49 protein-coding genes, 3 tRNA genes and 1 pseudogene (2 of these 53 running past the window's edge) are annotated in these 56,695 nt (G+C 64.6%); 31 read left to right on the top strand and 22 right to left on the bottom strand.

Annotated elements, in window-relative coordinates:
* From bktB to AB3X96_RS05960, 4 genes are all read left to right on the top strand, one after another.
* Window positions 1-671 carry the 3' portion of a beta-ketothiolase BktB gene (bktB, locus tag AB3X96_RS05975; RefSeq protein ID WP_368588976.1) on the top strand. Its footprint begins 514 nt before the window's first position, so the window shows 671 of its 1,185 coding nt (coding positions 515-1,185); its start codon lies off the left edge, out of view; the stop codon is at window positions 669-671.
* Window positions 672-734: 63 nt separating this feature from the next.
* Window positions 735-1,400: a hypothetical protein gene (locus tag AB3X96_RS05970; RefSeq protein WP_368588975.1), complete on the top strand. Its 666-nt coding sequence runs from the start codon at window positions 735-737 to the stop codon at window positions 1,398-1,400.
* 81 nt (window positions 1,401-1,481) lie between these two features.
* Complete coding sequence (locus AB3X96_RS05965) at window positions 1,482-2,666, top strand: cystathionine beta-lyase (RefSeq protein ID WP_176108632.1); 1,185 nt, start codon at window positions 1,482-1,484, stop codon at window positions 2,664-2,666.
* Window positions 2,667-2,772: 106 nt separating this feature from the next.
* On the top strand, window positions 2,773-3,045 hold the full coding sequence (locus AB3X96_RS05960; protein ID WP_368588974.1) for a hypothetical protein: 273 nt from the start codon (window positions 2,773-2,775) through the stop codon (window positions 3,043-3,045).
* Between the two features lie 21 nt (window positions 3,046-3,066).
* On the opposite strand, the gene serB is transcribed toward AB3X96_RS05960, so the two are convergent.
* Window positions 3,067-3,906 carry a phosphoserine phosphatase SerB gene (gene serB / locus AB3X96_RS05955; RefSeq protein WP_368588973.1) on the bottom strand — a complete coding sequence of 280 codons (840 nt, stop codon included), beginning with the start codon at window positions 3,904-3,906 and terminating at the stop codon, window positions 3,067-3,069.
* A 286-nt stretch (window positions 3,907-4,192) separates the two neighbouring features.
* Between serB and AB3X96_RS05950 the strand changes: the two genes are divergently transcribed.
* The 4 genes from AB3X96_RS05950 (at window position 4,193) to AB3X96_RS05935 (ending at window position 9,902) form a co-directional block, all read left to right on the top strand.
* Window positions 4,193-5,428: a cytochrome P450 gene (locus AB3X96_RS05950; protein WP_368588972.1), complete on the top strand. Its 1,236-nt coding sequence runs from the start codon at window positions 4,193-4,195 to the stop codon at window positions 5,426-5,428.
* A 201-nt stretch (window positions 5,429-5,629) separates the two neighbouring features.
* Window positions 5,630-6,640: a Ku protein gene (locus AB3X96_RS05945; RefSeq protein WP_368588971.1), complete on the top strand. Its 1,011-nt coding sequence runs from the start codon at window positions 5,630-5,632 to the stop codon at window positions 6,638-6,640.
* 48 nt (window positions 6,641-6,688) lie between these two features.
* A complete protein-coding gene (ligD, locus tag AB3X96_RS05940) occupies window positions 6,689-9,517 on the top strand; it encodes a DNA ligase D (RefSeq protein WP_368588970.1) in 2,829 nt (942 codons plus the stop codon).
* 82 nt (window positions 9,518-9,599) lie between these two features.
* Entirely contained in the window at window positions 9,600-9,902 is a 303-nt protein-coding gene (locus AB3X96_RS05935) for a hypothetical protein (RefSeq protein ID WP_368588969.1), read from the top strand.
* Window positions 9,903-9,924: 22 nt separating this feature from the next.
* Here the strand turns inward: AB3X96_RS05935 and AB3X96_RS05930 are convergent, their stop codons facing one another.
* Window positions 9,925-10,893, bottom strand: a complete 969-nt coding sequence (locus AB3X96_RS05930) for a LysR family transcriptional regulator (RefSeq protein WP_368588968.1) — start codon at window positions 10,891-10,893, stop codon at window positions 9,925-9,927.
* Window positions 10,894-11,005: 112 nt separating this feature from the next.
* Here AB3X96_RS05930 and AB3X96_RS05925 point away from each other — a divergent pair, with 112 nt between their 5' ends.
* Both AB3X96_RS05925 and AB3X96_RS05920 read left to right on the top strand, forming a co-directional pair.
* Window positions 11,006-12,022: a zinc-binding alcohol dehydrogenase family protein gene (locus AB3X96_RS05925; protein WP_368588967.1), complete on the top strand. Its 1,017-nt coding sequence runs from the start codon at window positions 11,006-11,008 to the stop codon at window positions 12,020-12,022.
* Between the two features lie 233 nt (window positions 12,023-12,255).
* Window positions 12,256-12,804 carry a DUF6013 family protein gene (locus AB3X96_RS05920; protein WP_368588966.1) on the top strand — a complete coding sequence of 183 codons (549 nt, stop codon included), beginning with the start codon at window positions 12,256-12,258 and terminating at the stop codon, window positions 12,802-12,804.
* A 70-nt stretch (window positions 12,805-12,874) separates the two neighbouring features.
* Here AB3X96_RS05920 and fetB read toward each other — a convergent pair whose 3' ends face one another.
* Both fetB and AB3X96_RS05910 read right to left on the bottom strand, forming a co-directional pair.
* A complete protein-coding gene (gene fetB / locus AB3X96_RS05915; protein WP_176119868.1) occupies window positions 12,875-13,681 on the bottom strand; it encodes an iron export ABC transporter permease subunit FetB in 807 nt (268 codons plus the stop codon).
* Window positions 13,678-14,421 (bottom strand): ATP-binding cassette domain-containing protein, encoded by a 744-nt coding sequence (locus AB3X96_RS05910; protein WP_368588965.1) that lies wholly within the window; start codon window positions 14,419-14,421, stop codon window positions 13,678-13,680. The genes fetB and AB3X96_RS05910 overlap by 4 nt, the downstream gene beginning before the upstream one ends.
* A gap of 211 nt (window positions 14,422-14,632) precedes the next feature.
* On the opposite strand from AB3X96_RS05910, the gene AB3X96_RS05905 reads away from it, so the two are divergent.
* Window positions 14,633-17,131, top strand: coding sequence for an AsmA family protein (locus tag AB3X96_RS05905; protein ID WP_368588964.1), 2,499 nt, complete (start codon window positions 14,633-14,635; stop codon window positions 17,129-17,131).
* On the top strand, window positions 17,131-17,256 hold the full coding sequence (locus tag AB3X96_RS05900) for a hypothetical protein (RefSeq protein ID WP_368588963.1): 126 nt from the start codon (window positions 17,131-17,133) through the stop codon (window positions 17,254-17,256). Before AB3X96_RS05905 ends, AB3X96_RS05900 begins: the two co-directional genes overlap by 1 nt.
* Window positions 17,257-17,457: 201 nt before the next feature.
* On the opposite strand, the gene AB3X96_RS05895 is transcribed toward AB3X96_RS05900, so the two are convergent.
* On the bottom strand, window positions 17,458-17,949 hold the full coding sequence (locus tag AB3X96_RS05895) for a hypothetical protein (protein WP_013089382.1): 492 nt from the start codon (window positions 17,947-17,949) through the stop codon (window positions 17,458-17,460).
* Entirely contained in the window at window positions 17,882-18,217 is a 336-nt protein-coding gene (locus AB3X96_RS05890; RefSeq protein WP_157646264.1) for a hypothetical protein, read from the bottom strand. Before AB3X96_RS05890 ends, AB3X96_RS05895 begins: the two co-directional genes overlap by 68 nt.
* Before the next feature lie 114 nt (window positions 18,218-18,331).
* Here AB3X96_RS05890 and AB3X96_RS05885 point away from each other — a divergent pair, with 114 nt between their 5' ends.
* The 3 genes and pseudogenes from AB3X96_RS05885 (at window position 18,332) to AB3X96_RS05875 (ending at window position 22,303) form a co-directional block, all read left to right on the top strand.
* Window positions 18,332-19,942 (top strand): ATP-binding protein, encoded by a 1,611-nt coding sequence (locus tag AB3X96_RS05885; protein ID WP_368588962.1) that lies wholly within the window; start codon window positions 18,332-18,334, stop codon window positions 19,940-19,942.
* A gap of 26 nt (window positions 19,943-19,968) precedes the next feature.
* Window positions 19,969-20,234, top strand: a pseudogene (locus AB3X96_RS05880) (hypothetical protein).
* Window positions 20,235-20,293: 59 nt separating this feature from the next.
* Window positions 20,294-22,303 carry a response regulator gene (locus tag AB3X96_RS05875; protein WP_368588961.1) on the top strand — a complete coding sequence of 670 codons (2,010 nt, stop codon included), beginning with the start codon at window positions 20,294-20,296 and terminating at the stop codon, window positions 22,301-22,303.
* A gap of 88 nt (window positions 22,304-22,391) precedes the next feature.
* On the opposite strand, the gene mscL is transcribed toward AB3X96_RS05875, so the two are convergent.
* The 4 genes from mscL to mfd all read right to left on the bottom strand — a co-directional run bounded on the left by mscL (window position 22,392) and on the right by mfd (window position 28,923).
* On the bottom strand, window positions 22,392-22,838 hold the full coding sequence (gene mscL, locus AB3X96_RS05870) for a large conductance mechanosensitive channel protein MscL (RefSeq protein ID WP_018432034.1): 447 nt from the start codon (window positions 22,836-22,838) through the stop codon (window positions 22,392-22,394).
* A 99-nt stretch (window positions 22,839-22,937) separates the two neighbouring features.
* The gene (locus AB3X96_RS05865; RefSeq protein ID WP_368588960.1) at window positions 22,938-23,972 is read right to left on the bottom strand and encodes a threonine/serine dehydratase; all 1,035 of its coding nucleotides are present in this window, start codon (window positions 23,970-23,972) and stop codon (window positions 22,938-22,940) included.
* An 89-nt stretch (window positions 23,973-24,061) separates the two neighbouring features.
* Window positions 24,062-25,294 carry an acetylornithine deacetylase gene (argE, locus tag AB3X96_RS05860; protein WP_368588959.1) on the bottom strand — a complete coding sequence of 411 codons (1,233 nt, stop codon included), beginning with the start codon at window positions 25,292-25,294 and terminating at the stop codon, window positions 24,062-24,064.
* Between the two features lie 149 nt (window positions 25,295-25,443).
* Window positions 25,444-28,923: a transcription-repair coupling factor gene (mfd, locus tag AB3X96_RS05855; RefSeq protein ID WP_368588958.1), complete on the bottom strand. Its 3,480-nt coding sequence runs from the start codon at window positions 28,921-28,923 to the stop codon at window positions 25,444-25,446.
* Window positions 28,924-29,042: 119 nt separating this feature from the next.
* Between mfd and ispD the strand changes: the two genes are divergently transcribed.
* Both ispD and ispF read left to right on the top strand, forming a co-directional pair.
* Window positions 29,043-29,756 carry a 2-C-methyl-D-erythritol 4-phosphate cytidylyltransferase gene (gene ispD / locus AB3X96_RS05850; protein ID WP_368588957.1) on the top strand — a complete coding sequence of 238 codons (714 nt, stop codon included), beginning with the start codon at window positions 29,043-29,045 and terminating at the stop codon, window positions 29,754-29,756.
* A gap of 82 nt (window positions 29,757-29,838) precedes the next feature.
* Window positions 29,839-30,318: a 2-C-methyl-D-erythritol 2,4-cyclodiphosphate synthase gene (gene ispF / locus AB3X96_RS05845; protein WP_018432029.1), complete on the top strand. Its 480-nt coding sequence runs from the start codon at window positions 29,839-29,841 to the stop codon at window positions 30,316-30,318.
* Window positions 30,319-30,351: 33 nt separating this feature from the next.
* Here ispF and AB3X96_RS05840 read toward each other — a convergent pair whose 3' ends face one another.
* The 3 genes from AB3X96_RS05840 to ompR all read right to left on the bottom strand — a co-directional run bounded on the left by AB3X96_RS05840 (window position 30,352) and on the right by ompR (window position 33,197).
* A complete protein-coding gene (locus tag AB3X96_RS05840) occupies window positions 30,352-30,900 on the bottom strand; it encodes a peroxiredoxin (RefSeq protein WP_368588956.1) in 549 nt (182 codons plus the stop codon).
* Between the two features lie 76 nt (window positions 30,901-30,976).
* Entirely contained in the window at window positions 30,977-32,326 is a 1,350-nt protein-coding gene (locus AB3X96_RS05835) for an ATP-binding protein (protein WP_176108611.1), read from the bottom strand.
* A 145-nt stretch (window positions 32,327-32,471) separates the two neighbouring features.
* Entirely contained in the window at window positions 32,472-33,197 is a 726-nt protein-coding gene (ompR, locus tag AB3X96_RS05830) for a two-component system response regulator OmpR (protein ID WP_033379433.1), read from the bottom strand.
* 236 nt (window positions 33,198-33,433) lie between these two features.
* Between ompR and AB3X96_RS05825 the strand changes: the two genes are divergently transcribed.
* The 3 genes from AB3X96_RS05825 (at window position 33,434) to AB3X96_RS05815 (ending at window position 35,665) form a co-directional block, all read left to right on the top strand.
* On the top strand, window positions 33,434-33,760 hold the full coding sequence (locus AB3X96_RS05825) for a hypothetical protein (RefSeq protein ID WP_176108610.1): 327 nt from the start codon (window positions 33,434-33,436) through the stop codon (window positions 33,758-33,760).
* A gap of 351 nt (window positions 33,761-34,111) precedes the next feature.
* Window positions 34,112-34,417, top strand: coding sequence for a hypothetical protein (locus AB3X96_RS05820; RefSeq protein WP_368588955.1), 306 nt, complete (start codon window positions 34,112-34,114; stop codon window positions 34,415-34,417).
* Between the two features lie 72 nt (window positions 34,418-34,489).
* On the top strand, window positions 34,490-35,665 hold the full coding sequence (locus tag AB3X96_RS05815; RefSeq protein ID WP_368588954.1) for a DUF1501 domain-containing protein: 1,176 nt from the start codon (window positions 34,490-34,492) through the stop codon (window positions 35,663-35,665).
* Between the two features lie 36 nt (window positions 35,666-35,701).
* Here AB3X96_RS05815 and AB3X96_RS05810 read toward each other — a convergent pair whose 3' ends face one another.
* Window positions 35,702-36,538 carry a squalene/phytoene synthase family protein gene (locus AB3X96_RS05810; protein ID WP_176108607.1) on the bottom strand — a complete coding sequence of 279 codons (837 nt, stop codon included), beginning with the start codon at window positions 36,536-36,538 and terminating at the stop codon, window positions 35,702-35,704.
* Between the two features lie 230 nt (window positions 36,539-36,768).
* On the opposite strand from AB3X96_RS05810, the gene AB3X96_RS05805 reads away from it, so the two are divergent.
* Window positions 36,769-36,855: transfer RNA gene (locus tag AB3X96_RS05805), tRNA-Leu, on the top strand.
* A gap of 119 nt (window positions 36,856-36,974) precedes the next feature.
* Here AB3X96_RS05805 and AB3X96_RS05800 read toward each other — a convergent pair.
* The 3 genes from AB3X96_RS05800 to AB3X96_RS05790 form a co-directional block, all read right to left on the bottom strand.
* Window positions 36,975-37,262, bottom strand: a complete 288-nt coding sequence (locus AB3X96_RS05800) for a hypothetical protein (RefSeq protein ID WP_176108606.1) — start codon at window positions 37,260-37,262, stop codon at window positions 36,975-36,977.
* A 119-nt stretch (window positions 37,263-37,381) separates the two neighbouring features.
* Window positions 37,382-37,831, bottom strand: coding sequence for a MarR family winged helix-turn-helix transcriptional regulator (locus AB3X96_RS05795; RefSeq protein ID WP_368588953.1), 450 nt, complete (start codon window positions 37,829-37,831; stop codon window positions 37,382-37,384).
* A gap of 63 nt (window positions 37,832-37,894) precedes the next feature.
* Window positions 37,895-39,040, bottom strand: coding sequence for a glycerate kinase (locus tag AB3X96_RS05790; protein WP_368588952.1), 1,146 nt, complete (start codon window positions 39,038-39,040; stop codon window positions 37,895-37,897).
* Between the two features lie 457 nt (window positions 39,041-39,497).
* On the opposite strand from AB3X96_RS05790, the gene tig reads away from it, so the two are divergent.
* From tig to AB3X96_RS05750, 8 genes are all read left to right on the top strand, one after another.
* Window positions 39,498-40,844 (top strand): trigger factor, encoded by a 1,347-nt coding sequence (tig, locus tag AB3X96_RS05785; RefSeq protein ID WP_368588951.1) that lies wholly within the window; start codon window positions 39,498-39,500, stop codon window positions 40,842-40,844.
* A gap of 194 nt (window positions 40,845-41,038) precedes the next feature.
* Window positions 41,039-41,692: an ATP-dependent Clp endopeptidase proteolytic subunit ClpP gene (gene clpP, locus AB3X96_RS05780; RefSeq protein WP_013089401.1), complete on the top strand. Its 654-nt coding sequence runs from the start codon at window positions 41,039-41,041 to the stop codon at window positions 41,690-41,692.
* Between the two features lie 196 nt (window positions 41,693-41,888).
* Window positions 41,889-43,160 carry an ATP-dependent Clp protease ATP-binding subunit ClpX gene (clpX, locus tag AB3X96_RS05775; protein WP_013089402.1) on the top strand — a complete coding sequence of 424 codons (1,272 nt, stop codon included), beginning with the start codon at window positions 41,889-41,891 and terminating at the stop codon, window positions 43,158-43,160.
* A gap of 201 nt (window positions 43,161-43,361) precedes the next feature.
* Complete coding sequence (gene lon, locus AB3X96_RS05770) at window positions 43,362-45,782, top strand: endopeptidase La (RefSeq protein WP_018432018.1); 2,421 nt, start codon at window positions 43,362-43,364, stop codon at window positions 45,780-45,782.
* A gap of 319 nt (window positions 45,783-46,101) precedes the next feature.
* Window positions 46,102-46,374, top strand: coding sequence for an HU family DNA-binding protein (locus AB3X96_RS05765; RefSeq protein WP_008923411.1), 273 nt, complete (start codon window positions 46,102-46,104; stop codon window positions 46,372-46,374).
* 101 nt (window positions 46,375-46,475) lie between these two features.
* A tRNA-Val gene (locus AB3X96_RS05760) sits at window positions 46,476-46,551 on the top strand.
* A gap of 47 nt (window positions 46,552-46,598) precedes the next feature.
* A tRNA-Asp gene (locus tag AB3X96_RS05755) sits at window positions 46,599-46,675 on the top strand.
* Between the two features lie 86 nt (window positions 46,676-46,761).
* Window positions 46,762-48,696, top strand: coding sequence for a SurA N-terminal domain-containing protein (locus AB3X96_RS05750; RefSeq protein ID WP_368588950.1), 1,935 nt, complete (start codon window positions 46,762-46,764; stop codon window positions 48,694-48,696).
* Between the two features lie 102 nt (window positions 48,697-48,798).
* On the opposite strand, the gene AB3X96_RS05745 is transcribed toward AB3X96_RS05750, so the two are convergent.
* Window positions 48,799-49,140: a hypothetical protein gene (locus AB3X96_RS05745; RefSeq protein WP_176108601.1), complete on the bottom strand. Its 342-nt coding sequence runs from the start codon at window positions 49,138-49,140 to the stop codon at window positions 48,799-48,801.
* Between the two features lie 118 nt (window positions 49,141-49,258).
* Window positions 49,259-49,963: an arylesterase gene (locus AB3X96_RS05740; protein ID WP_368588949.1), complete on the bottom strand. Its 705-nt coding sequence runs from the start codon at window positions 49,961-49,963 to the stop codon at window positions 49,259-49,261.
* Here AB3X96_RS05740 and AB3X96_RS05735 point away from each other — a divergent pair.
* Window positions 49,962-50,648 (top strand): ABC transporter ATP-binding protein, encoded by a 687-nt coding sequence (locus tag AB3X96_RS05735; protein WP_176108599.1) that lies wholly within the window; start codon window positions 49,962-49,964, stop codon window positions 50,646-50,648. The genes AB3X96_RS05740 and AB3X96_RS05735 overlap by 2 nt on opposite strands.
* Before the next feature lie 129 nt (window positions 50,649-50,777).
* Here the strand turns inward: AB3X96_RS05735 and pgi are convergent, their stop codons facing one another.
* From pgi to AB3X96_RS05720, 3 genes are all read right to left on the bottom strand, one after another.
* Complete coding sequence (pgi, locus tag AB3X96_RS05730; RefSeq protein WP_368588948.1) at window positions 50,778-52,400, bottom strand: glucose-6-phosphate isomerase; 1,623 nt, start codon at window positions 52,398-52,400, stop codon at window positions 50,778-50,780.
* Between the two features lie 340 nt (window positions 52,401-52,740).
* Complete coding sequence (locus tag AB3X96_RS05725; protein WP_368588947.1) at window positions 52,741-54,396, bottom strand: NAD(P)H-hydrate dehydratase; 1,656 nt, start codon at window positions 54,394-54,396, stop codon at window positions 52,741-52,743.
* Between the two features lie 178 nt (window positions 54,397-54,574).
* Window positions 54,575-55,870, bottom strand: coding sequence for an FAD-dependent oxidoreductase (locus AB3X96_RS05720; RefSeq protein ID WP_368588946.1), 1,296 nt, complete (start codon window positions 55,868-55,870; stop codon window positions 54,575-54,577).
* Between the two features lie 313 nt (window positions 55,871-56,183).
* Here AB3X96_RS05720 and purL point away from each other — a divergent pair, with 313 nt between their 5' ends.
* Window positions 56,184-56,695, top strand: partial view of a phosphoribosylformylglycinamidine synthase gene (gene purL / locus AB3X96_RS05715; RefSeq protein ID WP_368588945.1) — the 5' portion only. 3,571 nt of this gene lie beyond the right edge of the window; the window shows 512 of its 4,083 coding nt (coding positions 1-512); the start codon lies at window positions 56,184-56,186; the stop codon falls past the right edge of the window.

Here is a 56,695-nt window from a genome sequence, read left to right as displayed (position 1 = left end):
CGCGCGACGCGCAGGACGCGCTCGCGCTCGAGTCGCACCGTCGCGCGGCTCACGCGATCACGAGCGGCTACTTCAAGGAACAGATTCTGCCGATCACGCTCGCGTCGAAGAAGGGCGACGTCGTATTCGACACCGACGAGCACGCGCGGCTGAACGCAACCGCCGACGATTTCGCGAAGCTGAAGCCGGTGTTCGTGAAGGACAACGGCACGGTGACGGCGGGCAACGCGTCGGGCATCAACGACGCGGCCGCGGCCGTCGTGCTGATGGAGCGCAGCGTCGCCGAGCGGCGCGGCGTGAAGCCGTTGGCGCGGCTCGTGTCGTACGCGCATGCGGGCGTCGATCCGGCGTATATGGGCATCGGGCCGGTGCCGGCAAGCCGCAAGGCGCTCGAGCGGGCGGGTCTGACGGTCGCCGATCTCGACGTGATCGAGGCCAACGAGGCATTCGCCGCGCAGGCCTGTGCGGTCAGCAAGGAGCTCGGGTTCGATCCGGCCAAGGTCAACCCGAATGGCTCGGGCATTTCGCTCGGCCATCCGATTGGCGCGACCGGCGCGCTGATCACCGTGAAGGCGCTGTACGAGCTGCAGCGCATCGGCGGGCGTTATGCGCTCGTCACGATGTGCATCGGCGGCGGCCAGGGGATCGCGGCGGTTTTCGAGCGTCTGTGACCGCGCACGGCAGGCCGGCCCGGCATAGGTAGCAAGCAGGAACCAGCAACAAGGATCGACAGGATGCGGGAAGCGAAAGTGACGAAGGGTTCGGCAACGCGCACGTTGCGTCGGCGCGCCGGCGCGGTGGCAAGCGTCGCCGCGCTGCTGTGTGCCGGCACGGTGCTGTGGATGCCGTCGCAGGCGTGGGCGGAAAGCGATGCAGTCAAGGAGCTGGCCGCGCCGCCGCCGATCCAGCTGCCGCTGAAACCGAGCCCCGAGTTCGCGAAGTTTCCGCGCTACGTGGGCACGCTCGGCGCGCGGCCGATCGTGCTGCGGCTCGGGCCCAAGACCGACGATCCTTCCGGCGTGCACGGCGAGTATCAGTACACCGATAACGGCGAGGTGATCCTGATCGCCGGCGATCGCGTCGGCGATACGCTCGAAGTCGAAGAATCGAACGACGGCACGCATATCACCGGCAACTGGGTCGGCAAGTTCGCAGCGGACGGCTCGCTCGAAGGCGACCGCATGAACGTCGACGATTCGAACCCTCAGGAATTCAACCTGAAGCCTCTGGCGGCGGGGCAGGCGGCACCTGCGGCCGCTTCGGCCGGCGCGGCGGCCAAGCCGGCCACCCCAACTCCGCAGCCGGCTGCCGCGAACGGCGCAGTGGCGGCTCCCACGCCGGCATCCGCTGCCGGCGGGCACCCGGTGGGCGGCGTCAGCAACCTGCAAACCGGCGACTGATGCGTACGCACGCCGGGCATCTTGAGTCGCGCACGGCGGTTGCTTCAAGCCCGCTTCCCTGTGTATTTCATCGAGCTCCACATGACTGAATCCAAACTCAAACACCGCCTGCAGACCCGCATCGTGCGTGCCGAGGACGACATCACGCCGGGCTTCGAATCGTTCTCGACGCCGGTCACGCGGGCGTCGACGGTGGTGTTTCCCGATCTCGCCGCGATGCGCGCGCTCGACTGGAAAAACGACGCGCAATGGCGCTACGGCCTGCATGCGACGCCGACGCAGATCGCGCTCGCGCAGCGCCTCGCCGCGATCGAGGGCGGCAATCATGCGCTGCTGCAGCCGTCGGGGCTGTCGTCGATCTCGAACGTCTACTTCGGCCTCGTGAAGGCCGGCGACGACGTGCTGATCCCCGATAACGTCTATTCGCCGAACCGCGACCACGGCGACTGGCTCGCGCGCGATTTCGGCATCACGGCGCGCTACTACGATCCGCTGATCGGCGCGGACATTGCCAGGCTGATCCAGCCGAACACGCGCCTGATCTGGATCGAGGCGCCCGGCTCGGTAACGATGGAAGTGCCCGACGTGCCGGCCATCACGGCGGCGGCGCGCGCGCGCAACGTCTTCACCGCGATCGACAACACGTGGTCCGCCGGCCTCGCGTTCCGGCCGTTCGACCACGGTGTCGACATCTCGGTGCAGGCGCTGACCAAGTACCAGTCGGGCGGCGGCGACGTGCTGATGGGCGCGACGATCACGGTCGACCGCGACGTGCATGTGAAGCTGAAAGCGGCGCGCATGCGCATGGGCATCGGCGTGTCCTCGGACGACTGCTCGCTGATCCTGCGCAGCCTGCCGAGCATGCAACTGCGTTTCGCGCAGCACGATCGCGCGGCGCTGTCGCTCGCGGCGTGGTTGAAGAGCCGGCCGGAAATCGTCGCGGTGCTGCATCCGGCGCTCGCCGACTGTCCGGGGCACGAAGTGTACAAGCGTGATTTCACCGGCGCGGGCGGCCTGTTCTCGGTCGTGTTCGACGAGCGGTACAGCGCGGCGCAGATCGACACGTTCTGCGAATCGCTCGAACTGTTTTCGCTCGGTTGGAGCTGGGGCGGCGCGCATAGCCTCGCGATGCCGTACGACATCGCGTCGATGCGCACGGCGGCACAGTGGCCGCACCGCGGCACGCTGGTGCGTTTCTATATCGGTCTCGAAGACGAGGCTGATCTGCGCGCGGATATCGAGCAGAGCCTCGCTAAGCTCGCTTAATACGCGTTAGCCTGTTCGACACGTTGTTCGAGAAGCCCGTCGGGATGCGTTCCCGGCGGGCTTTTTTGTTGCCCGGAGTATCGAGCAGACCTGACCGTTTGGCCGAATGTTCGATACGGGTGCGCTTGTCGCGCCCGCGTATGGCTGGCGTGTTGCCCGGACGATGATTGCGGCGTCAGTGAAAGACGGGCAACTGTTCTGGTGTGCGATTGGATTGTGTGCCGCCGCGATTTATGAGGCGGTGATCGCGTTGGAGCAGGGCAGCGGGGAGTCCTCAATGCTTGCGTTGGGGATTGTCGTCGCCGCTCGCGATGACAGGCAGACCGAGTCCATGGTTGGCACGCTATCACCGGCATCGGTCGTTGTCCCGACGCGATAACGAACCCCTCAAGCAACGGGCTCAGAACAACCGCAGCAACCCGTCCAGTCCAACGAAATTGAACGACACGCTGGCTGCTTCGCGCACCACCGGCTTCGCGCGGAAGGCAACGGAAAGTCCCGCTTCGGCCATCATTTTCAGGTCGTTCGAGCCGTCACCCATCGCAATGGCGCGCGAAGGCTCGATGCCGAGCGTCGCGCAGGCTTCGCGCAGCGTGCGCGCTTTCACGTCCGCGTTGACGATCTCGCCAATCACGTTGCCGGTCAGCTTGCCGTCGACAATTTCGAGCGTGTTCGCACGCGTGAAATCGAGGCCGAGGCGCGCCGTCAGCTTCGCGGTGAAGAACGTGAAGCCGCCCGACACGAGCAGCGTTTTCAGGCCCGCCTGTTTCGCGCCGGCGAGCATGCGTTCGGCGCCCGGTGACAACTGCAGCCGCTCTTCGTACACGCGCTCGAGCGCGCTGGCGTCGAGCCCCTTCAGTAGGGCGACGCGGCGCGTCAGACTTTCGTTGAAGTCCTTGATCTCGCCGCGCATCGCAGCCTCGGTGATCGCCGCGACTTCGGCTTTGAGCCCGCAGAAATCGGCGATTTCATCGATGCACTCGATCGTGATCAGCGTCGAATCCATGTCCATCGCGACGAGGCCGAAGTCGCGCAACTGGCGGCCGGCTTCGACAAACGCGTAGTCGAGTTGATGCGTGTAGCAATACGCTTCGACGTCGGCGCGTTGCGCGAGGTTCGCGCCGGCGATGCGAATCGCGTTCTCGTCGATGACGGCGGCGTGCGAGCCGCGCGCGAGCGCGACGAGCGTTTTGTGGTGGTCGGTGGAAAGGGGGGCGACGCTTTGAATGACGAGGTTCATGGACGACCAGTGACGCGGGAAGAAAGAGGCGCGTGGCGCGCGGAAAATCCCGCTATTGTATCGGTTCCGTGCGCCGCGCCGTCGCGGGCGACTGTAGCGGGCGGGTTTGCCGTGCGCTCTGACAGTGCGCGGTTCATACTGACGCATCGAATCGTGTGGCGCGGTCGTCGTCAGGTTGGCAGAAGTCGGCGTTTCGCATATCGCCGTAACGGAACGGACCGAACAAATACGGTCACACGAAGCCGCCACATCACAAGCGCAACAAGACGCCCCACGGAGACAACGCATGACCCCGGCAACCGCCAGCGACGCTTCCTCCCTTGCCCGCGACTTCGATCTGCGTCATCTGAGCCCCGCGTTCTACGCCGATCCCTATCCGGTCTATCGCGCACTGCGCACCTATGACCCGATCCGGCGCATGCCCGACGGCTCGCTGTTCCTGACGCGCTTTCGCGACGTGCAGGCGGTCTACCGCGACCCGAAGACCTTCAGTTCCGACAAGACCGTCGAGTTCCGCCCGAAATACGGCGAATCGCCGCTCTACGCGCATCACACCACGAGCCTCGTGTTCAACGATCCGCCGCGCCATACGCGGGTGCGCAAGCTGATCGCCGGCGCGCTGACCGCGCGCGCGATCGCGGCGATGGAGCCCGCGTTGATCCGGCTCGTCGACGGTCTGCTCGACGCGGCCGCGCAGCGCCGACGGATCGATCTGATCGGCGAGTTCGCGGCGGCGATTCCGGTCGAGGTCATCGGTAATCTGCTCGACGTGCCGCACGACGAGCGCGCACCGCTGCGCGACTGGTCGCTCGCGATACTCGGCGCGCTCGAGCCGTCGCTGACCGACGCGCAGTTCGAGCGCGGCAATCGCGCGGTCAGCGAATTCGTCGACTATCTGCGCGGCCTCGTCGCGCGACGCCGCCGCGAGCCCGGCGATCCGCAGCACGACGTGCTGACGCGGCTGATTCAGGGCGAGGGCCCGCATGAGCAGCTATCGGAAGCCGAGCTGCTGCAGAACTGCATTTTCATCCTGAACGCGGGGCACGAAACGACCACCAACCTGATCGGCAACGGGCTCGTCACGCTGAGCCAATGGCCTGACGAGCGCGCCGCGCTGCTGCGCGAGCCGGAGTCGATCGGCACCGCGGTCGAGGAGTGTTTGCGCTTCGAGAGTTCGAACCAGCTCGGCAACCGCATGACCACCGTCGATACCGAGATTGGCGGCGTCGCGATTGCGCGCGGAACGCCAGTCACGCTGTGCATCGGTGCGGCCAATCGCGATCCCGAGCAGTTTGCCGAGCCGGACCGCTTCGATATCCGCCGCGATCCGAACCGGCATCTCGCGTTCGGCTTCGGGATTCATCAGTGCGCGGGCCTGTCGCTGGCGCGGCTGGAGGCGCGGATTGCGATCGGGCGCTTCGTGCGGCGCTTCCCGGCGTATCGCGTCGATGGCGAGCCGACCCGGGGCGGGCGCGTGCGGTTTCGCGGATTTGCGTCCGTGCCGGTCCTGCTCGAGGCTTGATGCGACCCCCGGGTAGAGCGCGCGAACAAGGACAGCGGTAGCTTTTGCCGCTTCGTCGCAAGACTTACAGCCTCATGACGGCACGCCGCCGAGCGGAACGGCTCGTGCTTTAAGCATAGCGGCAGCGCAAAACCCACAAAAACTCGGGCACGCTTGCTGCTGCGCCTGATATCTCAGGGCCGTGGGAGAGGGGAGCGCGCGATGGCACATATGATCTGGAAGGGCGCAATCAGTTTCGGGCTGGTCCACGTACCGGTGCAGCTCTATCCGGCGACGCAGTCGGAGAAGGTCGGCTTCAATCTGCTCGACAAGCGCACGATCGACCCGATCGGCTATAAGCAGATCAACAAGCGCACCGGCAAGGACGTGACCCGCGAGAACATCGTGCGCGGCTTCGAATACGAGAAGGATCACTACGTCGTACTGTCGGACGACGAAATCCGCTCGGCGAATCCCGAGTCGACGCAGACGGTCGACATCCTCGCGTTCGTCGACGCCGCCGACATCTCGTTTCTCTATCTCGACACGCCGTATTACCTGACGCCCGACCGCAAGGGCGAAAAAGTCTATGCATTGTTGCGCGAGGCGATGACAGCCTCGGGCAAGATCGGCGTCGCGAGCGTCGTGCTGCACAACAAGCAGCATCTGGCCGCGCTGATTCCGCTCGGTCCGATGCTCGCGCTGAACACGCTGCGCTGGGCCGACGAGGTGCGCGGTCTGGACGAATTCAAGGTGCCGCCCGAAGGCATGAAGGCCGCCGGCGTGTCGGCCAAAGAACTCGACATGGCGAAAAAGCTGATCGACGACATGAGCGAGACGTGGGACCCGATGCAGTATCACGATACGTTTCGCGACGACATCATGGCGCTCGTCGAGCGCAAGATCCAGGCGGGCAAGACCGAGGAAGTCACCGAGGTCGAAACGCCGCACGAGTCGCGCAAGTCCGCCGACATTCTCGACCTGTCCGATCTGCTCAAACGCAGCCTCGGCCGCGGCAAGGGCAAAGAGGCTGCCACGGGCCGCAAGCGCGCCGCCGGCGAGGACGAGGATCAGACCGATAGCGAAGCCGAGGCCGATGAAGAGGCGGCCGCGCCCGCGCGCAAAAAGGCTCGCACGACAAGCACCGCGCGCAGTCGCAGCGGTAGCGGCAGCAGCGCCCGCGCCACATCGAAAACCACGACAACATCGCGCAAACGGCGCGCGGCGGCTTGAACGCGCGGCCGACCCGCCTATCGCAGCCAACGCACCGGAGTCATCGCCATGAACGACCGACTCGAGCTCTATCACCGCAAGCGCCGCTTCGAAGACACGCCGGAGCCATCCGGCGCGACGACCCGCAAACGCGCGGCAAGCAAGACGGGCAGGAGCGCGACGCGTGCCGCGCCCGACACACTGTCCTACGTGATCCAGGAGCACGACGCGCGGCGTCTGCACTACGATTTCCGGCTCGAACTGAACGGCGCGCTGCTGTCGTGGGCGGTTCCGAAGGGACCGAGCCTCGACCCGTCGGTCAAGCGGCTCGCGGTGCACGTCGAAGACCATCCGGTCGAATACGGTACGTTCGAGGGCGAGATTCCGCCCGGCAACTACGGTGCGGGAACCGTGATCGTGTGGGATCGCGGCACGTGGGAGCCGGCGGGCGGCGTGGCCGAAGCGGCGCGGTCGTACGCGGCCGGCAAGCTCAAGTTTCATTTGCACGGTGAGAAGCTGCACGGCGGCTGGACGCTGGTACGCAGCCATATGCGCGGCAGCGGCGACAAGGAGCAATGGCTGCTGATCAAGGAGCGCGACGAGGAAGCGCGCGACGAGAGCGACTACGACGTGCTCAAAGAACTGCCGGGCAGCGTGCTGGCCGACGGCGCGTCCAAAGGCAGGAAAACGAAGCAAGCGAAAGCGCAGACGAAAACGTCGGGCGACGGCAAGGCCACGAGCGCGGGCAGGCCGGCGCCATCCGCCTCCTCGCGCCGCGCAGCCGATCCCAAACGCCCCGACATCGTCGCGACGCGTACCGCGCAGTCGTTGCGCGAACTCGCCGCATCGCCATCGATTGAAGGCGCGGTCAAAGCCGCCTTGCCCGCGAGCCTGACGCCGGAGCTGGCGACGCTCGTCGACACTGCGCCGCCTGGCGACGACTGGCTGTACGAAATCAAGTTCGACGGCTACCGCGTGCTCGCGCGCATCGACCACGCATCAAAGAAGAAGGCTGGTGCGGTCAGCGTTTTCACGTGCAACGGCAACGACTGGACCACCAGGTTCAGCAAGCAGATCGAGGCCATCGCCGGGCTCGACCTGCAAAGCGCGTGGCTCGACGGCGAAGCGGTCGTGCTCGATGAACGCGACGTGCCGAGCTTCCAGTTGCTGCAAAACGCGTTCGATGCGCACCGCCCGCAGGACATCGTGATCTATCTGTTCGATCTGCCGTTCCTGAACGGCTACGACCTGCGCGGCGTACCGCTCGAACAGCGCCGGGCGATTCTGCGCGCGCTGCTCGAAGGCGTCGACGATCGCGTGCTGCGCTTTTCGAACGACTTCGCGTTCAGCGCCGGCGAGCTGCTCAGGAGTGCGTGCGACATGGGGCTCGAAGGCATCATCGGCAAGCGGCGCGACAGCCGCTATGTGTCGGGCCGCGCGCCGTCGTGGATCAAGCTGAAGTGCCGACGCCGCCAGGAGTTCGTGATTGGCGGCTACTCGGAGCCGGCCGGCAGCCGCGAGGCGTTCGGCGCGCTGCTGCTCGGCGTCTACGACGCCGACGGCCAACTGCAGTACGCGGGGCGCGTCGGCACCGGCTTCGACGCCGCGTTGCTGCGCTCGGTCAAACAGGCGCTCGACGCGCACGCGAGCAAGCGCATGCCGTTCGCGAGCGCGCCGCGTGAGCGCAGCCGCACGCCCGTGCATTGGGTCGAGCCGGTGCTCGTCGCCGAATGCAACTTCGCCGAATGGACCAGCGACGGCATCGTGCGCCAGGCGTCGTTCGTCAGTCTGCGCGACGACAAACCGGCGCGCCAGATCGTCAGGGAAACCGCCCGACAAGGAGCCGACGTGCAACAGCAAACCGAAACCGCCGCCGACGATACGCGGCAAACAGGCGCGCCGAAAAAGCGCGCAGCCACGAAAACCGCCAGGACTGCAAGGACCGCCGCGCCCGCGGCGACGGAAAGCGCGCCCGCCCGAACCACGGCAACACGCTCGCGCGCGCCAAGCGAAATCGCCGGCGTGCGCATCTCGCATCCCGATCGCGTGATCGACAAGAGCAGCGGCGCAAGCAAGCTCGAACTGGTGCAGTACTACGAATCAATCGCCGAATGGATGCTGCCGCATCTGCGCGAGCGGCCCGTCGCGCTGGTGCGCGCGCCCGAGGATATCGGCGGCGAGCTGTTCTTCCAGAAGCACAGCCAGAAGCTGTCGATTCCGCACGTCACGCAGCACGAGGGACTCGACCCGGGCCATCCTGCGCTGATCACGATCGACACGCTTGCCGCGTTGGTCGGCGCCGCGCAGATGGGCACCGTCGAATTTCACACGTGGAATGCGCTCGCGTCGAATATCGAAAAGCCCGATCGGATGGTGTTCGATCTCGACCCAGACCCGTCGCTCGGCTGGGAACGGATGGTCGAGGCCGCGCAACTGACCCGCTCGCTACTCGACGAACTGGGCCTGAAGTCGTTCGTCAAGACGAGCGGCGGCAAGGGCTTCCACGTGGTCGTGCCGCTCGCGAAGCAGGCCGGCTGGGACGAAGTGAAGGATTTCTCGCAGGCGGTCGCGCAGCATATGGCGACGACGCTGCCGCAGTACTTCAGCGCGAAGATGGGCGCGCAGAATCGCAAGAAGAAGATCTTCATCGACTATCTGCGCAACAACCGCGGCTCTAGTACGGTGGCCGCATTCTCGGCGCGGGCGCGGCCGGGGCTCGGCGTGTCGGTGCCGCTCGCGTGGGACGAACTCGACAGCACGACGGGCGGCGATCAATGGGGCATCCGCAACGTCCACGAGCGCGTGGACGGCCTCGCAAGCGACCCATGGGCCGACTATGCGAAGACGCGTCAGCGCATCACCGCGGCGATGAAAAAACGTCTGGGCGTCGCGTCATGAGTGCTCGTCCAGGTGGCTGAACAACCCGCGAAATCGCCATGCGCACTCAGTGCGTGAACGCGCTTCGCGAAGGAGCAATGCAATGAAGACCCTGTCGCAATCGACTGATGGCGAGTCGCAAGCCGACCCGCACGCGAACAAGGACCCGAAGTCGTTGCAGGAAGCCGCGGCGCCGCTGCCGCATGAAACCGACCAGCATCCGGAGTCACAGCACGAGGACCATCCGCGCGATGTCGGCAAGCAGGCGCATGAAGATATCGAGCATGGCTTGCAGGATACCGACCGCCGCGGCGGCGGCGAGTATCAGCAGCGCACGCAGAACGACTCGCATGCCGATGTGAATTCGGATCGCAAGCAGGGCGGCGCGAAGAGCGGCAAGCGCTGACGCCGCGTACCGGGCGTGACGCCTACGCGCCCGCCAGCCCAACCGGCTCCCGGTCCCAATACGGCGGATCGTCGAAATGCGCGGCGACGAAGTCGATGAATGCGACCGTCTTCGGCGGCACGAACGCGCGGCTCGGGTACACGGCCCAGATCGCGACGTCGTCCGCGAGCGGATAGCTGTCGAGCACACTGACAAGTTCGCCGCTGCCCAGATAGGGCGCCACGTCCCATGTCGATTTCAGCGCGATGCCGAAGCCCGCGAGCAGCGCGTCGCGAATCACCTCGCCATTGTCGGTGACGAGGCGGCCGCTCACGCGCACGTCGAGCGGGCCAGTGGGCGTCACGAAGCGCCAGTCGCGCTGCTCCGACAGGATGATGCACTCGTACCGCGCGAGATCCGACGGATGATGCGGCGTGCCGTGCGCGGCCAGATAGGCGGGGGCCGCGCACAGCACGCGGCGATTGACCGCGAGCCGCCGCGCGACCAGCGACGAATCCTTCAGCACTCCGACGCGGATCGCGACATCGATGCCCGCGTCGACCAGATCGACCACCTGATCCGTCAGGCGCAGATCGACGCTGACGCCCGGATAGCGGCGCAAAAACTCGCTGATCACCGGCGACACATGCTGGCGCCCGAACGACGACGGCATCGTCACGCGCAGCCGTCCCTGCGGCTCGGCCTGCGCGCGGCCGACCGATGCGCGTGCCGCGGCGGCCGCGTCGAGCAGCGCCTCGGCGCGCGTCATGAACACTTCACCGTCCTGGGTGAGGCTGATGCGGCGCGTGGTCCGATGCAACAAACGCGCGCCGAGCAGCTTTTCGAGTTGGGCGATCCGAGCGCTCGCGACCGCCGCCGACAAACCGAACTCGCGCCCAGCCGCCGACACGTTGGCGAGCAGCGCGGCGCGCACGAACAGCTCGACATCGAGCAGATCGAGCCGTTCGCGCTCGCTGGGTAGAGGCCGGCCAGCCGGATATGAACCGTTCATTATTCTGATAAACAAAATGATGTTTCAGTGATTATGACTGTTTTAGCAGAATAAGAGCCGTCTTACGATTCGGGTCATGCTTGCACATCAACCGAACCCTCAAGGAGCAACCATGAAAGCCGTCGGACTCTACCGTTATCTGCCAATCGATTACGCCGAAGCGCTCGTCGACGTCGAGATCCCCAAACCCGAAGCGAGCGGCCGCGATCTGCTGGTCAAGGTCGAAGCCATTTCCGTGAACCCGGTCGACACCAAGGTGCGCGCGCCGAAGGACAGCGTCGAGACGACGCCGCGCGTGCTCGGCTGGGACGCGGCCGGCACCGTCGTCGCGGCCGGGCCCGAGGTCACGCTGTTCAAGGTCGGCGATCCCGTGTTTTATGCGGGCAGCATTACGCGGCCGGGCGCCAACAGCGAGTTTCATCTGGTGGACGAACGGATCGTCGGACACAAGCCGGCGTCGCTCGATTTCACGCACGCGGCCGCCTTGCCGCTGACCGCGATCACTGCATGGGAAGCATTGTTCGACCGGCTCGGCGTGTCGCCGCAGGGCGCCGACGCAGGCCGCACGGTCCTGATTTTCGGTGGCGCGGGCGGGGTCGGCTCGATCGGCATCCAGCTCGCGAAGCAGCTCGCCAAGCTGAAGGTGATCGCGACCGCGTCGCGGCCCGAATCGGCGAAATGGGCACGGGAGCTCGGCGCGGATCACGTCGTCGATCACTTCGGCGATCTGTCCGCGCAGATGAAAGAGCTCGGCATCGAACAGGTCGACTACGTGCTGATCTTCAACGACACCGATCGCAATTTCCCGGCTGCGGCCGAACTGATCAAACCGCAAGGCGGTATCTGCACCATCGTCGAAAACAGCGCCGCGGTGCCGGTCGAATTGCTGAAGGCGAAGAGCGCCGCGTTTCACTGGGAATTCATGTTCACGCGCTCGATGTTCGGCACGCCCGACATGATCGAGCAGCACAAGCTGCTGACCGAGGTCGCGCGCCTCGTCGACGCGGGCACGTTGCGCACGACGCTCGGCGAGGACCTGGGCCGCATCAACGCCGAGAATCTGCGCCGCGCGCATCGGGTGCTGGAAGCAGGGCGCGCGATCGGCAAGCTGGTGCTGACCGGCTTCTGAGATGAAATCGACGCGCAGAAAGCGCGTCGCCGCAAGCGGGTTAACACCCGAGCCGACACGACACGCGCGGCAGCGCGCTTGGCGTTAGACTGACGACGCAGCATGCCAAAACGGTTGCGTGTCTTGCGGCGAGGCAAGGCGGTGTGAACCGGCCGGGCCTCGGCAGTGCGCGAACAGTGCACGGGCAATCGCGTCGACGCGAGCGCGCAGCGGCACAACAACGAGGTGACAGTATGAGCTTAAGCTTCAAACTCTCCGCCGTTTCGATTGTCGCTTCTCTCGCCTGCGCGCTCGAGCCGGCTGCTCACGCAGCCACGCCGATCACGGTGACCAACAAGGCCGCGCTCGACGGTCCGATCCGCTACACCGTTCGCGTCACGTCGAAACAGTTCGGCAATTCCCAGGAGACCCGCACGATCCGCTCGGGCGAAACGGACGACTTCACGTGGAAGACCGTGCCGCCCGGCGGTCCGGTGCCCGCTACCGACGCATGCCCGGACTATGCGTCGCTGCCGGTCGACGAGAACGGCGCGATGATCCGCCAGACGCAGATCCGTCTCGCACCGGTGGTGGCGAGCGACGGCACCGCGACCGTACAGCTGAGCTTCCAGGCGCAGACGCCGCATGGTGTCAAAACCGTGACGAGCGGAGGCAAGTCGCTCAAGTGTCCGAACGATGTGCGCATGAGTCAGATCGTGCGTTTCACGATGCCGGTCAACGGCACGACGAAAACGCTGACGCTGAACGATGGCACTGAGGTCGCCGTCACCGCGAAGCGTTGAATGATCCAGGGCGCGCGGTGATGGCCGCGTGCGCGAACCGTCACATGCGTTAGCGTGTCATCCCGGTGAGTCATCCTTTGCGTGCCTCACGCTCGACGAGCCGCGCCGGCAAGAACTGATGCTCGGCCGAAAACAGTCGTCGGTACGTGAGCAGCACTGCGCCCACCGTCCCCAGCGCCGACGCCGCCGCGATCAGAAACATGATGACGATCTGATAGCGCACCGCCTGCAATGGCGACTGCCCGGCCAGCACCTGGCCGGTCATCATGCCCGGCAAACTGACGACGCCGACCACCGCCATCTGATTCAACGTCGGCATCATGCCCGCGCGCACCGCCTGGCGCGCCGGCGCCTGCGCGGCCTCCCAGCGTGTCGCGCCGAGCGCGAGCGCCATGTCGACGCGGTCGCGCCGCGCGGTCAGTTCCTCGGTCATCCGCTCGATGCCGAGCGATACACCGGTCAGCGTGTTGCCGAGGATCATGCCGAGAATCGGAATCGCATATTGCGGCTCATACCACGGATGGATGCGGATCACGACGAACAGTCCCACCGCGGCCACGAGCCACGAGCTGACCCAGATCGACAGCACGCTGTCGGCGCGTTGCCCGGCATAGGTGTGGCTGCCGCGTTGCGCGCCGGCGAAACCCGCGATCAGCGTCATCACGATCATCAGCGGCAGCACCACGTACCAGCGAGCGAAACTGAACACCCAGCCGAGCACATAGCCGATCGCGAGCAACTGGACCACGGTGCGCACCGCCGCCCATGCGAGCTTGCGTTCGAGATCGAGTTTCAACGCGACCGACACCGCGCCATTCACGACGATCAGCAGCGTCGCGATTGCGACGTCCCACAAGCTCAGATTCTGCAGGCTCATGGGCGGGACTCCCGACGCAGGTCCGCAACATCGCGTTGGTCCGCGTCGCGCCGCACCGTGGTGTGTTCGGCCAGCACGCCGGCGCGCATCGTCAAATGTCGTTCGCTCATGCGTGCCGCCTGCTCGGGATCGTGCGATACCCATATCGATGCGTGAGCGCGAGGCGCGGCATCGAACCATGCCTGCACGAGCGCTTCGATCGCGCGCGACGAAGCCGGGTCGAGCGATGCGGTCGGCTCGTCGAGCAACAACACTTCGGGCGCGAGTTGCAGCACCCGGATCAGCGCGGCGATCTGCGCTTCGCCGCCCGACAATTCGCTTGCGCGCTTGCCGAGAAAGTCCTCGCCGCGGCCGGCCTGCATCGCAAGCGTGGCCGCCCGCGCGCGATCGAAGCGCGCGTCGCGATACGCGCGCAGATCGAACGGATAGCGCAGATTGTCTTCGACGCTGCCGTCGATCAGCGCGGGTCGCTGCCGGATATACGCGACGCCGCGCCGATAGCGCGGAATCGCCGCTCGCACGAGCGGCGCACCATGCCACAAGATGCGCCCTGCATCGATCGGATCGAGCAGCGCGAGCGCGCGCAAGAACACGCTCTTGCCGGAGCCGGACGGTCCGGTGATCGCGACGCGCTCGCCGGCGCGCAGCACGAAAGTGGTCTGCTGCAACAGCGTCTGGCCGCGCTGCGCATCACGCCGCACAATGCCGTCGGCGAAGAGGAGAGGAACATCGGTCGTCATGGTTGGAACGTCGTGGGGAGGGTGTCGCTTCGATGCCGGCGCGACGGCGTCAATGCGCCGGTCGGTCTGTCGGCAAAGCGTGCGCCATGATAAAACGACGAGGCGCGAATAGCGCACACAACCCACAACCGGCGCGACGATTCATTGCCACGCGCCAGGCACGATAACTGCTGCACCGTGCACAACGTAGAACAACATGCGGAGCATTTCAATGGCAGTGTCGAGCAGCATCGGACGACGGGTCGGAAAAATCTTTGCATGGCTGCTGGCGGTGCTCGTCATCCTGATCGTTGCGCTCGTCATCTTCATCCTGACCTTCGACTGGAACCGCGCGCGGCCTTACATCGACGACAAGGTCAGCCAGGCGATCGGCCGGCCGTTCGCGATCAACGGCGATCTGAAGGTGGGCTGGCGTCATGCGGTCGGCGAAACCGGCTGGCGCGGCTGGGTGCCCTGGCCGCGCTTTTCGGCGGCCAACATCACGATCGGCAATCCGGACTGGGCCAAACAGCCGCAGTTCGCGACGCTCGACGAAATCGACTTCGAAGTCGAGGTGCTGCCGCTGCTCGCGCACGACATCGTGATTCCGGCGATCAACCTCGTGAATCCATCGGTCGATCTCGAACGTCTTGTAGACGGCCGCAATAACTGGACCTTCAAACTGCCTTCATCGACCGGGCCATCCGAGTGGAAGCTCGATCTGCACGATATCGCGTTCGCGAAGGGCAATATCGCGCTGTCGGATCAGCAGAAGAAGGTCGAGGTGCAGATGGTCGTCGATACGCTCGGGCAGCCGATTCCAATCGGCGACGCGCTGAAGCAGCAGGAGGCGGCCTCGCGCAGCGCGTCGGCGCAGGCGATCGGCCGCGCGGGTGCGAGCAAGCTTGCCGCGCAGGCCGGAGCGCAGGCGGCGTCGGCGGCGAAGGCGGCTTCCGAAGCGGCGGCTTCTGAAGCACAGACGCCGGCACAGGCGTCGGCAGCCTCGGGCCCGGCTGCAACATCAGGCGCGCCCGCGACTTCCGGCGCGCTCGCGACGAGCGGCGCCGCCGCGCCAGGTGGTGAAACCGCCAGTGAGAGCGCCAGCACGCCTGCGGCCGTCTCGGCCGCGAGCGGCACCGCACCCGGCGCGCCACGCGCGTCGCCGCTCTATGCGATCGCCTGGACCGTCAAGGGCACCTACAACCGCACGCCGCTGTCGGGCAGCGGCAAGCTCGGCGGCGTGCTCGCGCTGCAGGACGCGAACCGGCCGTTCCCGGTGCAGGCCGACGTCAAAGCCGGCGATCTGCATATCGCCTTCGTCGGCACGATCACCGATCCGGCGCATCTCGCGGCGCTCGATCTGCGTCTCTGGCTGCAAGGCAACAGCATGGCGCGGCTGTATACGCTGACCGGGGTGACCCTGCCCGAGACCCCGCCGTACGCGACCGAGGGCCATCTGATCGGCCGGTTCAAATCGAGCGGCAACGTGTTCACGTATGAAAACTTTACAGGCCGGGTCGGCGGGAGCGATCTGAACGGTTCGTTGACCTATACCAGCCGCCAGCCGCGTCCGCTGCTGCAGGGGGAACTCGAGTCGCATCTGTTGCAGTTTTCGGATCTCGCGCCGGTGATCGGCGCCGATTCGAGCGCGAGCAAGGCGAGGCGCGGCGGCGCGGCCGCGCAGCCTAGCAACCGCGCGCTGCCGGTCGAGGAGTTCCGCACCGACCGCTGGAAGGCCATCGACGCCGACGTCAAGTTCACCGGCCGGCGCATCATCAAGAACGCGAACCTGCCGATCACGGATCTGTACACGCACGTCGTGATGACCGACGGCGTGTTGTCGCTCGTGCCGCTCAAGTTCGGCGTCGCGGGCGGCTCGCTCGCGTCGGACATTTATCTCGATGGCAGCGGGGCGCCGTTGAAGGGGCGCTTCGCGATGTCGGCGCGGCATCTGAAGCTCAAGCAACTGTTCCCGAACTTCAAGACGATGCAGAGCGCGCTCGGCGAGATCAACGGCGACGCGTCGCTGTCCGCGACCGGCAACTCTCCGGCGGCGCTCGCCGCGACTTCGAACGGCGAGCTGAAGGCGCTCGTGAGCGAGGGCACCGTGAGCCGTCTGCTGATGGAGGCGGCCGGCCTGAACGTCGCGAACGTCGTCTATGAAAAGCTGTTCGGCAATCGCGACGTGAAGATCAACTGCGCGGCCGCCGATTTCGTCGCGACCGACGGCGTGCTCGAAGCGCGCGTGTTCGCGCTCGATACCGACGACGCGGTGATCAACATCGACGGTCACATCAATCTGCGCGACGAAACGATGGACCTGGGCGTGCATCCGCATACGAAGGGCTTCCGGGTCTTTTCGCTGCGCTCGCCGCTGTACGTGAAGGGCACCTTCAAGGACCCGCACGTCGGTGTCAATGCGGCCGCGCTTGCGCTGCGTGGCGGCGCGGCGGTCGGGCTCGGGCTGATCAATCCGTTCGCTGCGCTGATCCCGCTGCTCGCGCCGAGCAACAACAAGCCGCTGCCGTGCACGCAATTGCTCGCGCAGGTGCAGCAGATGCCGAAGGCGCCGCCGCCGGGCGTGAAGCAACAGCCGAAGGCGCCGATGTCGCTGGAGGGCGCGCCGGTCAACAAGTCCTCGGGCGACGCGTCGTCGCCGGCCGCGACGGATCGCAATCGCAAGCCCGCGACGCAGTCGCCGGCGAGCGCGGCCGAATACAAGGGCAGCTGATGTTGTCGGGCTTGCCTGTGGACTGGTTGAACTGGGGCCTTGGTGGCGGCCTGGGCGTGATCTTTCTGTGGCTGATCAGCGTGCCGCCCGCGCGCGAGCGCGTCGATGATGCGATGGCCGAATGAATGGCAGGATGCCGCGCGCGCGCAACTGCGCGCGGTCGCCGTCGAAGCCCGTGTTTCAATGCAATGAACCGAACTGGAAAGCAACGCAGCGCGCCACCGAAGACGCCAGCGATGGGTGACGACATCGGCTGTCGAAACCGCGGATGAATGACGACGAAACGAGCTGTCAGTAACCCTGAACTTCAGGGTCTCTGAGCGGCGCTATCGGAGAGAGCGCGGTGTTGCATCGCCCGACGCATCCTGGCGACGCACGCCGCGGCGAGTACCGATCCGCGTCGCGCCGAACTCCGTCAGAATCTTGCCGCGCGCACGACTCGCGAACACGAGGAAGCCAAAGCCGTCGGCCTCGTACCAGTAGCCGCCGTTCTCGAGACCATCGAGCGGTTGCTCCAGTGCGTTGGTAATGGATTCGATGCAGCGCCGCCGCAATTCGGCTGGTGCGGGGTAGGGCGGTTGCGCGCCGCGCACACTGCATAGAAGCACGTCGAGTCCGGGCAGTACGTGTGCATAGAGCACCGGTTCGTCCTGCGCGCGAGCCCGCGCAATCTTGGTGTCGAGTTGACCGAACGGCTTGAAATGCCGCAGAACCGCGAGGAACGACTCGTCGCCGTCCACCTTCGCGCGTCTACGCTTTTTCGGGAAGGACATAAAAATTCGCCTGAAAAAGAATTGCAAGAAACGCTGCGTCCTCATGCGACCACTCCCGGCTTTCGCGCGCCGCACGTCGATCTTTTATAGCATACGACAAGGCCGGATTCACGATGATTCGACGTTGCTGCATCGCTCCACCGCTCCCGCACGAATCATGCCGAACCGCCTCGCCGCGCGCATTCGCATCCCAGCACACCTTGTCTCCATCATAGACGCAGGCGGCGCGGAAAAAACATCCCATCCCAATAAAAAAGTCATTTTTGTGTGGTCGAGCGCTTGCAGGCGCGCCGTTGAAATATCTCTGGTTCACGTCGATAATGGCCCGTCCGGCCGCGCGGCGCCCGCCTTACAGGGCGCCACGGGTGCGCGAGCCCCGCCGTTCGAGTGACAGCCTGAACCACAGCCTGAACGCCCTGACGGAACCATGAAACTATTCACCAAAGGCCTGCTGCTGATCGCGATACCGAGCGTGGTCGAACTCGCGCTGCTCGGGGTCGTCTTCGACACCCAGGAGCGCACCGCGCAGGCCGCGCGATGGGTCGACAACAGCAAGCAGATCCTCTACGAGTCGTCGGCCATCGTCGACCCGCTGCTGCGCCAGGCCGCGCGCGTGCGCACCGCGATGGTGACGGGCGATGCGTCGCTGAGCGACCGCCACGCGGTGTGGGTCGAACTGAACGACCGGCTCGCGAAGCTCGATGCGCTCGTCGCCGAAACACCGGCGCAAGCCGAGCGCGTACGCAGTATGCGGCGCGCGATCGAGGCGTATCGCGAACAGAGTGTCGCGATCTCGCAGGCTTTGCACGAGGGGCGCAGTCTACGCCCCTATATCACGCTCGAAACCGGCGAGTTGCCGGAGCAGATCGCCGTGTTCCGCGAGGAGTTGGCCCAGTTCGACGCCGCGGCGTCGGTACTCGATGCCGAGCGCTCGAGCGCGCTCGGCGAGCGTCGTGACCTTCAGCAGCGCGTGCTGATCGCCGCGGCATTCGGCTCGATGCTGATCTGGGCGGTCACCGCCTTCGTGTTCGCGCGCGGCATCGGCCAGCGCCTCGAAGTGCTGACCGATAACGCCGAGCGGCTCGGCAGCGGCCGGCCGCTCGCGGCGCCGTTGTCGGGCAGCGACGAAATCGCCGCGCTCGACTCGGTGCTGCATCAGACCGATACGCGTCTGCGCGAGGCGGAAGCCGGGCAGCAGGCCCTGAAGACCGAGCTCGAAGCACGCGCGCGCGAACTGACGGCCGTCAATGAGGAATTGCGCCAGGAAACGCAGGACAACGAGATGTTCATCTACAGCGTGTCGCATGATCTGCGCTCGCCGCTCGTGAATCTGCAAGGGTTTTCGAAGGAGCTGCACGTATCGTGCGACGAACTGGACGGCCTCGTCGGGCGGGCTCGCCTGCCTGAGATCGAAGCGCGGCGCATGACGCAGATTCTCGATGGCGACATGCGCGAGTCGTTGCACTATTTGCGCACGGCTGTTGCGCGCGCGGCGGCGATCATCGACGCGCTGTTGCGCATCTCGCGTGCGGGACGGCTCGAATACCAGTGGCAGCGGGTCAGCGTCGGGCGCGCGGTGGCGCGGGTCGTCGATGGGTTGCAAGGCACGATCGACCAGCGCGCCGCGAGCGTCACGGTGCGCGAGCTGCCGCCCGCATGGGGCGATCCGGCGGCGGTCGAACAGATCTTCAGCAACCTGATCGGCAATGCGCTGACTTTTCTCGATCCGGCGCGCCGCGGGCGCATCGAGGTCGGCGCGCTGGCGCCCGAACCCGTCGATGAAAGCGAGCCGCGCGCGGTCCGTATGCGCACCTATTACGTCCGCGATAATGGGCTAGGCATTCCGGCCGCGTATCTATCGAAGGTGTTTCGCGCGTTCCAGCGTCTGCATGCAGACGTCGCTAGCGGCGATGGGATCGGCCTCGCGGTGGTGCGGCGCACGGTCGAGCGGCACGGCGGGCGGGTCTGGGTCGAATCGGCCGAGGGCGCCGGTTCGACTTTTTTCGTGGTGCTGCCCGAGCAGCCCGTGCGCTTCTGAGTGTTGCGCATGCCGCGCGGACATGGATGACGAATCGTTGGCACGGAGAGCCTACGAATCACGCGCAAACGGCCAGCATCGTTCTGATCGAAGACGACGACGGCCACGCAACGCTCGTCGAGCGGAATCTGCGCCGCGCCGGCGCGAAGCCGCTCGCTGCTACGAACCCGGTTGCAACGTCTACGTCTGCAAGCCGGTCGAATACGATACGTTCATCGAGGCCGTGCGCCGGCTGGGCTTTTTTCTGCAAGTGGGCAAGCTGCTGCCGGCGCATCGGCTCGAGCCGGCCTGAAGGCGACCGAAAGCCGTTCATGACAACATAAGCACTGACCTTAGCCACAGAGCATCCGCATGACCGAAGAAGTGTCCAAGCCGCAAGCCGCTTATGTGCTCGTTGTCGATGACGACGAGGGCATCCTGCGGCTCGCGCGCAAGTCGCTCGAACGCGCCGGCTGCCGGGTGGCGAGCTGCGCCGGTGTCGAGGCGGCCCGCGAGCGGCTCGCGAGCGGCGGCCTCGATCTGCTGGTGCTCGACTATCAGTTGAACGGGCCGGAGACCGGGCTCGATTTCTTCCGTCGTTTGCGCGCGGAGGGTGTGCGCATTCCGGCGATTCTCGTGACCGGCTTCACCGACGAGTCGCGCGTGATCGAAGCGCTGCGCGCGGGCGTGTCCGACGTGGTGCCGAAGTCCGGCGACTATCTCGACTATCTGCCGGAGGCTGTGGAGCGCGTGCTGTCGCAGGTGCGGCTGCAACGCGCGTCCGACGAAGCGCTGCTGCTGCGCGATCGCGAACTGCATTACCGCACGCTGTCGGAGACGTTGCCGCATCTGGTGCTGACCTGCGACGCGGCCGGCGATTGCGACTTCCTGTCGAAGCAATGGTACGACTACACGGGCTTGCGCGAACCCAGCTCGCATGGTCTTGCGTGGCTCGACGCCGTGCATCCCGACGATCGCGAGCAGATCCGGCAAAGCTGGCTCAAGGCCGTGACGAGCCGCAACGGCGACTATCGGCACGAGATGCGGATTCGCCGCCACGACGGCGAGTACCGCTGGTTCGACGTGCGCGTGGTCCCGATGCGCGATGCCGAAGGCAACGTCAGCAAATGGTTCGGCAGTTGCACCGACATTCACTCGCAGCGCGAGGCGATCGAGGAGCGCGAGCGGCTGCTCGAGTCCGAGCAGGCCGCGCGCCAGGCCGCCGAAGAAGCGAATCGCGCGAAGGACCGTTTTCTCGCGATGCTGTCGCACGAATTGCGCACGCCGCTCACTCCGGTGCTGGCGGGCGCGAGCGTGCTCGAGATGATTGCCGATCTGCCCGAGCAGGCACGTGCGAGCGTGCGGATGATCCGCCGCAACGTCGAGCTGGAGGCACGGCTGATCGACGATCTGCTCGATCTGACGCGCGTCGCGAACGGCAAGCTGCGGCTGTCGCTGGAAACCGTCGACGTGCACGACGTGATCGACAGCGTGCTCGAACTCTTTCGCAGCGAAATCCAGGTCAAGCAGCAGGACGTGCATGTCGACAAGCGCGCGACGCATCACTACGTGCTCGCCGATCGCGCGCGTCTGCAACAGATGCTGTGGAACCTGATTCGCAATGCCGCCAAGTTCACGCCGGACGGCGGCCATATCTATGTACGCACGCGCGACGAACGCATGCAGGTGCAGATCTCGGTCGAAGACACCGGCATCGGCATCGAGCCGGAGCAGATCGGCAAGCTGTTCAACGCGTTCGAGCAGGGCGACCAGAGTATGACGCGGCAATTCGGCGGGCTGGGTCTCGGTCTCGCGATCACGAAGGCGCTGACCGACGTGCACGGCGGCACCGTGACCGCGCAGAGTCCCGGTCCGCATTGTGGCGCGACCTTCACGATCACGCTGCCGACCGCGGCCGCGCCGGCCACCGCGCCGCCGGTCATCGTGCCGAGCACCGTGCAGCCGGCGAGTTCGCTGACCGTGCTGCTGATCGAGGATCATGCCGATACTGCCGACGTGATGGCCCAATTGATGCACGGCTTGGGTCATCAGGTGACGGTGGTCGGGCGCATCGACGATGCGCTTGCGGCGACGCAGTTGCAGAACTTCGATCTGGTTGTCAGCGATGTCGGGTTGCCCGATGGCACCGGCCTCGATTTCATCGAGGCGTTTCGCGAACATTCCGATGTGCCAGCCGTCGCGTTGACCGGCTTCGGCACCGACGAGGATGTGCGCCGTTGTTTGGGTGCGGGCTTTACATCGCATCTGACGAAGCCTGTCAATTTCGGCCAACTCGAAGCGATGATCGAAAGCGCCGCGCAATTGAAGGCGCAAAAGAATGCGCAAGGCTCGATAAAGGGCAGTGCGCTGAAAGCAAAGTGAAAAGACAAAGGCCTGTTGCGAAGTCAGTCGCAACAGGCCTTTTTCATTTCACTGGCTCAGGTATTTGAAACCGAGCTTTATTTAACAATTAACGCTGCTGGTTTTTCAGCGAATCGCGGATCTCGCGAAGCAGCAGCACGTCTTCCGGCGTCGGCGGCGGTTCCGCCGGAGCAGCTTGCGGCTCCTTGCGCAGTTTGTTGATGAACTTGACCATCAGAAAGATGATGAACGCGAGGATGATGAAGTTGATCGTCGCGGTAATGAATGAGCCGTAACCGAACACCGCCACGCCGGCCGTCTGCAGGTCTTTATACGATTCGGGGTTGCCTTTGTAAGTCGCTGGAATATGGCCGAGGCGAACGAACAGATTGGAGAAATCGAAGCCGCCGGTAGCGAGCCCGACGACCGGCATGATCAGGTCTTTAACCACGGAATTGACAATGGTGGAAAATGCGCCGCCGATAATCACACCGACCGCCAGATCCATCACATTGCCTTTGAGGGCAAATTCTTTAAATTCCTGGATCATGCTCATACACACACCTCCCTGATATGAATAGCCGAATCATACCAACCTGAAGCGGATAGGCTAGTGCTTTGGCCCCGACGCAACAAGTGCATTCGCTGCGTGTCGTTAATGAGGAAACTGTGACTCGCTATGACGTGCACGCTCCAGATGCGCGGCAAAACTGACCGGGTCGATGTTCGCGCCGCACAGCAGCACGCCCACACGTTTGCCCTGCAACTGTTCGCGCAACGGTCCGAGCAGTGCTGCGGTGGCGGCCGCGCAAGCCGGCTCGACCGCGAGCTTCAGCTGATTGAACAGGATCAGCATCGCTTCGCGCAACTGATCGTCGGACACCGTGACGAGCCGATCGATATGGCGGCGGCACAACTCGTAGCTGTATTGCTCGGTATGCGGCGACATCAGCGAATCGGCGATGCTGTACATATGGCCCATTCTGACCGTATGGTTGGCGGCAAAACTCTTGCTCATCACATCGGAGCCTTCGGGTTCGACGCCGTACACGTGTATGTTCGGATTCGCGAGGCGCAGCGCGGTGGAGACGCCGGCCGCGAGTCCGCCGCCGCCGATCGGCACGATCACCGCTTCGAGGTCGGGTGTTTGCGTCGCCCATTCGTAGCCGAGCGTCGCCGAGCCGAGCACCGTGCGATAACCGTTGAACGGATGCACGAAATAACGGCCTTCCTCGGCCTCGATGCGTCGCACCAGTTCGAACGCTTCGGCGAGATCTTCCGCATAGACGATGTCGGCGCCGTATGCACGGCACAACGCGACGCGCGCCGGATTCGCCGCGCTGAACAGCACGACCTTCGCGCTGACGCCGAGCCGCATCGCCGCATAGGCGACCGCCACCGCGTGATTGCCGCCCGACACGCAGGTGACGCCCGCGCTCTTCTGCGCGTCGTCGAGCGCGAGCAGGTTCGTAAAGGCGCCGCGCGCCTTGAAGCTGCCACCCGCCTGCAAGAGCTCGAACTTGAAATTGACGACGGTGCCGCGCAGCGACGAGAAGTCGAGCCGGTCGAACACCGGCGTGCGCGCGACCCACGGGGTCAATGCGAAATGCTGCGCGGCGATGTCGTCGAACGTGGGGATCGGCTCGCCGTCGATCGTGTGATCCGTGTGCTGCTGCATGGCGCTGGACATGGCGGTCGCTCCGGAGTCGTCGATGTCGCTGAGACCCGTGGCGCGGCGCGCAGGTTCACCGCGGCTGCGCGCCGCTGCAACGAGACGGGCTAAGCGGCCTCGACCGACATGCTGTGAATGAACTTGCGCAGGAAGCGCTCGCACGCGACGAGCTGCTCGAGCTCGACGAATTCGTTCGCCTTGTGCGCCTGCTGGATATCGCCGGGGCCGCAGACGATGCTCGGAATCCCCGCGTTCGAAAACAGGCCTGCCTCGGTGCCGTACGCGACCTTACGCTTGTCCTGGTCGGCCGTCAGCGCGCGCACGAGTTGCGTGATCGCGGCCTGTTCAGACGAATCCAGTCCGGGCGCCGCGGCTATCTTCGTGATCTCGATCGCGGCCGACGGATGCTCGCGCAGCATTTTCGGCAGCAGCGTTTCGCGCGCGTAGCTGTCGATGCGCGCGAAGATCTGCTCGGGATCGAGCGTCGGCAGATTGCGGAATTCGAACTGGAACTGGCATTCGGCCGGCACCGTGTTGATCGCGTTGCCGCCCGTGATCGTGCTGGTCTGCGCGGTGCTGAACGGCACGTCGTACAGTTCGTCGAACGGGCCTTGCGCGCGGAACCGGTCGGCCATGTCGCGGATGTGGCAGATCAGGCGCGCCGCGTACTCGATCGCGTTCAAGCCCTTCGGCGTCAGCGACGAATGCGCGGCCTGGCCTCGCACGCAGCAGTGATACGCGTTGATGCCCTTGTGCGCGATGATCGGGCGCATGCTGGTCGGCTCGCCGACGATACAGCCGTCCGGCTTCACGCCGCGCTTCATCAGATCGGCGATCATCAGCGGCGCGCCGACGCAGCCAACTTCCTCGTCGAATGACAGCGCGAAGTGGATCGGTTTCGCAAGCCTGGTACGCTGCATCTCGGGCACGAGCGCGAGCGCCGCGCCGATGAAACCCTTCATGTCGCAGGTGCCGCGGCCGTAGAGCTTGTCACCGCGAATCTCGGGCTTGAACGGATCGCTGTCCCATTGCTGGCCATCCACTGGCACGACGTCAGTATGGCCCGACAGCACGACGCCGCCGTTCGTTTCGCCATCGTGCGCGGGAATCGTCGCGAACAGGTTCGCCCATTTGCCGCCCTTGCCGTGCGTCAGCGTCGCGTCGATACCGACCGCGCGCAGTTCGTCGCGCACGATTTCGATCAGGCCGAGATTCGGATTGCGGCTCACCGTGTCCATCGACACGAGACGGGTGACCCAGGGCAGAGATACCGGAGAAGCGGGAGAAGCGGAGGAGGCGGGCGACTGCGACGATTGAGCCGTTTCAGCGACGTGAGACATGACATGACTCCATCATTTTGTGTCTATCGATCATATCCCATATTGCATTTTGGTAAGGTGGCCAAAACGCCCGGCGCGCGTTGGCGCAGCGCAGCATCGATGCAAGAAAACGGGGGACGTCCCCCCGTTTTTTTGCTGTTTCAGGACCCTCAGCGCGCGGGCGCCGGCGCCGTGCCGCGGCTCGGCGAACCGAGCGCGCGCAAGGTCTCCTTGACGGTCGCGACGCGCACCGCGAGATCCGGGCTGCGCGTTTCGATACGCAGCTTGTCCTGGCCCGCGAGCTTGATGTGCTTGTGCTTCTGCACCATCTCGATGATCCGCATCGCGTCGACGGGCGGATTAGGGATGAACTGCAGGCCGATCACCGCTTCGCCGGCATCGATCTTCGAAATGCCGAGCGGTTTGGCGGCGAGCCGCAGACGATGCGTCTCCACCAGCGCATGCGCCTGCGGCGGCAGCTTGCCGAAGCGGTCGATCAGCTCCTCCTGGATACCGTCGATCGAATCGCTGTGTTCGCAGTTCGCGAGGCGCTTGTACAGCGACAGACGTTCCTGCACGTCGCCGCAATAATCCGACGGCAGGATTGCCGGCGAATGCAGGTTGATCTCGGTGGTCGCCGCGAGCGGCGCGGTGAGGTCCGGTTCCTTGCCGTTCTTGAGCGCCTTCACCGCGTCATTGAGCATGTCGGTATAAAGCTGGAAGCCGATCTCGTGAATCTCGCCCGACTGCTTGTCGCCGAGCACCTCGCCGGTGCCGCGAATCTCGAGGTCGTGCATCGCGAGATAGAAGCCCGAGCCGAGCTCCTCCATCTGCTGGATTGCTTCGAGCCGTCGTTGCGCCTGCTTGGTGAGCCCCTGTGGATCATGCACGAGCAGATACGAATATGCCTGGTGATGCGAGCGGCCGACCCGGCCCCGCAACTGATGCAATTGCGCGAGACCGAACTTGTCGGAACGATGGATCAGGATCGTGTTCGCGCTCGGCACGTCGATGCCGGTTTCGATGATCGTCGTGCACAGCAGCACGTTAGCGCGTTGCGCGACGAAGTCGCGCATCACGCGTTCCAGTTCGCGCTCGTGCATCTGCCCATGCGCGACCGCGATGCGCGCTTCGGGCACGAGTGCTTCGAGCATCTGCCGGCGGTTTTCGATCGTCTCGACTTCGTTGTGCAGGAAGTAGACCTGGCCGCCGCGCTTCAGCTCGCGCAGCATCGCTTCGCGAATCACGCTGTCTTCCTCGCGCCGCACGAAAGTCTTGATCGCAAGGCGCTTTTGCGGCGCCGTGGCGATCACCGAGAAATCGCGCAGGCCTTCGAGCGCCATGCCGAGCGTGCGCGGAATCGGCGTCGCGGTCAGCGTAAGCACGTCGACTTCAGCGCGCAGCGCCTTCAGCGCTTCCTTCTGACGCACGCCGAAGCGATGCTCCTCGTCGATGATCACGAGCCCGAGCCGCTTGAACTGCACATCCGACGACAGCAGCTTGTGCGTGCCGATCACGATGTCGACCGAACCTTCGTTGATCTGCTGGATCGCCGCGTTCACTTCCTTGGTCGACTTGAAGCGCGACAGCTCGGCGATGCGCACCGGCCAGTCGGAGAAGCGGTCACTGAAGGTTTGCGTGTGCTGTTCGGCGAGCAGCGTGGTGGGTGACAGCAGCGCGACCTGCTTGCCGCCCATCACCGCGATGAACGCCGCGCGCAACGCGACCTCGGTCTTGCCGAAGCCGACGTCGCCGCACACGAGCCGGTCCATCGGCTTGCCGCCCGTCATGTCGCCGATCACGGCCGCGATCGCGGCGGCCTGGTCCGGCGTCTCCTCGAAACCGAAGCTCTCGGCGAACTTCACATAGTCCTTCGGTTCGAGCGCGAACGCGTGGCCTTCGCGGGCGGCGCGGCGCGCGTACAGGTTGAGCAGTTCGGCGGCGGTATCGCGGATCTGCTGCGCGGCCTTGCGCTTGGCCTTTTCCCACTGGCCCGAACCCAGCGAATGCAGCGGCGCGCTTTCCGGATCGGCGCCGCTGTAGCGCGAGATCACGTGCAATTGCGCGACCGGCACGTAGAGCTTGCTGTCGCCCGCGTATTCAAGGTGCAGGAACTCGGTTTCACCTTCGCCGAGGTCCATCGTCACGAGACCCATGTAGCGGCCGATACCGTGCTGCGAATGGACCACCGGATCGCCGACCTTCAGCTCGGACAGATCGCGCACCATCGAATCGACGTTGCTCGCCTGTTCCTGGCGGCGTCGTCCCGCGCGGCGCGCGAGCGGTCCGTACAGCTCGGTCTCGGTGATGATCGTGATGCCGTCGCCCGGCACCGCGAAGCCGTTCGCGAGCGGCGCGACGCCGAGCGAGAACGGCGCATCGCTCTTGAGCCAGTCGGCGAAGCTGTCGGCCGAGGCGGGCTTCAGCTGATTGTCGGCGAGCAGTTGCAGCAGCGTCTCGCGACGGCCCGCCGATTCGGCGGCGAACAGCACGCGGTTCGGCGTCGTGCTCAGATACGCGCGCAGTGCCGAGACGGGGTCGTCGGCGTGACGGTCGATCGCGAGGTTCGGCAGAGCGATCGACCAGGCGCCGCCGCCGTTGGTGGGCAGCACGAGCCGTGCGAACGGTTTCGCGAACGTGAAGAAATCTTCGTCCGACAGGAACAGCTTCTGCGGTTCGAGTATCGGCCGGTCGCGGTCGTGCGACAGGAAGTTGAAGCGCTGCTTCGTGTCGTTCGTGAAGCGCCGGATCGCCGCGTCCAGATCGCCGACGAACGCGAGCTGGGAACCGTCGGGCAGGTAATGGAAGAGGGTGGCCGTTTCCTCGAAGAACAGCGGCAGATAGTATTCGATGCCCGCCGACGGCACGCCGTTGCCGATGTCTTTGTAGATCGATGCGCGGCTCGGATCGCCCTCGAAGGTCTCGCGCCAGCGGCTGCGGAATGCGGTGCGCGCGGCTTCGTCGAACGGGAATTCGCGGCCCGGCAGCAGACGCACGTCCTTGACCGGATAGAGGCTGCGCTGCGTGTCGGGGTCGAATGCGCGGATCGAGTCGACCTGGTCATCGAACAGGTCGATCCGGTAGGGCAGCGGGGAGCCCATCGGGAACAGATCGAGCAGCGAGCCGCGCACGCAGTATTCGCCGGGACGCACGACCTGGCTCACGTGCTCGTAGCCGGCGAGCGTCAGCTGCGCCTTCAGCTTCGCTTCGTCGAGCCGTTCACCCTGCGAGAACGAGAACGTGTAGGCGGCGAGGAACGACGCGGGCGGCATCCGGTACAAGGCCGTCGTGGCCGGCACGAGCAGGATGTCGCAGCGGCCTTCGCCGAGATCGTGCAGCGTCGCGAGACGCTCGGACACGAGGTCCTGGTGTGGCGAAAACGTGTCGTAAGGCAGGGTCTCCCAGTCGGGCAAGAGGCGCACGCGCGCGTCGGGCGCGAAGAAGCCGATTTCCTGCGACAGCCGCTGGGCGTCAACCGCGCTTTCGCAGACCACCGCCAGCAGCGGCATCTTCTCGCGATAGCTGAGATGGTAGCGGGCGATCAGCAGCGCGTCGGACGAACCGCGCGTGCCGTCGAAGGCGAAACGCTGGCCGGCCTTGACGAGCGCGACGGGCGAGGAGGACTGCGAGATTGCGGCGATGTCTGGCATAAAGGAGAGAAAGCGGCTCGGGGCTCACACGACGGCCAAGTTTACGCGTCCACGGGCGTGAATGCGAAGGACGTATTATAAAATCCGTCCTTTACTTTGACCTGGCGGCATCCGCACTCGTGACTTCCCGTCTCTTCGCCCTGATCCCGTGCGCAGGCACCGGCAGCCGTTCCGGCGCCGCGATGCCCAAGCAATACCGCACTGTCGCCGGCCGCGACATGCTGCATTACTCGCTCGCCGCGTTCGACGCGTGCAGCGAATTCACGCAGACGCTGGTCGTCATCGCACCCGACGACCAGCACTTCGACGCGCGCCGCTTCGGCAATCTGCGTTTCGCGGTGCGGCGCGTGGGCGGCGCGTCGCGCCAGGCGTCGGTGCTCAACGGTCTGCACGCGCTCGCCGAGTTCGGCGCCCACGACGACGATTGGGTGCTCGTGCACGACGCAGCCCGGCCCGGCATCACGCCGGCGCTGATCCGCACGCTGATCGGTTCGGTAAAGGACGATGCGGTCGGCGGCATCATGGCGCTGCCGGTCGCCGATACGCTAAAGCGTATCGATCGCACGTCGACCGATGGCCGCATCGCCCGTACCGAGGCACGCGACGGCTTGTGGCAGGCGCAGACGCCGCAGATGTTCCGCATCGGCATGCTGCGCGAGGCGATCCTGCGTGCGCAGGCCGACGGCCACGATCTGACCGACGAGGCGAGCGCGATCGAATGGTCGGGGCATGCGCCGAAGCTCGTGCAAGGCAGTCTGCGCAATTTCAAGGTCACGTATCCGGAAGATTTCGATCTGGCCGAGGCGATTCTGAGCCGCGCCGCCGGTTCGTGATACTTCGTATTTGCTCAATAGAAAGATTTGGAAAGGCTTTAAAGAAGCTTTAAACGCTTCAGCACTTGAGGATGTGACGCATATGGATTTCAGAATTGGGCAAGGCTACGACGTGCATGCGCTGGTGCCGGGACGCGCGTTGATCATCGGCGGCGTGACGATTCCGTACGAGCGCGGGCTGCTCGGTCACTCGGACGCGGACGTGCTGCTGCACGCAATCACCGACGCGCTGTTCGGCGCGGCCGCGCTGGGCGATATCGGCCGCCACTTCTCCGATACCGACGCGAAGTTCGCCGGCGCCGACAGCCGCGTGCTGCTGCGCGAATGCGTGGCGCGCGTGAAGGCGGCGGGTTTTGCGATCGGCAACGTCGACAGCAGCGTGATCGCGCAGGCGCCGAAGCTCGCGCCGCATATCGAAGGGATGCGCGCGAATATCGCGGCGGACCTCGGCCTGCCGATCGAGCGTGTGAACGTCAAGGCGAAGACGAACGAGAAGCTCGGTTATCTCGGCCGCGGCGAGGGCATCGAGGCGCAGGCCGCGGTGTTGTTGGTCAGGAGCTGAGCGGGCTTTGGTTTGCGTGACCGGCGGTGCCGCTTACAGCGTCGCGCCGCCGATCGTCCGATTGCTCGGACACAGTTCGTCCGTTTGCAGGCCGTCGAGGATGCGCAGCACTTCCTGGGGGTTACGGCCCACGTATAGATTGTTGACCGACACGTGCTGGATCGTGTTGTCCGGATCGACGATATAGGTCGCGCGCAGCGCGACGCCCGCTTCCTTGTCGCGCACGCCGAGCTGGTCGATCAGTTCGCCTTTCACGTCGCCGAACGAGTAGTGGTTAAGCCTGTCGAGCGCCTTGTCCTCGCGGCGCCACGCGAGCTTCACGTATTCGTTGTCGACGCTGCCGCCGAGCAGCACCGCCTCGCGGTCCTCGAACTCCTTGACGAGCTTGCTGAAATCGACGATTTCCGTCGGGCAGACCAGCGAAAAATCCTTCGGATAGAAGTAGATGATTTTCCACTTGCCCGGAAACGACTGATCGGTGATGTATTCGAACGCCGAGACGCCGTGCTCTTCGGGATGGTTGAAGCCCGGTTTCGCGGCAATGACGGTGAACGCTTCGAGTTTGTCGCCAACGGTTTTCATGCAAAGGCTCCTTCGGAAGTCACATAAAGCGGCGTGCTTCGAATCACGACGGCGCGCCGTGTCGCGCGTCGTCGGCTCACGCGCTTTTCGCGAGCGGAAACTCGATCGTCACTTCAAGTCCAGGTCCGGGCGAGCGGTTGCGCAGACGCAGCGCGCCGCGATAACGCGCGACGAGCCGCTGCACGATCGCCATGCCGAGGCCCGTGCCGTTGGCCTGGGTGCGCGCCGAATTCACGCGATAGAACGGCCGCGTGACGAGCGCGAGCTGGTCTTCGGGAATGCCGGGGCCTTCGTCGACCACCGACAGTTCGACGCGCGAATGCGACACGCGCGTTTCGAGAATCACGCGTGGCACACCGTCACCGTCGCTGAGACCATATTTGCGCGCGTTCTCGAGCAGATTGCCGACCACGCGCCGCATGTCGGTTTCATCGGCCTCGATCACCGCCGACGGAGCGAGCCGTGTGATCAGCCGCATGCTGTCCTCGCTTTGCATCCGCGCGGCGAGCTCGCTCGCGATCACCGACAGGTCGACCGGTTCCGGCACCCGCTGCACCGGACGCGCGTAATCGAGGAAGCGGCCGATGATCATGTCCATCTGCTCGATGTCGTCGACCATCGCGTCCTTGGTGGCCTGATCTGACGGGCTCATTTCGGTTTCGAGCCGCAGCCGCGCGAGCGGCGTGCGCAGATCGTGCGAGATGCCCGCGAGCATCAGCGCGCGATCGGCCTCGAGCTGTTCGAGGTCGCGCACCATCTGATTGAAGCTTCGATTGGTTTCGGCGGCGACGCCCATGCCGCGCTCGGGCAGCGGCTCGGGCGATTGCCCGGAGCCGACCCGACGCGCGGCCATCGCGAGGCGCGCAAAAGGCCGGTTCACCAGACTCGTGATGAACGCCGCGCCGAACAGCGACAGCGCAAGCGCGAACACGCCCCAGCCGGCCCACTGCAGGCCGGTCGCGTTATCGAGCTGATCGCGATCGAGGGCGACCCAGTAATCGTCGTCGTCGATCTTGAAGCTGATCCATACGCCGTTGATGTCGTTGACGCTCTGCGCGATCACCGTGTCGTCGCCGAGACGGCCGCGGATGTCGTGCTCGATCAGACGATTCAGTGATTCGTCGGGCTGGAGTTTGTATTTGTCGGTGGCTTCGCGCGGATACACGCGCACCCCTTCATTGCTCTCCAGATCCTGCAGCAGCGCGCGCCGCAGGTCTGGATCGGAATAGAGGAGTGCGGTGCGCGTGAGTTTGACGATCGCGACGAGTTGCAGAGCCACGCGCTGCGCGCGCGGCTCCCGCTCGATCACGCGAAAGCTCTGGAACCACGCGGCGAGACTGACTGCGATCAATAGCGCGATCAGCAGAAAGGTCCGCCAGAAAAGGCCGCCGAACGCGAGCGTCAGGAGGCGCCGGTCGATCCGCATGGGCCCTTCTTATCCGGAGTCAAAGACAGAAACTATATGGGACCGAAGCAGGTGCTTTGCATGAGACCAGATGACGCACTGAAGCGCGAACTCTGATCGACAGCTAAAGCGCCTGCTCTGGTCGACATGAAAACGGAGCACAAACTCAGGCTGCGCCGTCGGGAATGAACACGTAGCCGAGGCCCCACACGGTCTGAATGAAGCGCGGGCTGCCCGGGTCCGGCTCGATCAGCTTGCGCAGACGCGAGATCTGCACGTCGAGGCTGCGGTCGAAGACTTCGTATTCGCGGCCGCGTGCGAGCTCCATCAGCTTTTCGCGCGACAGCGGCTGACGCGGATGACGGGCGAACACCTTCAGCACCGAGAATTCACCGGTGGTAAGCGGAATTTCCTGGCCGGCCTTGGTCAGCGTGCGGGTGGCGAGATTCAGTGCGAACTCACCGAACTCGAACACCTCGGTGGTCTCGGACGGCGCGCCCGGCAACTCGGACGGCGACTGACGGCGCAGCACCGCGTGAATGCGCGCGACCAGTTCGCGCGGATTGAACGGCTTGGGCAGGTAGTCGTCGGCACCCATCTCGAGTCCGACGATGCGATCGACATCCTCACCCTTGGCCGTCAGCATGATGATCGGCGTGCGGTCGTTGCTGCCGCGCAGACGCCGGCAGATCGACAGGCCGTCTTCACCGGGCAGCATCAGATCGAGCACCAGCAGATCGAAGCGCTCGCGCACCCAGAGCTTGTTCATTGACGGCGCATTTTCGGCGACGTAGACGTTGAAGCCCTGCTCACCGAGATAGCGGCGCAGAAGATCGCGCAGGCGTGGATCGTCGTCGACGACGAGGATTTTCGAAGGGTTTTTGGTTTCCATGGTCGGCATCTTAGCGCGATTAGAAAGTGGTGCGCGGTTACACCATTTCTGGGGTTACAGTCAGTTACAAAATTTACCCGCGGTATGGCGCGACGTAAAGTATGCGCGTTTAGACTCCTTTACTGAATGCGGCTGTTCGGTGGATACTTCACTCGACAAAACTCTCGTACCCGGCTGTTACCGGGGTTTGTATACGCATCTGAGGTAGCCGGTTGCCGCGCCACGAAGGGAACAACATGAAGGGAGGGGTTTGGCCAAATGTGCGCCTGAGCGTGATTGCACTGGCGGTTGCCGGTACGCTCGCAGGCACACTGGGCCCGACGCTCGCCCATGCGCAGCCGTCCGCGGATAGAGCGGCGAGCGAGCATGCGCCCCGCTCCGGCAATGGCAAACCCAGCCACCGCAATCCGAGCATCGATCACCCTGCTTCTGACGTGATGTTGCGTACCGCGGTTCCCCCTGATCTCGATCAACGTCGGCGCGACGGGCATATGACGCCCGAAGAGCGTCGGCTGCTGCGGCAGCACATCGAAGACGCCGTGCGCGAGTTGTACAAGCGTTAGTCTCAGCGCGCGCATCGTCGCGTGAACAATCCTGTTGCACCTTCAGCTTCCACTTCCTGGTCCGCTGCTGTGTTGAGTCGCTAGCATCCGTTCGAGATTTCACGCGCAACGGATCAGCGTTGGCGAACCTTTTCAACGTGTGTGGTGAGCGTCGCGCGTTAGCGCGCGCAGCGAAGCGATATCGGCGTCTCCTGACGGGGTGTTCGGGCCCATTCCAATGCGTGCCGAGCGCATCACACGGAGACCGGACCAGCGTCGCAAGCAACAAATGCGGCTCGGACAGCGTTACGAGCTATTACGTGCAAGCTGAGTGCGCGCCGGTCGAACACGCCTTCGCCGCCAGTCGAGTTCGTGATCGGCGCATTGCGCGCATTCGATGTCGGCTACGACGATACCTCGCGGTTGGTCGCGCCGATCCGCGCGTTCGGGGCGAACCTGTTCTATCCGCCGAACGCCAAAGGCTGGCTGGGCGGGGCGTCGCGGATCAACAGATCGACGTTGCTCGCGCACAAGCAGTTCGTCGAGCAGCTGTTTCGCGCGACCATGAGTGCAGGGGCGCCGCGCATGAATGGCGCGGCCAGCGCTTGCCGCGAATCAGGTGCGCGCGCCGCTGCAGCGCGTCATGGCGCGCAATGGCCGGGGTGGCGTACGCTTTGACATCGCGATCTGGCTCGCGCAGAGGCAACGGGCGGCCCGGCACGCGCCATCATGATCACGACGAGGTGCAGCATGAAACGACGCAGCTTTCTGTCGATGAGCGCGGCCGCCGGCGCATTGCTGTGTTTGCCTCGCGCGCTCGCCGCGGAGGACGCGAACGCTGCGTATTGGCGGGATGCATCGAAAGCGTCGGTTGTGCCGGGGCGCGGTTACGACAACCTGCTGATCCTGATCGAACTCAAAGGCGGCAACGACGGTTTGAACACCGTGATCCCGTTCGCCGATCCCGCGTACTACGCGCTGCGCAAAAACATCGGCATCAAACGCGAACAGATGATCCACCTCGACGAGCGCACCGCGCTGCATCCAGCGTTGCAGCCGTTGATGCCGCTGTGGCGCAGCCGGCAACTCGCGATCGTGCAGGGTGTCGGCTACGCGCAGCCGAACCTGTCGCATTTCCGGTCGATCGAGATCTGGGATACCGCGTCACGCTCCGATCAGTATCTGCGCGACGGCTGGCTCACGCGCGCGTTCGCGATGAGGCCGGTGCCCGTCGACTTCGCGGCCGACGGCGTCGTGATCGGCAGCGCCGAAATGGGGCCGCTCGCAAATGGCGCGCGCGCGATCGCGCTGGTCAATCGCACGCAGTTCGTCGGGACCTTGCGACTCGCGACGCCGGTGCCTGAGTTGAAGACCGCGTTTCCTGATGGCGCGTTCGGCAGTTCGATCAAAACGGCGATGCAGGTGCTGGCCGCTTCGGACACCCTGAAGATAGCTGCCGCCGGACGCGCGCCAATGGAGCAGTCGTCGAGCGGCCGAGGTGTGGCCGTGATCCGGCTAACGCTGAACGGTTTCGATACGCACCAGAACCAGCGCGGACAGCACGCCGCGTTGCTTCAACACTTCGCGCAAGGGATGGTGGCGATGCAGGGCGCGCTCGTCGAGTTGGGCCGGTGGAACGATACGCTCGTGATGACGTATGCGGAGTTCGGGCGCCGTCCGCGCGAGAATGAGAGCAACGGCACCGATCACGGCACGGTGGCGCCGCACTTCGTGACGGGTGGTCGCGTGCGGGGCGGTTTGTATGGCGTACCGCCGATGCTTGCGCGGCTCGATGGAAATGGCAACCTGCCGGTGGGCGTGGATTTTCGCCAGATTTATGCGACGGTGCTCGGGCCCTGGTGGGGCTTGGACGCGTCGACGATTCTGCGGCAGCGGTTCGAGCCGCTGCCATTGCTGCGGGCGTGAGCGGATGGGCGCGAATCGACGCGCCTTGCTGTCACGCTACTTCGCGCGCCATGCGATCCATAGCTTGCGGATCGGCGTCAACGCGATGCGTTGATGCAGCACGTGATAACCGTCGCGCTCGATTTCATCGAGCAACGCCAACGCGAGCGCCGCGAGCGCGAGCAGCGTGCGCTGGGCACGCCGCGCGCTCGCGGGCACCGCGGCGAGCGCGCTCTGCACGGCATCGCGCGCGCGATGCGTCTCGAAGCGCATCAGCTCGGTGAACGCATCGGTGTATTTGCGGTTGATCAGATCAGCGGCGGTGACGTTGTAGCGCTGCATCTCGTCGATCGGAACGTAGATGCGGCCGTGCCGCGCATCGTTGCCGGTTTCGGCGACGAACTGCGCGAGCATCAGCGCCTCGCCGAGGGGAGCGGCCCACGTCGACGCTTGCTCGGCATCGTCGGCCGATCCGGCTGCCGCGGCGCGCGACACCAGCGACGCGAAATTGCCGCCGACCCCGCGCACATAGCGCCGCAGGTTCGGATAGTCGAGATAGCGTGCCTGGTCGAGATCCATCTCGAAGCCCGCGAGCAATTCCTGCAGAGCCGGATACTCGGCCTGCGCGTCGGGCAGATAGGCCGCGAGCGCCTTGGACACCGGATGCGACGGCGAGCCCGCGGCGAGCGCGGCGATTTCTTTCTGCCACCACGCGAGCTTGGTGCGGCCGACCGCGGGATCGCTCGTCTCCTTGACCGTTTCCTCGAACTCGCGACGCAATGCGAAGAGCGCCGTCAACAGCGGCTGACTGGCTGCACGGGCCTGGCGAAGCGCATAGTAGGTGCTCGATCCTGGGGGCGCCGCTTTCTGCTGGCAATAGTCGTCGAAATTCACGGGATGAGAGTGTGGGGACGGGCTGGCGAGAAGGGCGCTGGGGTCCGTTGCGGCGCCCCTCTCGACGAGCCGAAAATTGTAGCATCGGCGCCGCGCGCGCAGATACCGCCGGGTGCAGACAAGCGCGAATCAATCGGTTAGAATCTCGCGCTTACGCTTTCGGGCACGTGTTTGGCGCGCATGGAAGTGCACAGGACAATCGGGCACGACGCATCGCGGCGTACCCGGCTGCGAGGGTGGCGAAATTGGTAGACGCACCAGGTTTAGGTCCTGACGCCCGCAAGGGTGTAGGGGTTCGAGTCCCCTCCCTCGCACCATTTATCGGTAGTCAAGAAAAACCCCGTCAAGTCTTTGGACCGACGGGGTTTTTTCTTTGCTGCACGGTCTCTGCAAGGCCGCAGGGTTGCCCCGCGGCCTGTCATTGCGGCCGCGCGACTTAGGCGCCCGGCGTTCCCGGCGCTTGCTGCGAACCGGGCAACTCCGCTTGCGCGGCACCTTCGAGGAAGCGGCGCGTCGACTCGAACGCTTGCAGCATCTGGTCCGGCCACGGCGTTTGCAGCATCACGGCCTGATGATTTTCAAATGCCGACGACAGAAGTTTCGCCAGTTCCGGCGAACGAAGATGACGCAGCACGACGCTGACCGCGATTGCGGTTGCCTGGCTCGCGCCGGCGGTCTGAAGTTCCGACGCGGTGAGTGCCGCGACCTGTTTGTTGATGTCCACTGAAACGTCCCTGGATGAAAAAGAGGGTGAAGGCACGTTGGCCAATACTCAATTTTGACACGCGCCGCCCAATGCCGTGAAACGGCGCTCCTCAAATATGGCCGGTGCGCCACGCGTGATCACTCCCGCGCGTTCATCGCGCGAATTACCTTGTCGAGCGCCGCGCCGAACGCGGCCCTTTCTTCTTCGTCGAGACAGTCGAACATATCGCCGTTCCACTTGCGCGCGATCGGCATCACCTTGCGATACAGCGCGCGGCCTTCCTGCGTCAGCGAGACCAGCACGACGCGGCCGTCCGCGGCGCTCGTCTCGCGTTGCACGAGTCCCTGCCGGATCAGCGCTTCGGCTGCGCGACTCGCCTGGCTTTTGTCCAGATTGGCATGACGTGCCAGTTCCATGATCGAGAATGGTCCGAACGATCCCACCGACGCAATCACACGCGCTTCAGGCAGCGTTACGTCGAGCTTCGCCGCGTAGCGCGCGCTGATGCCGCGCTCGGCCAGTTTGTTTAGAACATGCAGACGATACGTGAGGAGCTGCTCGAGCCCGGTTTTGGCGGAGTCCTTCATGGTCACCCCGTGATGTGTGGAACGGTCGTGGCGCTGTGATTGTTGCGGCAACCGTTTCGCGGGTCAACGCACGCCGTATTTCAGCCGCGTCAACTGCTCGGCCTCGTTGGCGAGCAGGCGCGCTGCGTCGCGAATCGCGACGTCGAGCGTGATCGGCCCGGGCGCCGGCGAAAAGCAGCCGCTGAAGTGTTCGGCGAGCCGTGGCAGCGCGGCGGGGTCGACTGCGCCCGACAGCAGCGTGGCGGGCACGCCCGCGGCTCGCGCATGCGCGCACGCGATGAACGGCGCCTTGCCATGCAGCGTCTGTACGTCGGAGCGGCCTTCGCCGGTGATCAGCCAGTCGGCGCCGGCGAGCGCCGCGTCGAGGCCGATTTGCCGCGCGACGGTCTCCGCGCCCGGCTCGAACTGCGCGCCGAGCATATGCAACGCGAAGCCGAGGCCGCCTGCCGCGCCCGCGCCCGGCAGGTCGCGCGCGCTGTGGCCGAGCGCGGCTTCGAGCAGATCGGCGAAGCGAGCGAGCGCCGCGTCGATCGGTGCGACCTGTTCGGGCTTCACGCCTTTTTGCGGTCCGAAGATCGCGGTCGCGCCGTGCTCGCCGGTCAGCGGATTGTCGACGTCCGACATACCGACGAACTGCGTGTCGGCAAGCCGCGCGTCGAGTAGCGACGCATCGACCCGCGCCACGCGTGCAAGCTGCTCGGGCGTGCCTTCGAGCGCGTTGCCTTGCGCGTCGAACAGTTGCAGGCCGAGGCCGGTCAGCAAGCCGGCGCCGCCGTCGTTCGTGCTGCTGCCGCCGAGCGCGACGAAAAAGCGCCGCACGCCGGCGTCGAGGAACGCGCGAATCGCTTCGCCCATGCCACGCGTGCTGCGCGCCTCGACCGGCACGGCCATGCCAACTGGGTCCGTAATGCCGACGATTTCCGCCGTTTCGATGATTGCGCTGCCATCCGCGAGCAGGCCTGTGAGCGCCGCGCGCGTCGGGCCGGCCGCGCCGCGCACACTAAGCGTGCGGCGCTCGCCGCCGCTCGTGAGCATAGCGTCGAGCGTGCCTTCGCCGCCGTCGGCCATCGGACAAATGCGCACGCTTGCGTCGGGGCGTGCACGCTGGATGCCGGCTGCGACCGCCTGCGCGACCTCTTCCGCGCTGAGCGAGCCTTTGAATGAATCGGGAGCGATGACGACGACAGGCGAGGGCGACGAATTCGGCATGGTGTCTCTGAGAGGTTTGAGTCGTTGTAAGCGGTTGCTGGCGCCGATGAAGCGACCGGCTGCTGGTGACCGGCGGTGGTGGCCCGACCGAGTGCGTTAGCTTATCAGCATGGGGGCGTCGGCTGAATATGTCGAAAGGCATAGGCGGGATCGCTGCAAACCGGATAGCGACGCCAGAGACAAACCACGCTTGCTGTGCCAAAACAACCCGAAAATGCCCCGCAAAACGCGCAGAATGAAGGGAAAACTCGATGCATTCATCGAATCCCGGCTTGGCGCGCAAATAGTTTGCTAAAATATTTGGCTCTTTGGACTCAACCGTGCTGCCGGCGGCCTGCAAGCCCGCGGCGCAGGTGCGCGATCGATGCAATCGGCGCAAATCGATGCGAAGCGACATCGACGGGCAGCACGGAGAAGATAACTGATTCGCTCGAATAATTTTAGGACGATTGAAGCCATGGCTAACGTTGTTGAAAACCTCGGCAAGCTCGAACGCCGCGTGACGATTTCCCTGCCGAAGGATGCCGTGCAGAAGGAAGTGGATTCGCGTATCCGTCAACTCGCGAAGAACGTGCGCATGCCGGGTTTCCGCCCGGGCAAGGTGCCGCTCAAGATGGTCACGCAACAGTATTCGGGCCAGGTGGAAGCCGAAGTGCTGAGCGACAAGGTCGGCAAGGAATTCTTCGACATCAGCCGCACCGAGAACCTGCGTGTCGCGGGTCAGCCGAGCTTCGCGCCGAAGACCGACGCCGCTGAAGGCAGCTACGCGTTCGACGCGACCTTCGAGGTGTACCCGGAAGTGAAGCTGGGCGACGTCGCCACGGCTGAAATCGAGCGCACCACGACCACCATCAGCGAAGCGGAAATCGACCGCACGCTGGACATCCTGCGCAAGCAGCGCGTGCACTTCCACGCTCGCGGCGAAGCCGGCGAGCACGGCGACGGCGGCGCTGACGCGTCTGCCAAAGAAGGCGACCGCGTGACGGTCGATTTCGTCGGCAAGATCGACGGTGAAGCGTTCCAGGGCGGTAGCGCCGAAGACTTCGGCTTCATCCTCGGCGAAGGCCGCATGCTGCCGGAATTCGAAAAAGCGGCGCTCGGCCTGAAGGTCGGCGAAGCGAAGGAATTCGACCTGAAGTTCCCGGACGACTACCACGGCAAGGAAGTGGCGGGCAAGACGGCGCAATTCACGATCACGATGAAGAAGATCGAATGGCCGCATCTGCCGGAAGTCGATGGCGAATTCGCGAAATCGCTCGGTATCCAGGACGGCGATCTGACCAAGATGCGCGCCGAAATCAAGGACAACCTCGAGCGCGAAGCGAAGCGCCGCACGCAAGCCATCGTCAAGAATCAGGTGATGGACGCGCTGCTGAAGATCTCGGAACTCGACGTGCCGAACGCGCTGATCGAACAGGATCAGGAACGCCTCGTCGCTATGGCTCGCCAGGATCTGGAGCAGCGTGGCGTGCCGAACGCGAAGGACGCGCCGATCCCGGCTGCGATGTTCAAGGAACAGGCCGAGCGCCGCGTCAAGCTGGGTCTCGTGTTGGCCGAGCTCGTCAAGGCGAACGGACTCCAGGCGAAGCCGGAGCAGATCCGTGCCGAAGTCGACGAATTCGCGAAAAGCTACGAAGACCCGAAGGAAGTCGTCCGCTGGTATTATTCGAACCAGCAACGTCTTGCTGAAATGGAAGCGTACGTCGTTGAAGCCAACGTCGTCGACTTCGTCCTCAGCAAGGCCAAGGTGACGGACAAGGAAGTGAGCTTCGAGGAACTGGCAAGCGCAACGGCGCAAGCGTAAGCGTCGCTGCAACGGCGTGCCGGCTGTCGGAGCGACCGACGGCCCGCACGCCGTTTTTTTGCGCCGCGAGAGTGTGTGACGTACCGGATCCCGGTCGTGGGTGCACACAAAGACGGCACTTGAATACGGGCTCGTCGCACCAACCTGTGTCTAGCAGCTAATATTCAGAATATTTCCAGACAAGGATCCATTGCATGACCTTTCGCGCCCAAATGCTGGACACGTTGACCTCCCAGTCGTCCCGGGATCTCGAAGCGCAGGCACTCGGTCTGGTGCCGATCGTCGTGGAAACGAGCGGCCGGGGCGAGCGTTCGTATGATATTTATTCGCGTCTGCTGAAGGAACGCATTGTGTTCCTCGTAGGCGAAGTGAACGACCAGACAGCCAACCTGGTGGTTGCGCAGATGCTGTTTCTCGAAAGCGAGAATCCGGACAAGGACATCTACTTCTACATCAACAGCCCGGGCGGCTCCGTGTCTGCCGGTATGGCGATCTACGATACGATGCAGTTCATCAAGCCGGACGTTTCGACTCTTTGCATGGGGCTCGCGGCAAGCATGGGCGCGTTTCTGCTCGCGGCCGGCGCGAAGGGCAAGCGTTTCGCGCTGCCCAATTCGCGTGTAATGATTCACCAGCCGCTCGGCGGCGCGCGCGGTCAGGCATCGGACATCGAAATCCAGGCGCGCGAAATCCTGTACCTGAAGGATCGACTGAATCATCTGCTCGCGCATCACACCGGTCAGCCCGTCGAGCGCATCGCGCGTGACACCGACCGCGATAATTTCATGTCCGGCGATGACGCGCAGGCGTACGGCCTTGTTGACCAAGTGGCGCACAAGCGTCCTTGATCTGGTACGGTTTTGCCACGCTGTTTTGCCCACTCTTGCGGCAAAACCGTCATCGGGCCGGTGGTGAATGTTCAACTTCCGTCCGGGCGTCTGCGGCAAGCGCCGTTATCCTGCTCACTAGCTCTGCCGCGCCCAAACTGCGTGGCGGGGGCAAACGGCGTATTATGTAATCCGGTGTCCGGAGGCTCACACATCTATGGCGGACAAGAAAGGTTCTAACAGCGAAAAGCTGTTGTATTGCTCGTTTTGCGGCAAGAGCCAGCATGAGGTGAAGAAACTGATTGCTGGCCCGTCGGTATTCATCTGCGATGAATGTATCGATCTATGCAACGAAATCATTCGTGACGAGGCTGCAGGCGCGGGCATCGAGGCGGGCTTGTCCAAGTCCGACCTGCCGACTCCGCAGGAAATCCGCGAAATTCTCGACCAGTACGTGATCGGTCAGGAACGTGCGAAGAAAATCCTCGCGGTCGCGGTCTACAACCACTACAAGCGTCTCAAGCATCTCGACAAGAAGGACGAAATCGAGCTGTCGAAGAGCAACATTCTGCTGATCGGCCCGACCGGCTCCGGCAAGACGCTGCTCGCGCAGACGCTCGCGCGCCTTCTGAACGTGCCGTTCGTGATCGCCGACGCGACCACGCTGACGGAAGCCGGCTATGTTGGTGAAGATGTCGAGAACATCATCCAGAAGCTGCTGCAGAATTGTAATTACGAGGTGGACAAGGCGCAGCGCGGCATCGTCTACATCGACGAAATCGACAAGATCAGCCGCAAGTCCGACAACCCGTCCATCACGCGCGACGTGTCGGGCGAGGGCGTGCAGCAGGCTCTGTTGAAGCTGGTCGAGGGCACGATGGCCTCGGTGCCGCCGCAAGGCGGTCGTAAGCATCCGAACCAGGATTTCATCCAGGTCGATACGACCAACATCCTGTTCATCTGCGGCGGTGCGTTCGACGGCCTGGAAAAGGTCATCGTCGATCGTACCGAGAAGACTGGCATCGGTTTCGGCGCGAGCGTGAAGAGCAAACAGGACCGCGATGCTGGCGAAGTGTTGCGCGAAGTGGAGCCGGAAGACCTGATCAAGTTCGGCCTGATTCCGGAACTGATCGGCCGTCTGCCGGTGGTCGCGACGCTCGGCAAGCTCGACGAAGCGGCGCTGATGAAGATTCTCGTCGAACCGAAGAACGCGCTGGTCAAGCAGTATCACAAGCTCTTCAGCATGGAGCGCGTCGAGCTGGAAATTCGCCCGGCCGCGTTGCAGGCCGTGGCGCGCAAGGCGATCCGCCGCAAGACCGGCGCGCGTGGCCTGCGTTCGATTCTGGAACAGGCGTTGCTCGACGTGATGTACGACCTGCCGCAAATGAAAGGTGTCAGCAAGGTCATCATCGACGACAACGTTATCGACGGCGACGGCAAACCGCTGCTGATCTACGAAGACGCGCCGAAGGTCGCGGGTTCGAACTGATCGGCTTTCGAGTTCTGCAAAAAAGCCGTTCATGGCGACGTGAACGGCTTTTTCGTTTATCGTGTGGTCAGGCTGGTTGTTCTCAACTATGGAGTCACTGAACCTTCGGAGTCACTGAACTTTTCCCACACGCGGAGGCTTGCAATATTTTCTGCTGGCCTCACCTATCGAACGAACTGATTCCACTCATGGGGAAATGAAATGTCAGGAACCCAACTCCTCCCGCCGGAACGCATTACGCTGCCGCTGCTCCCGCTGCGCGACGTAGTCGTTTTCCCGCACATGGTGATTCCGCTCTTCGTAGGCCGCCCGAAGTCGATCAAGGCTCTCGAAGCAGCGATGGAAGGCGGCAAGCACATCATGCTCGTCGCCCAGAAAACGGCTGCGAAAGATGAGCCGACCGAAAAGGACATGTACGAAGTAGGGTGTATCGCCAACATCCTGCAGATGCTGAAACTGCCCGACGGTACCGTGAAGGTGCTCGTCGAAGGCTTGCAGCGCGCGAAGACGCTTTCCATCGAAGAACAGGAAACGCAGTTCTCGTGCGAAGTCATGCCGCTCGAACCCGACCATGCCGACAGCGCTGAAACCGAAGCGCTGCGTCGCGCGATCGTGTCGCAGTTCGACCAGTATGTGAAGCTGAACAAGAAGATCCCGCCGGAGATCCTCACTTCCTTGTCGGGTATCGACGAAGCCGGGCGTCTCGCGGACACGATTGCCGCGCATCTGCCGCTCAAGCTCGACCAGAAGCAGCACATCCTCGAGATGTTCCCGGTGATCGAGCGGCTCGAGCATCTGCTCGCGCAACTCGAAGCCGAGATCGACATCCTGCAGGTCGAAAAGCGTATCCGTGGGCGCGTGAAGCGTCAGATGGAGAAGAGCCAGCGCGAGTACTACCTGAACGAACAGGTCAAGGCGATCCAGAAGGAACTCGGCGAAGGCGAAGAAGGTGCGGATCTCGAGGAGCTCGAGAAGCGCATCACGGCTGCCCGCATGCCGAAGGAAGCGAAGAAGAAGGCCGACGCCGAGCTGAAGAAGCTCAAGCTGATGTCGCCGATGTCGGCGGAAGCGACGGTCGTGCGCAACTACATCGACACGCTGATCGGCTTGCCGTGGCGCAAGAAGAGCAAGGTCAACAACGACCTGTCGAATGCGGAACGCGTGCTCGACGAAGACCACTTCGGTCTCGAGAAGGTGAAGGAACGCATCCTCGAGTACCTCGCGGTCCAGCAACGTGTCGACAAAGTCAAGGCGCCGATCCTGTGCCTCGTTGGGCCTCCGGGTGTCGGTAAGACTTCGCTCGGCCAGTCGATCGCGCGCGCGACGAACCGCAAGTTCGTGCGCATGGCATTGGGCGGCGTGCGTGACGAAGCCGAGATTCGCGGCCACCGTCGTACGTACATCGGTTCGATGCCGGGCAAGATCCTGCAGAGCCTGACCAAGGTCGGCGTGCGCAATCCGCTCTTCCTGCTCGACGAAGTCGACAAGATGGGCCAGGATTTCCGCGGCGATCCGTCGTCGGCGCTGCTCGAAGTGCTCGATCCGGAACAGAACCATACGTTTGCCGATCACTACGTCGAGGTCGATTTCGATCTGTCGGACGTGATGTTCGTCGCGACGTCGAACTCGCTGAACATTCCGCCGCCGCTGCTCGACCGGATGGAAGTGATTCGTCTGTCCGGCTATACGGAAGACGAGAAGGTCAGCATCGCGCAGCGTTATCTGTTGCCGAAGCAGAAGAAGAACAACGGCCTCAAGGATGGCGAGGTCGATGTGACCGAATCCGCGATCCGCGACATCATTCGCTACTACACGCGTGAAGCGGGCGTGCGTTCGCTCGAGCGTGAAGTGTCGAAGATTTGCCGCAAGGTCGTGAAGATGCTTCTGCTGAAGAAGGCGGAAGGCGCGGTGAAGGTCGACGGTAGCAATCTCGACACGTTCCTCGGCGTGCGCAAGTATGACTTCGGTCTGGCCGCAAAGGAAAATCAGGTGGGCCAGGTCACGGGTCTCGCGTGGACGGAAGTGGGCGGCGATCTGCTGACTATCGAAGCCGCAGTGATGCCGGGCAAGGGCAATGTGATCCGCACGGGTTCGCTCGGCGACGTGATGAAGGAATCCGTCGAAGCGGCGCGCTCGGTCGTGCGTTCGCGTTCACGTCGTCTTGGCATCAAGGACGAAGCGTTCGACAAGCAGGATATTCATATCCACGTGCCGGAAGGCGCGACGCCGAAAGATGGTCCTTCGGCTGGTATCGCGATGACGACCGCGCTGGTGTCGGTGTTGACCGGTATTCCGGTGCGCGCCGATGTCGCGATGACGGGCGAAATCACGTTGCGTGGCGAAGTCCTGCCGATCGGCGGCCTGAAGGAGAAACTGCTCGCGGCGCATCGCGGTGGTATCAAGCTGGTGCTGATTCCGGAAGAAAACGTCAAGGACTTGACGGAGATTCCGGACAACGTGAAGAACGCGATCGAAATCGTGCCGGTCCGCTGGATCGACAAGGTGCTCGAACTTGCGCTCGAACGCGTGCCGCAGGCGTTGCCGGAAGAAGAACCGAAGCCTTCGGCGCCGGTTGGTGCCGAGCCGGGCAAGGATGCCGCGACGGACGTCGTCAAGCACTAAGGTCCGAAGCGCATCCGAATGCGCTGACGTCAAAGCATTCAGCAGCGCTGTTGCTCGCTGAAGCAGAAAACCCGCGGTCAAGGCCGCGGGTTTTTTATTGCTCGCACGACCTTGGCGCTGTGTCGCATCACCAGACTGTCCGCTGCAACATACTTTGATGAAAGCGCCCCTCTAAAATCACGTCGATCAGGCTCAACCCGGTTGACACAAGGGTTTCGGCCGCTTCTAATGGGGCGGCCTGGCGTTAGCGCCGGCCGCGTGGCGGGAGGTGCTGGAAAGCACTGTCACGATTGCCAATAACCATTCACGGGGGTTTTGAATGAACAAGACGGAATTGATCGATCACATCGCACAGCAAGCCGACATTTCGAAGGCTGCGGCCGGCCGTGCGCTCGATGCAGTCATCGCGGGCGTCAAAAGCACGTTGAAGAAGGGCGGATCGGTCACGCTGGTTGGCTTTGGCACGTTCGCGGTCGGCAAGCGCACGGCGCGCACCGGGCGCAATCCGCGCACGGGCGCCGCGATCAAAATCAAGGCGGCAAAAGTTCCTAAATTTAGACCTGGCAAAGCGCTGAAGGATGCGCTAAACTAACGGGCTTGCTGCTTGAGGAATTGCTTGACCCGGTTGCATCGTCGATTCATCGGGTGAGCGGCTGCAAGGCAGAAAACACATCAAGCACTGAATCACGAAACGGGTGCTTAGCTCAGTTGGTAGAGCGGCGCCCTTACAAGGCGTAGGTCGGGAGTTCGAGCCTCTCAGCACCCACCAGTTTCAGATTCGGCGGCAGTGTTTTCAGTAGCAAGAGCGCCGTAAAAGGAGTGGTAGTTCAGTCGGTTAGAATACCGGCCTGTCACGCCGGGGGTCGCGGGTTCGAGTCCCGTCCACTCCGCCAGTATCCACGAAAGGCGAACTCCGGTTCGCCTTTTTTGTTGCCCGCTGAGGTAAGATCGGGCGTTCTGTTTTTGGCATCCCTCACGCATGCTCGATTTTTTCCGCAATCACCAACGCCTGATGATGTTCATGCTCATCCTCGTCATTTTGCCGGGGTTGGGTTTTGTGGGTATTCAGGGCTTCCGCGGCTTCTTTGACGAAAGCGCAAACGTCGCGAGTGTCAACGGTCACAAGATCACCCGCGTCGAATATGACGACGCGATGCGCCAGCAGATCGACCGGGGGCGTCAGATGCTCGGTGCACAGTTCGACATGAAGTCGTTCGACACACCGGAGCGCCGCCGCCAGATGCTCGACGGCATGATCGAGCAGCGTGTGCTCGCCGACGAAACGCAGCGTCTGCATCTGACCGCATCGGACGACGCGGTGCGCCGTGCGCTGCTGTCCGATCCGGTGATTTCGTCGCTGAAAAATCCCGACGGTTCGATCGACCTCGAGCGCTACAAGCAGTTGCTCGCGATGCAGGGCATGACGCCCGATCAGTACGACGAGCGCATGCGCTACAACCTCGCGATGCAACAGCTGCCCGCGAGCATCGCGGCGAGCGCGTTCACGTCGAAGACGCTTGCGCAGCACCTGACCGAGCTGGCCCAGCAGCAGCGTGAAGTGCAGGGCGTCGCGTTCCATCCGCACGATTACGAAGCGAAGATCCAGCCGACCGATGCGCAACTGCAAACGTATTACGACGCGCATCGCAACGACTTCGCGACGCCCGCTACCGCGACGATCCAGTATCTGGTGATGTCGCCGGCCACGCTGGGCGCATCGGTGCAGCCGAGCGACGCGGACCTGAAGAAATACTACGACGACAACATCGCCCACTTCCGCACCGAAGGTGAAGTCCGCGCGAGCCACATCCTGATCGCGGCACCGAAGGACGCGAGCGCGGCCGACAAGGCCAAGGCGAAGCAGAAAGCCGAGGAGTTGCTCGCGCAGCTCAAGGCGCATCCAGACCAGTTCGCGCAGATCGCGCAGCAGAGCTCGCAGGACCCGGGTTCGGCATCGAAGGGCGGCGATCTCGGTTACTTCGGCCGCGGCATGATCGCGGGCGGCCAGGCGTTCGACGACGCGGTGTTCGCGCTGAAGAAGGACGAAATCAGTGGCATCGTGCAGACGGACTTCGGCTTCCACATCATCAAGGTCACTGATGTAAAGCCGGCGGTCACGAAATCGTTCGACGAAGTGAAAGACCAGATCACCAGGGAGCTGAAGACGCAACTGGCGAGCAAGGCGTTCACCGACGGCTCGGAAGGCTTCACGTCGCTGGTCTATGAAAAGGCCAAGAGCCTGCAGCCGGCCGCGGACAAGTTCAAGCTGCAGATCCAGACCGCGACGGTCACGCCACAGCCGGACGCGAAGCTGCCGCCCGACAGCCCGCTGAACAATCCGAAATTCCTCGCAGCCGTATTCGCGAACGACTCGGTATCGGCGCACAACAACACGCAGGCCATCGACGTCGGCAATAACACGCTGATCGCCGCGCGCGTGACGGATTACAAGCCCGCCGCCGTGCCCGCCTTCGACGCGGTGAAGGACTCGGTACGTCAGAAGGTCATCGCCGAGCAGGCGAACGAAGCGGCGCACAAGGACGGCGCTGCGAAGCTGGCCGAGTTCGAGAAATCGAAGGCGACCGCCGGTTTCTCGTCGCCGCTGAAGGTATCGCGCAATGACGCGCAGGGGGTGCCGCCTGCCGCACTGAGCGCGATCTACAAGGTGGATGCGCAAAAGTTGCCGGCCTACGTCGGTGTCGATCTCGGCGATGACGGCTATGCGATTTATCGCGTGAACCAGATCGTGCCGCCCGCGGCCACCGACGCGCAGCATCTCGCCGTCGCGCAGCAGCAGATTGCGCAGGTGGACGCGCAGTCGCAGGCCGAGGCCTATCTGAAGGCGCTGCGCGAGCGCTCGAAGGTGCAGTTCTACGGCACGCTCGACAACGCCGCGCAGACGGCCGACCAGTAAGCTGCGGTAGTCCGCAGTAAGCCGGAGTAAGCATTACCTGCCGGTCAAAAGAAAAGCCCCGCAACTGCGGGGCTTTTTCTATCTACACTCAGGACGACCGTTTCACAGACAGCCGCTGATCGCGCCAGTAGCATTGCTTGCGCCGGCGCCGCCTGCGCGGAAGCCGACCCACGTGCCCTTGCCGCTATACGACGGACGGACCACCGCTGCCGCGCCGTTGGGCGGTTGCTGGCCCGGGACGTAGACGTCCATGGCCTGATCGTTGGCCAGGATACTTTGCGAAACGACCTGCTGTTGTGAGCTATCCGCCCATTTCTGCGCGATGCAGGTTGCGACGGCGCGAGGCGGCTGCTGGCTTTGACCCACCGACTGAACCCCGGCCGGCGGTTGAGCCGCGCATGCCGAGATGGCAACAGTCAAAGCGATTAACGGTAAGTATTTCAACGTTATCTCCTCAGGAGTCGCTCAAGATTGAGCCGGGTGGTACGGAACGCCCCATGCGTCAAACGGCTCGGCGATCCGTGCTCCCCCAGGTTCCGGAAACAAGTCGTTAGCAGGTGTTTCAGTGCGGCGAACTTGTGCGAAGGAGTGGCTTGACAGCGGGCCACACGTTGTTGAGTAGCAGTGGCTGTGCCTGCTGCGTCGGGTGGATCTGATCGGCCTGGAACATATCCGGATTATCCGCGATGCCGGCGAGCAAAAAAGGCACGAGCGGCAGATGGAATTCCTTCGACAACTGGCCGTAGAGACCGTGGAACTTTTGCGTGTAGTCGGGGCCGTAATTGGGCGGCACGTACATGCCGACGAGCACGACCTTCGCGTGGCCTTGCTGCGCCTGTTCGATGATCGTGCGCAGGTTGGCCTCGGTCGTCGAGAGCGGCACGCCGCGCAATGCGTCGTTAGCGCCCAGCTCGACGATCACGATGCTCGGCTTGAGCCGTTCCATCAGCGCGGGCAGACGCGCGCGCCCGCCGCTCGTCGTGTCGCCGCTGATGCTCGCATTGGCGACGCTATAATCGATGCGCTCTTCGGCCAGACGCTGACGCATCAACGCGACCCAGCCCGTATCGCGGGGCAGCCCGTACTCGGCGGAGATGCTGTCGCCGAGCACGACGATCACCGGCTTCGCGGGTTCGGGCGCATTCGCCGCATGAGCCTGCAACGGTAACCAAACCAGCGCGGCGGCCATCATGGTCGCGCCGAATGCCGCAGTCAGCGCCGCGGCGCGAGCGGCGATGGCGCGCACTTTCAACCAACGCTTCACCATGCCAAACAGAACTGATCCAGTCATTGAAGTGCGGGGTTTGTGCAAGAGGGTTAAGGATGCGACGGGCGAACTCACGATTCTCGATGACATCGATCTTGCCATCGATGCCGGCAGCAGCGTCGCGATCGTCGGTGCATCCGGATCGGGCAAGTCTACGCTGCTCGGGCTGCTCGCGGGATTGGACAGCGCGAGCGCGGGCTCGGTTCGGCTGCTCGGCCGCGAACTCGGCGAGCTCGACGAGGACGGGCGCGCCGCATTGCGCAGCGGCGCGGTCGGCTTCGTGTTCCAGTCGTTTCAATTGATGCCGCATCTGACCGCGCTCGAAAACGTCACGTTGCCGCTCGAACTGCAAGGCGGCATCGGCACACGCGAGGCCTCCGCGCGCGCGCGTGAACTGCTCGAACAGGTAGGGCTCGGGCAGCGCACCGGTCATTATCCGAAGCTGCTGTCTGGCGGCGAGCAGCAGCGCGTTGCGCTCGCTCGCGCGTTCGTCACCCGCCCGAAGATCCTGTTTGCCGACGAACCCACCGGCAGTCTCGACGCGGCCACCGGCCACGCGGTAATCGATCTGATGTTCGAGATGAATCGCGCGCACGGCGCGACGCTCGTGCTCGTGACGCATGACATCGAACTCGCGCGGCGTTGCGACACCACGGTGACGATCGAAGCGGGGCGGCTCGCGTAATGGTCTGCCGGATCGCGGGCATGGGCTCGCGTACCGCCGCGACCATGTGGCCGTCGAAGCAAAAACAAAGCGGGCCGTAGCCCGCTTTGTTTTGTCCAGGGCGCACTATCGCGCACTTCAAACTTCCACTCAGCGCTTCAACGCAGCCCGCGCCCGCGCGATCAACGCCGACGTCGACGAGTCATGCTTCTTCACGTCGGCACTCGCCGCGCCCAGATCGGCTTCGACCACCTTGCCGAGGATCTTGCCGAGCTCGACGCCCCACTGATCGAACGGGTTGATGTTCCACACCGACGCCTGCACCAGCACCTTGTGTTCATAAAGCGCGATCAGCGCGCCGAGCGTGCGCGCGCTCAACGCGTCGAGCAACAGCGTCGCGGTCGGGCGATTGCCGGGGAACGTCAGGTGTGGCGCGAGTTCCGGCTTGTCGGGGCCGGCCACCTTCTTCGCTTCATCGAGCGTGCGACCCAGCATCAGCGCTTCGCTTTGCGCGAAGCAGTTCGCGAGCAACTTCGGATGATGGCTCGCGAGCGGATGCTCGGGCGTCAGCACCGCGATGAAATCGATCGGCACGATCGTGGGGCCCTGGTGCAGCATCTGGAAAAACGCGTGCTGACCGTTCGTGCCGGGCTCGCCCCAGGTGACCGCGGAAGTCGCATAGTCGACGAATGCGCCGTCGAGACGCGCGGACTTGCCGTTGCTCTCCATTTCGAGCTGCTGCAGATACGAGGGCAGGAAATGCAGCGCCTGCGAATACGGCGCGACCAGATAGCTCTGCGAGCCGAAGAAGTTGCGATACCAGATGCCGATCATGCCGAGCAGCACCGGCAGGTTCTTTTCGAGCGGCGCGGTGCGGAAGTGCTGGTCCATCTCGGCGGCGCCGGCGAGCAGTTCGTCGAACTGTTGCGGGCCGACCGCGATCATGATCGACAGACCAACGGCCGACCACAGCGAGTACCGTCCGCCGACCCAGTCCCACATCGAGAACACGTTCTCTTTCGCGATGCCGAACTTGACGACTTCGGCCGTATTCGCCGACACGCCGACGAAGTGCTTCGCGAGCGCGCTTTCCGGGCAGCCTTTCTGGATGAAAAAGTCGCGCAGCGAGCGCGCATTCGTCATCGTTTCCAGCGTCGTGAAGGTCTTCGACACGATGATCGCGAGCGTCTCCTCGGGATCGATCTGCTGCATCACGTTGTACAGATCGGCGCCGTCGACGTTCGACACGAAGTGCGTCGAGATCTCGGGCGTCGCCAGATGATGCAGCGCGTGCACGACCATCTTCGGCCCGAGATCCGAGCCGCCGATGCCGATGTTGACGACATGACGAATGCGCTTGCCGGTGTAGCCGGTCCACGCGCCGCTGCGAACCTGTTCGGCGAACGCGGCCATTTTCTTGCGCTCGGCCTGCACGTCGGCGAAGAACGGCGCCTTCGGGTCGGTTGCGCGCAATGCCGTGTGAAGCGCGGCGCGGCCTTCGGTCGGGTTGACGACTTCGCCCGCGAACATCGCGTCGCGGCGCTTTTCGACGCCGGCTTCGCGCGCGAGTTGCACGAGCAGTTGCAGGGTTTCGTCGGTGATGCGGTGCTTCGAGAAATCGGCTGCGAGACCGCCGCCCGCGAACGTGAAGCGTTCGGCTCGGGTGGGAGCGGGATCGTTCTCGGGGGCGAACCAGTCGCGCAGATGCGCATCGCGAATCGTGTCGTAATGCGTCTGCAGCGAGGACCAGGAGGGGAGCGAGTTCTGGGTCATAGCGTCCGTCTAACCAAGGGGCACGAAGGAAGGCGCGCGCATGAAGCGCGGCCGAGAATGATGCGGCGATTCAGTCAGAGCGATGCCACGCGGGCCGGTTCGCGAGCGGGTGCCGACGATACTTCGCGAAGCGGGTGAACTTCGCGAAAACGCGAGGCGGCGCACGCGCCCGCTGGAGTATCGCCGCGACCCGCGATCGATCCGACGCGCGGCGCAGGCAATCAGTATAGCGGGGATGCGTGGCGGGCAGCAGTGCGTTGCGCGCGCTCGCAATGATTGGGATGGCGATGTTTCACCGGTCTGAACGGGCGCCGCGAACAAGCCGCGCACGACACGTCCGTCACGCAGGCGTCGCCGAATAAAACAGCCGGTTCAGCAAGGTACGCACCATCGGTGCCAGCTCGCCGGCCGTCAAGCCCGCGGGACCTTGGCCCTGCGCGGTCAGCGTATCGGCGGCGAGACCGTGCAGATAGACGCCCGCGAGCGCCGCCTCGAAGCGCGGCAGGTGCTGCGCGAGCAGCGCGCCGATGATGCCGCCGAGCACGTCGCCGGTGCCGCCCGTCGCGAGCGCGGCGTTGCCGGTTGGGTTCAGCGCGAGGCGACCGTCGGGCGCGGCAATGATCGTGCCGACGCCCTTCAGCACGACGACGCTCGCGAAACGCGCCGCGAGCGCACGGGCGGCCGCGAGACGGTCGCGCTGCACGCTCGCCGCATCGCCGCCGAGCAGGCGCGCCGCTTCGAGCGGATGCGGCGTCAGGATGCACGGATCGCCTTGCACGCCGCGCGCGGTGAGTTCGGCGGCGAGCGCGGGGTCTTTGGCGATCAGATTCAGCGCGTCGGCATCGAACAGCTTCGGCACGTCGAGTTTCAGCACGTCGTGCAGGACGCGCGTCGCGCGTTCGCCATGCCCCATGCCGCAGCCGACCGCGAGTGCGTCCATCGAATCGAGCGGCAGCGTGTCGATCGGATGCAGCATCAGTTCGGGGTGCGGCGGATCGTAGGGCGGGGCGCCTTCGCCGAGCAGCGCGACGTGGACCTTGCCCGCGCCGCTGTAGAGCGCCGCGCGCGCCGCGAGGATCGGCGCGCCGCACATGCCGGTGTCGCCGCCGACCACCGCGAGGCTGCCGAAGGTGCCCTTGTTGGTCGCGAAGTTGCGCGGGGGCATGAACGGGCCGAAGAGGTCGGGGGCGCTGAGCTGGATCGCGGCGCGGGGGGCGCCTGTGGCGGCGTCCTGGCCACGGCCGCCGCCGTTGATCCCTGCGGCGAGCCCGATCGGTGCGACCGTCAGCCGCCCGGTGAGGTCGCGGCCCTGCGCGGTGAAAAGCCCCGGTTTCGCGCCGATGAACGTGATCGTGTGGGTCGCATGGACCGCCGCCGCGCCATTGCCGCCGATCACCGCGCCGGTGTCGCTGTCGAGCCCGCTGGGCACATCGAGCGCGAGCACGGCGCCTTGTGTCGGGCGCGTCTTCGTGCGCTGCGACAGCTGCCGCGCGAGCGCTGCGAATACGCCGTCGAGCGGCCGCGCGAGACCGATGCCGAACATGCCGTCGACGAGCCAGCCATAGCCGTCGAGCGAGGCGGGCGGCGCCGCGTCGATCGGCACGCCGGCGGCGCGTGCGGCGTCGAGTGCCAAGCGCGCGTCGGCCGACTTCACTTCGACCGGCATGCAGACTTCGACGGCGATGCCGGCCTTGTGAAGCTCCGTCGCGACGACCAGCGCGTCGCCGCCGTTATTGCCGGGACCGGCGACCAGCCACGCGCGCTGCTGCGATTTCGTCACCGACGTGTCCGCGGCGATCCGTTCGAGCAGCCAGCGCGCGGCCGCGTGACCGGCTCGCGCCATCAGCGTGTGCTCGGGCAGGGCCGCGGCGGCCTGGGATTCGGCGATCCGCAAGTCGGTCAGCGTCAGCAGCGGCAGCGCAAGCGGCTGCGGGTCGCTGAGTGGGGCTGTTAGCGGATCGAAAAGGGTGAGCAGCGAGTTTTCGGCGTCTGTCATGGCGAAACCTGGCGGTGCGCCCGCGGCGCGGCGGGTAGACGAGGGAATCGCTATGGTAGTGCCGATAGGCGCGCGGCGTGCGGCTCTTTCGGTGCGTGAGGTGGAGGAGGTGCGATGAACGCGAGGTGTCGACAGCGGGCTGTCAGCCCGCCATACCCGCCGGCAAGAGCGCGAACCCTTACTGGAACCGCTCCGGCCGCAACGCCGCGAGCGTGTCTTGCGGCAACGTCGGCGTCTGTCCCGACATCAGTTCCGCGACGAGCTTGCCCGCGCCGCAGGCGAGACCCCAGCCCGCGGGCCCGTGCCCGACGTTGACGAAAAGCCGCGGATGCAGCGCGTTGCCGATCACCGGCAAGCCGTCCGGCGACAGCAGTTTCACGCCTTCCCACGGCAGCGCCGCCGAAATGCGTGCGGCGCCCGGAATCCAGTCGTGCGTCGCCTGGCCGAGCATCGCGAGCGCCTCCTTGGTCAGCGCTTCGCCGAGCGGCTTGTCGATCTGGCTGGCGCTTTGCAGCACCGCGCCGCCCGCGATCCGCAACCGATGGTTCATGCGGCTGATGCCGATGCGCTTGACCGCATCGACGATCGCGACATGCGGCGCGCATTCCTCGTGCGCGATCGGCGCGACCAGCGAATGCAGCCGCAGCGGATGCAGCGGCAGCCTGAGCCCGGCGCGGTCGAGCAGCGCGAGGCTGCCGTAACCGGCTGCGACCACAACCGCGTCGGCCTGGACCACGTCGATTTCGCGCGAGCGGGGCGCGCTGTCGCGTGGCGCCAGTTCGACCGCCGCACGTTGATTTTCGAGCCGGATGCCCGTCACCTCGCAATTAGGCATGAACTGCACGCCGCCCTGCGTATCGAGCACCTGTTTGACGAGCTTGGTGAAAAGCGGACAGTTCGCGGTGCGCTCGTGCTCGAACAGCACGCCGCCGGCGAATTCAGGATCTGTGGGCACCGCATGCTCGAACGCCGCGCATTCGGCCGGGCTCATTACATGATGCGGCACCTCGAACTGGCCCAGCAGATCGAGCGCAGCGGCGCTCAACTCCCATTCGTGCGCGCTGCGCACGAGGTACAAGAGACCGCTCGCCTGTTCGAATTCGAGGCCGAAGCGGGCTTCGATGTCGGCCATCGCCTCGCGCGACGATTCGATCAGCGGCCGCAACAGCGCGTACTGGCGAGCGAACGCCGCAGGTTCCTGCCATGCTCCGAGCTGTTTGCTGAACTGCCGCGCGGCGCCGTTGAAGCCGGTCTTGCTGATCACGCCATTTTTCGCGTTGTAGCGGCTCGCCATGAAGGTCGGGCCGAACCAGACGTCGAGCGGCGTCGGCAGCACGGTGCCGCCTTGTCCGTAAGTGGCGCCTTGCGCGACGGTCGCGTGACGCTCGACGACGCATACCCGGTGGCCGGCCGCGCGCAGCTGATAAGCGGTGGCGACGCCCGCTACCCCGCCGCCAATGACGATGACATCCATGCTCTGATTCGATGTGCCGACGGGCGGCTCGCGCGCGTTCCCGCTGGCTGTGACATGCGGCGCGCCGCCGGGTGAAGCCCGGGCCACGTGCGCCGATCTGGTGAAACGCGAATGATAGCAGTCAAAGCACCCGCGCGGCGACGCGACGGGCACTCCGGCGGCGCCTCGCGCGGGCAAACGCGGCCCGCCGGCGCGACACCCCGGAGCCCGCTGGAAGCCCGTTCCCGGGGTATAATCTCGGACTTCCTTTCCGCCTCACGTCGCCTGCATGCGCGGCTCTCCGGCATCAATGAGCGACGCAACGTCAAGTCCCATGGCCCACTTCTCGTGTTTCCCCGGCGCTTCGGCCCTTTCCGATTTCCGTCAAACCCGCCTGCTCGACACGCTCACGCGCATCGACCCGAATATCACCGGCGTGCGCGGGCAGTATCTGCACTTCGTCAATGCCCAGACTGAACTGTCCGCTGAAGACAGCGCGAAGATCGAGGCGCTGATGCACTACGGCGATCCATTCGAAGAAGGCAAGGAACGTGGCGCGGTCGAGACCTTCCTCGTGGTGCCGCGCTTCGGCACCGTGTCGCCGTGGGCCAGCAAGGCAACCGACATCGCGCATCATTGCGGGCTCACGCACGTGCGCCGCATCGAGCGCGGCGTCGAATACTCGGTGACGCTGAAAAGCGGTCTGCTCGGCGGCAAGAAGACGCTGTCCGACGAGGCGCGCGCGGCGGTTGGTGCCGCACTGCACGACCGCATGACCGAGAGCGTCGCGCCGTCGCGCGACCATGCGCTGCATCTGTTCGACGAACTGCCGGCCAAGCCGCTGCA

Source organism: Paraburkholderia sp. BR13439, from assembly GCF_040948805.1.
Lineage (GTDB): Bacteria > Pseudomonadota > Gammaproteobacteria > Burkholderiales > Burkholderiaceae > Paraburkholderia > Paraburkholderia youngii.
Note: the sequence above shows the minus strand (reverse complement) of the source record. Positions and strands in the feature narration are given on the sequence as shown.

What these genes read in the sequence shown, in the direction of transcription:
- AB3X96_RS05970 (WP_368588975.1), top strand. Translation starts at nt 735, where the DNA reads ATGCGGGAAGCGAAAGTGACGAAGGGTTCGGCAACGCGCACGTTGCGT.
- AB3X96_RS05965 (WP_176108632.1), top strand. Translation starts at nt 1,482, where the DNA reads ATGACTGAATCCAAACTCAAACACCGCCTGCAGACCCGCATCGTGCGT.
- AB3X96_RS05960 (WP_368588974.1), top strand. Translation starts at nt 2,773, where the DNA reads ATGTTCGATACGGGTGCGCTTGTCGCGCCCGCGTATGGCTGGCGTGTT.
- serB (WP_368588973.1), bottom strand. Translation starts at nt 3,906, where the DNA reads ATGAACCTCGTCATTCAAAGCGTCGCCCCCCTTTCCACCGACCACCAC.
- AB3X96_RS05950 (WP_368588972.1), top strand. Translation starts at nt 4,193, where the DNA reads ATGACCCCGGCAACCGCCAGCGACGCTTCCTCCCTTGCCCGCGACTTC.
- AB3X96_RS05945 (WP_368588971.1), top strand. Translation starts at nt 5,630, where the DNA reads ATGGCACATATGATCTGGAAGGGCGCAATCAGTTTCGGGCTGGTCCAC.
- ligD (WP_368588970.1), top strand. Translation starts at nt 6,689, where the DNA reads ATGAACGACCGACTCGAGCTCTATCACCGCAAGCGCCGCTTCGAAGAC.
- AB3X96_RS05935 (WP_368588969.1), top strand. Translation starts at nt 9,600, where the DNA reads ATGAAGACCCTGTCGCAATCGACTGATGGCGAGTCGCAAGCCGACCCG.
- AB3X96_RS05930 (WP_368588968.1), bottom strand. Translation starts at nt 10,893, where the DNA reads ATGAACGGTTCATATCCGGCTGGCCGGCCTCTACCCAGCGAGCGCGAA.
- AB3X96_RS05925 (WP_368588967.1), top strand. Translation starts at nt 11,006, where the DNA reads ATGAAAGCCGTCGGACTCTACCGTTATCTGCCAATCGATTACGCCGAA.
- AB3X96_RS05920 (WP_368588966.1), top strand. Translation starts at nt 12,256, where the DNA reads ATGAGCTTAAGCTTCAAACTCTCCGCCGTTTCGATTGTCGCTTCTCTC.
- fetB (WP_176119868.1), bottom strand. Translation starts at nt 13,681, where the DNA reads ATGAGCCTGCAGAATCTGAGCTTGTGGGACGTCGCAATCGCGACGCTG.
- AB3X96_RS05910 (WP_368588965.1), bottom strand. Translation starts at nt 14,421, where the DNA reads ATGACGACCGATGTTCCTCTCCTCTTCGCCGACGGCATTGTGCGGCGT.
- AB3X96_RS05905 (WP_368588964.1), top strand. Translation starts at nt 14,633, where the DNA reads ATGGCAGTGTCGAGCAGCATCGGACGACGGGTCGGAAAAATCTTTGCA.
- AB3X96_RS05900 (WP_368588963.1), top strand. Translation starts at nt 17,131, where the DNA reads ATGTTGTCGGGCTTGCCTGTGGACTGGTTGAACTGGGGCCTTGGTGGC.
- AB3X96_RS05895 (WP_013089382.1), bottom strand. Translation starts at nt 17,949, where the DNA reads ATGAGGACGCAGCGTTTCTTGCAATTCTTTTTCAGGCGAATTTTTATG.
- AB3X96_RS05885 (WP_368588962.1), top strand. Translation starts at nt 18,332, where the DNA reads ATGAAACTATTCACCAAAGGCCTGCTGCTGATCGCGATACCGAGCGTG.
- AB3X96_RS05875 (WP_368588961.1), top strand. Translation starts at nt 20,294, where the DNA reads ATGACCGAAGAAGTGTCCAAGCCGCAAGCCGCTTATGTGCTCGTTGTC.
- mscL (WP_018432034.1), bottom strand. Translation starts at nt 22,838, where the DNA reads ATGAGCATGATCCAGGAATTTAAAGAATTTGCCCTCAAAGGCAATGTG.
- AB3X96_RS05865 (WP_368588960.1), bottom strand. Translation starts at nt 23,972, where the DNA reads ATGTCCAGCGCCATGCAGCAGCACACGGATCACACGATCGACGGCGAG.
- argE (WP_368588959.1), bottom strand. Translation starts at nt 25,294, where the DNA reads ATGTCTCACGTCGCTGAAACGGCTCAATCGTCGCAGTCGCCCGCCTCC.
- mfd (WP_368588958.1), bottom strand. Translation starts at nt 28,923, where the DNA reads ATGCCAGACATCGCCGCAATCTCGCAGTCCTCCTCGCCCGTCGCGCTC.
- ispF (WP_018432029.1), top strand. Translation starts at nt 29,839, where the DNA reads ATGGATTTCAGAATTGGGCAAGGCTACGACGTGCATGCGCTGGTGCCG.
- AB3X96_RS05840 (WP_368588956.1), bottom strand. Translation starts at nt 30,900, where the DNA reads ATGAAAACCGTTGGCGACAAACTCGAAGCGTTCACCGTCATTGCCGCG.
- AB3X96_RS05835 (WP_176108611.1), bottom strand. Translation starts at nt 32,326, where the DNA reads ATGCGGATCGACCGGCGCCTCCTGACGCTCGCGTTCGGCGGCCTTTTC.
- ompR (WP_033379433.1), bottom strand. Translation starts at nt 33,197, where the DNA reads ATGGAAACCAAAAACCCTTCGAAAATCCTCGTCGTCGACGACGATCCA.
- AB3X96_RS05825 (WP_176108610.1), top strand. Translation starts at nt 33,434, where the DNA reads ATGAAGGGAGGGGTTTGGCCAAATGTGCGCCTGAGCGTGATTGCACTG.
- AB3X96_RS05815 (WP_368588954.1), top strand. Translation starts at nt 34,490, where the DNA reads ATGAAACGACGCAGCTTTCTGTCGATGAGCGCGGCCGCCGGCGCATTG.
- AB3X96_RS05795 (WP_368588953.1), bottom strand. Translation starts at nt 37,831, where the DNA reads ATGAAGGACTCCGCCAAAACCGGGCTCGAGCAGCTCCTCACGTATCGT.
- AB3X96_RS05790 (WP_368588952.1), bottom strand. Translation starts at nt 39,040, where the DNA reads ATGCCGAATTCGTCGCCCTCGCCTGTCGTCGTCATCGCTCCCGATTCA.
- tig (WP_368588951.1), top strand. Translation starts at nt 39,498, where the DNA reads ATGGCTAACGTTGTTGAAAACCTCGGCAAGCTCGAACGCCGCGTGACG.
- clpP (WP_013089401.1), top strand. Translation starts at nt 41,039, where the DNA reads ATGACCTTTCGCGCCCAAATGCTGGACACGTTGACCTCCCAGTCGTCC.
- clpX (WP_013089402.1), top strand. Translation starts at nt 41,889, where the DNA reads ATGGCGGACAAGAAAGGTTCTAACAGCGAAAAGCTGTTGTATTGCTCG.
- lon (WP_018432018.1), top strand. Translation starts at nt 43,362, where the DNA reads ATGTCAGGAACCCAACTCCTCCCGCCGGAACGCATTACGCTGCCGCTG.
- AB3X96_RS05765 (WP_008923411.1), top strand. Translation starts at nt 46,102, where the DNA reads ATGAACAAGACGGAATTGATCGATCACATCGCACAGCAAGCCGACATT.
- AB3X96_RS05750 (WP_368588950.1), top strand. Translation starts at nt 46,762, where the DNA reads ATGCTCGATTTTTTCCGCAATCACCAACGCCTGATGATGTTCATGCTC.
- AB3X96_RS05735 (WP_176108599.1), top strand. Translation starts at nt 49,962, where the DNA reads ATGCCAAACAGAACTGATCCAGTCATTGAAGTGCGGGGTTTGTGCAAG.
- AB3X96_RS05740 (WP_368588949.1), bottom strand. Translation starts at nt 49,963, where the DNA reads ATGGTGAAGCGTTGGTTGAAAGTGCGCGCCATCGCCGCTCGCGCCGCG.
- pgi (WP_368588948.1), bottom strand. Translation starts at nt 52,400, where the DNA reads ATGACCCAGAACTCGCTCCCCTCCTGGTCCTCGCTGCAGACGCATTAC.
- AB3X96_RS05725 (WP_368588947.1), bottom strand. Translation starts at nt 54,396, where the DNA reads ATGACAGACGCCGAAAACTCGCTGCTCACCCTTTTCGATCCGCTAACA.
- AB3X96_RS05720 (WP_368588946.1), bottom strand. Translation starts at nt 55,870, where the DNA reads ATGGATGTCATCGTCATTGGCGGCGGGGTAGCGGGCGTCGCCACCGCT.